General features: G+C 63.0%; 50 protein-coding genes (2 of these 50 running past the window's edge). 18 read left to right on the forward strand and 32 right to left on the reverse strand.

Annotated features, from left to right (window positions below):
• The 5 genes from galU to J7I12_RS04715 all read left to right on the forward strand — a co-directional run.
• Nucleotides 1–283 carry the final stretch of a UTP--glucose-1-phosphate uridylyltransferase GalU gene (gene galU / locus J7I12_RS04695; RefSeq protein ID WP_118229869.1) on the forward strand. It extends 590 nt beyond the left edge of the window, so only the last 283 of its 873 coding nucleotides appear in the window; its start codon lies off the left edge, out of view; the stop codon is at nucleotides 281–283.
• 82 nt (nucleotides 284–365) lie between these two features.
• A complete protein-coding gene (gene priA / locus J7I12_RS04700; protein WP_130957824.1) occupies nucleotides 366–2723 on the forward strand; it encodes a replication restart helicase PriA in 2358 nt (785 codons plus the stop codon).
• Between the two features lie 81 nt (nucleotides 2724–2804).
• The gene (locus tag J7I12_RS04705; RefSeq protein WP_118229772.1) at nucleotides 2805–4088 is read left to right on the forward strand and encodes an OmpP1/FadL family transporter; all 1284 of its coding nucleotides are present in this window, start codon (nucleotides 2805–2807) and stop codon (nucleotides 4086–4088) included.
• A 401-nt stretch (nucleotides 4089–4489) separates the two neighbouring features.
• The gene (locus J7I12_RS04710; RefSeq protein WP_118229773.1) at nucleotides 4490–5167 is read left to right on the forward strand and encodes an outer membrane protein; all 678 of its coding nucleotides are present in this window, start codon (nucleotides 4490–4492) and stop codon (nucleotides 5165–5167) included.
• Nucleotides 5168–5336: 169 nt separating this feature from the next.
• Complete coding sequence (locus J7I12_RS04715; protein ID WP_130957823.1) at nucleotides 5337–6083, forward strand: outer membrane protein; 747 nt, start codon at nucleotides 5337–5339, stop codon at nucleotides 6081–6083.
• Nucleotides 6084–6376: 293 nt separating this feature from the next.
• On the opposite strand, the gene J7I12_RS04720 is transcribed toward J7I12_RS04715, so the two are convergent.
• From J7I12_RS04720 to J7I12_RS04780, 13 genes are all read right to left on the reverse strand, one after another.
• A complete protein-coding gene (locus J7I12_RS04720; protein ID WP_130957822.1) occupies nucleotides 6377–6847 on the reverse strand; it encodes a hypothetical protein in 471 nt (156 codons plus the stop codon).
• A 139-nt stretch (nucleotides 6848–6986) separates the two neighbouring features.
• Entirely contained in the window at nucleotides 6987–8129 is a 1143-nt protein-coding gene (locus J7I12_RS04725) for an ABC transporter permease (protein WP_118229775.1), read from the reverse strand.
• A gap of 1 nt (nucleotide 8130) precedes the next feature.
• Nucleotides 8131–9252, reverse strand: a complete 1122-nt coding sequence (locus J7I12_RS04730) for an ABC transporter permease (protein ID WP_130957821.1) — start codon at nucleotides 9250–9252, stop codon at nucleotides 8131–8133.
• A gap of 46 nt (nucleotides 9253–9298) precedes the next feature.
• Complete coding sequence (locus J7I12_RS04735; protein WP_498794066.1) at nucleotides 9299–11143, reverse strand: ATP-binding cassette domain-containing protein; 1845 nt, start codon at nucleotides 11141–11143, stop codon at nucleotides 9299–9301.
• A gap of 107 nt (nucleotides 11144–11250) precedes the next feature.
• The gene (gene hlyD / locus J7I12_RS04740) at nucleotides 11251–12252 is read right to left on the reverse strand and encodes a secretion protein HlyD (protein ID WP_118229778.1); all 1002 of its coding nucleotides are present in this window, start codon (nucleotides 12250–12252) and stop codon (nucleotides 11251–11253) included.
• A gap of 225 nt (nucleotides 12253–12477) precedes the next feature.
• On the reverse strand, nucleotides 12478–13284 hold the full coding sequence (gene eutC / locus J7I12_RS04745; protein WP_270229219.1) for an ethanolamine ammonia-lyase subunit EutC: 807 nt from the start codon (nucleotides 13282–13284) through the stop codon (nucleotides 12478–12480).
• A 37-nt stretch (nucleotides 13285–13321) separates the two neighbouring features.
• The gene (locus J7I12_RS04750; protein WP_302548891.1) at nucleotides 13322–14689 is read right to left on the reverse strand and encodes an ethanolamine ammonia-lyase subunit EutB; all 1368 of its coding nucleotides are present in this window, start codon (nucleotides 14687–14689) and stop codon (nucleotides 13322–13324) included.
• A gap of 9 nt (nucleotides 14690–14698) precedes the next feature.
• Nucleotides 14699–16039 carry a TRAP transporter large permease gene (locus tag J7I12_RS04755; protein ID WP_118229781.1) on the reverse strand — a complete coding sequence of 447 codons (1341 nt, stop codon included), beginning with the start codon at nucleotides 16037–16039 and terminating at the stop codon, nucleotides 14699–14701.
• Between the two features lie 14 nt (nucleotides 16040–16053).
• Nucleotides 16054–16659 carry a TRAP transporter small permease subunit gene (locus J7I12_RS04760; protein WP_118229782.1) on the reverse strand — a complete coding sequence of 202 codons (606 nt, stop codon included), beginning with the start codon at nucleotides 16657–16659 and terminating at the stop codon, nucleotides 16054–16056.
• Between the two features lie 80 nt (nucleotides 16660–16739).
• The gene (locus tag J7I12_RS04765; protein ID WP_118229783.1) at nucleotides 16740–17795 is read right to left on the reverse strand and encodes a TRAP transporter substrate-binding protein; all 1056 of its coding nucleotides are present in this window, start codon (nucleotides 17793–17795) and stop codon (nucleotides 16740–16742) included.
• Nucleotides 17796–18227: 432 nt separating this feature from the next.
• Complete coding sequence (gene lplA / locus J7I12_RS04770) at nucleotides 18228–19205, reverse strand: lipoate--protein ligase (RefSeq protein ID WP_118229784.1); 978 nt, start codon at nucleotides 19203–19205, stop codon at nucleotides 18228–18230.
• A 234-nt stretch (nucleotides 19206–19439) separates the two neighbouring features.
• Complete coding sequence (locus J7I12_RS04775) at nucleotides 19440–20894, reverse strand: catalase (protein WP_118229786.1); 1455 nt, start codon at nucleotides 20892–20894, stop codon at nucleotides 19440–19442.
• A gap of 242 nt (nucleotides 20895–21136) precedes the next feature.
• Nucleotides 21137–21910: an SPOR domain-containing protein gene (locus tag J7I12_RS04780; protein ID WP_118229787.1), complete on the reverse strand. Its 774-nt coding sequence runs from the start codon at nucleotides 21908–21910 to the stop codon at nucleotides 21137–21139.
• 213 nt (nucleotides 21911–22123) lie between these two features.
• Here J7I12_RS04780 and J7I12_RS04785 point away from each other — a divergent pair, with 213 nt between their 5' ends.
• Nucleotides 22124–23098, forward strand: a complete 975-nt coding sequence (locus J7I12_RS04785; protein ID WP_288908283.1) for a peptidoglycan glycosyltransferase — start codon at nucleotides 22124–22126, stop codon at nucleotides 23096–23098.
• A 198-nt stretch (nucleotides 23099–23296) separates the two neighbouring features.
• On the opposite strand, the gene hypB is transcribed toward J7I12_RS04785, so the two are convergent.
• On the reverse strand, nucleotides 23297–23956 hold the full coding sequence (gene hypB, locus J7I12_RS04790) for a hydrogenase nickel incorporation protein HypB (RefSeq protein WP_118229789.1): 660 nt from the start codon (nucleotides 23954–23956) through the stop codon (nucleotides 23297–23299).
• 114 nt (nucleotides 23957–24070) lie between these two features.
• Complete coding sequence (locus J7I12_RS04795; RefSeq protein ID WP_242621175.1) at nucleotides 24071–24502, reverse strand: hydrogenase maturation nickel metallochaperone HypA/HybF; 432 nt, start codon at nucleotides 24500–24502, stop codon at nucleotides 24071–24073.
• On the opposite strand from J7I12_RS04795, the gene J7I12_RS04800 reads away from it, so the two are divergent.
• Nucleotides 24495–25553: a tetratricopeptide repeat protein gene (locus J7I12_RS04800; RefSeq protein WP_303192974.1), complete on the forward strand. Its 1059-nt coding sequence runs from the start codon at nucleotides 24495–24497 to the stop codon at nucleotides 25551–25553. The genes J7I12_RS04795 and J7I12_RS04800 overlap by 8 nt on opposite strands.
• A gap of 340 nt (nucleotides 25554–25893) precedes the next feature.
• Nucleotides 25894–26382 (forward strand): AMIN domain-containing protein, encoded by a 489-nt coding sequence (locus J7I12_RS04805; protein ID WP_498794072.1) that lies wholly within the window; start codon nucleotides 25894–25896, stop codon nucleotides 26380–26382.
• A 272-nt stretch (nucleotides 26383–26654) separates the two neighbouring features.
• On the opposite strand, the gene J7I12_RS04810 is transcribed toward J7I12_RS04805, so the two are convergent.
• Entirely contained in the window at nucleotides 26655–27011 is a 357-nt protein-coding gene (locus J7I12_RS04810) for a helix-turn-helix domain-containing protein (RefSeq protein ID WP_353936903.1), read from the reverse strand.
• 904 nt (nucleotides 27012–27915) lie between these two features.
• Between J7I12_RS04810 and J7I12_RS04815 the strand changes: the two genes are divergently transcribed.
• Nucleotides 27916–30672 carry an EAL domain-containing protein gene (locus tag J7I12_RS04815; RefSeq protein ID WP_288908286.1) on the forward strand — a complete coding sequence of 919 codons (2757 nt, stop codon included), beginning with the start codon at nucleotides 27916–27918 and terminating at the stop codon, nucleotides 30670–30672.
• A 37-nt stretch (nucleotides 30673–30709) separates the two neighbouring features.
• On the opposite strand, the gene J7I12_RS04820 is transcribed toward J7I12_RS04815, so the two are convergent.
• The 5 genes from J7I12_RS04820 to J7I12_RS04840 all read right to left on the reverse strand — a co-directional run bounded on the left by J7I12_RS04820 (nucleotide 30710) and on the right by J7I12_RS04840 (nucleotide 35284).
• Complete coding sequence (locus tag J7I12_RS04820; RefSeq protein WP_118229794.1) at nucleotides 30710–31033, reverse strand: hypothetical protein; 324 nt, start codon at nucleotides 31031–31033, stop codon at nucleotides 30710–30712.
• A 44-nt stretch (nucleotides 31034–31077) separates the two neighbouring features.
• Complete coding sequence (locus J7I12_RS04825) at nucleotides 31078–31686, reverse strand: DUF8043 domain-containing protein (RefSeq protein ID WP_118229795.1); 609 nt, start codon at nucleotides 31684–31686, stop codon at nucleotides 31078–31080.
• 65 nt (nucleotides 31687–31751) lie between these two features.
• Nucleotides 31752–33380: a glycosyltransferase family 9 protein gene (locus J7I12_RS04830; protein ID WP_498794075.1), complete on the reverse strand. Its 1629-nt coding sequence runs from the start codon at nucleotides 33378–33380 to the stop codon at nucleotides 31752–31754.
• 7 nt (nucleotides 33381–33387) lie between these two features.
• Nucleotides 33388–34494, reverse strand: coding sequence for a VgrG-related protein (locus J7I12_RS04835; protein WP_302149109.1), 1107 nt, complete (start codon nucleotides 34492–34494; stop codon nucleotides 33388–33390).
• 142 nt (nucleotides 34495–34636) lie between these two features.
• Nucleotides 34637–35284, reverse strand: a complete 648-nt coding sequence (locus J7I12_RS04840) for a DedA family protein (RefSeq protein WP_118229798.1) — start codon at nucleotides 35282–35284, stop codon at nucleotides 34637–34639.
• Between J7I12_RS04840 and J7I12_RS04845 the strand changes: the two genes are divergently transcribed.
• From J7I12_RS04845 to J7I12_RS04855, 3 genes are all read left to right on the forward strand, one after another.
• A complete protein-coding gene (locus tag J7I12_RS04845; protein WP_288908291.1) occupies nucleotides 35283–36476 on the forward strand; it encodes an alpha/beta hydrolase family protein in 1194 nt (397 codons plus the stop codon). The two genes, J7I12_RS04840 and J7I12_RS04845, sit on opposite strands and share 2 nt — an antisense overlap.
• A 315-nt stretch (nucleotides 36477–36791) precedes the next feature.
• The gene (locus tag J7I12_RS04850; protein WP_288908293.1) at nucleotides 36792–37472 is read left to right on the forward strand and encodes a hypothetical protein; all 681 of its coding nucleotides are present in this window, start codon (nucleotides 36792–36794) and stop codon (nucleotides 37470–37472) included.
• Between the two features lie 86 nt (nucleotides 37473–37558).
• Nucleotides 37559–37978 (forward strand): hypothetical protein, encoded by a 420-nt coding sequence (locus tag J7I12_RS04855; protein ID WP_130957815.1) that lies wholly within the window; start codon nucleotides 37559–37561, stop codon nucleotides 37976–37978.
• 230 nt (nucleotides 37979–38208) lie between these two features.
• Here the strand turns inward: J7I12_RS04855 and ldhH are convergent, their stop codons facing one another.
• The 11 genes from ldhH to J7I12_RS04910 form a co-directional block, all read right to left on the reverse strand.
• The gene (ldhH, locus tag J7I12_RS04860) at nucleotides 38209–40359 is read right to left on the reverse strand and encodes an L-lactate dehydrogenase (quinone) large subunit LdhH (RefSeq protein ID WP_498794078.1); all 2151 of its coding nucleotides are present in this window, start codon (nucleotides 40357–40359) and stop codon (nucleotides 38209–38211) included.
• 3 nt (nucleotides 40360–40362) lie between these two features.
• Nucleotides 40363–40989, reverse strand: a complete 627-nt coding sequence (locus tag J7I12_RS04865; protein WP_118229846.1) for a LutC/YkgG family protein — start codon at nucleotides 40987–40989, stop codon at nucleotides 40363–40365.
• Nucleotides 40990–41084: 95 nt separating this feature from the next.
• A complete protein-coding gene (locus J7I12_RS04870) occupies nucleotides 41085–42380 on the reverse strand; it encodes a heterodisulfide reductase-related iron-sulfur binding cluster (RefSeq protein WP_118229847.1) in 1296 nt (431 codons plus the stop codon).
• Nucleotides 42381–42389: 9 nt separating this feature from the next.
• Complete coding sequence (locus J7I12_RS04875; RefSeq protein WP_118229848.1) at nucleotides 42390–43775, reverse strand: FAD-binding oxidoreductase; 1386 nt, start codon at nucleotides 43773–43775, stop codon at nucleotides 42390–42392.
• Between the two features lie 578 nt (nucleotides 43776–44353).
• Complete coding sequence (locus J7I12_RS04880) at nucleotides 44354–44902, reverse strand: cytochrome b/b6 domain-containing protein (RefSeq protein WP_118229849.1); 549 nt, start codon at nucleotides 44900–44902, stop codon at nucleotides 44354–44356.
• Nucleotides 44903–45003: 101 nt separating this feature from the next.
• Nucleotides 45004–46218 carry a bifunctional 3,4-dihydroxy-2-butanone-4-phosphate synthase/GTP cyclohydrolase II gene (locus tag J7I12_RS04885; protein WP_118229850.1) on the reverse strand — a complete coding sequence of 405 codons (1215 nt, stop codon included), beginning with the start codon at nucleotides 46216–46218 and terminating at the stop codon, nucleotides 45004–45006.
• 128 nt (nucleotides 46219–46346) lie between these two features.
• On the reverse strand, nucleotides 46347–47123 hold the full coding sequence (locus J7I12_RS04890; RefSeq protein WP_302548612.1) for a YkgJ family cysteine cluster protein: 777 nt from the start codon (nucleotides 47121–47123) through the stop codon (nucleotides 46347–46349).
• A gap of 91 nt (nucleotides 47124–47214) precedes the next feature.
• Nucleotides 47215–47952 (reverse strand): sulfite exporter TauE/SafE family protein, encoded by a 738-nt coding sequence (locus J7I12_RS04895; protein ID WP_118229852.1) that lies wholly within the window; start codon nucleotides 47950–47952, stop codon nucleotides 47215–47217.
• A gap of 6 nt (nucleotides 47953–47958) precedes the next feature.
• A complete protein-coding gene (locus tag J7I12_RS04900) occupies nucleotides 47959–49011 on the reverse strand; it encodes a CobD/CbiB family cobalamin biosynthesis protein (protein ID WP_270229208.1) in 1053 nt (350 codons plus the stop codon).
• Nucleotides 49008–49481, reverse strand: a complete 474-nt coding sequence (locus J7I12_RS04905; protein ID WP_118229854.1) for a tRNA (cytidine(34)-2'-O)-methyltransferase — start codon at nucleotides 49479–49481, stop codon at nucleotides 49008–49010. Before J7I12_RS04905 ends, J7I12_RS04900 begins: the two co-directional genes overlap by 4 nt.
• Before the next feature lie 27 nt (nucleotides 49482–49508).
• The gene (locus J7I12_RS04910) at nucleotides 49509–51239 is read right to left on the reverse strand and encodes a hydantoinase/oxoprolinase family protein (RefSeq protein ID WP_498794082.1); all 1731 of its coding nucleotides are present in this window, start codon (nucleotides 51237–51239) and stop codon (nucleotides 49509–49511) included.
• Nucleotides 51240–51463: 224 nt separating this feature from the next.
• Here J7I12_RS04910 and J7I12_RS04915 point away from each other — a divergent pair, with 224 nt between their 5' ends.
• From J7I12_RS04915 to J7I12_RS04940, 6 genes are all read left to right on the forward strand, one after another.
• Nucleotides 51464–52384: a branched-chain amino acid transaminase gene (locus tag J7I12_RS04915; protein WP_118229856.1), complete on the forward strand. Its 921-nt coding sequence runs from the start codon at nucleotides 51464–51466 to the stop codon at nucleotides 52382–52384.
• A 75-nt stretch (nucleotides 52385–52459) separates the two neighbouring features.
• Nucleotides 52460–54451, forward strand: coding sequence for a DNA polymerase III subunit gamma/tau (dnaX, locus tag J7I12_RS04920; protein ID WP_302548613.1), 1992 nt, complete (start codon nucleotides 52460–52462; stop codon nucleotides 54449–54451).
• A 38-nt stretch (nucleotides 54452–54489) separates the two neighbouring features.
• A complete protein-coding gene (locus J7I12_RS04925) occupies nucleotides 54490–54801 on the forward strand; it encodes a YbaB/EbfC family nucleoid-associated protein (protein ID WP_118229858.1) in 312 nt (103 codons plus the stop codon).
• Nucleotides 54802–54807: 6 nt separating this feature from the next.
• The gene (recR, locus tag J7I12_RS04930) at nucleotides 54808–55419 is read left to right on the forward strand and encodes a recombination mediator RecR (RefSeq protein ID WP_118229859.1); all 612 of its coding nucleotides are present in this window, start codon (nucleotides 54808–54810) and stop codon (nucleotides 55417–55419) included.
• A 15-nt stretch (nucleotides 55420–55434) separates the two neighbouring features.
• On the forward strand, nucleotides 55435–56268 hold the full coding sequence (locus J7I12_RS04935) for a ZIP family metal transporter (protein ID WP_242621171.1): 834 nt from the start codon (nucleotides 55435–55437) through the stop codon (nucleotides 56266–56268).
• Between the two features lie 626 nt (nucleotides 56269–56894).
• A protein-coding gene (locus J7I12_RS04940) for a methyl-accepting chemotaxis protein (RefSeq protein ID WP_487125799.1) crosses the window boundary here: on the forward strand, nucleotides 56895–57151 show its 5' portion. The gene runs 1342 nt beyond the window's last position; only the first 257 of its 1599 coding nucleotides appear in the window; the start codon lies at nucleotides 56895–56897; the stop codon falls past the right edge of the window.

Consider the following 57151-nt stretch of genomic DNA (forward strand, 5'->3'; position numbering starts at 1 on the left):
GCCCTCGCGCCTGGCTATTGTGGGCCGCTACGTGCTTACGCCGGATATTTTTGACTATCTGGAAAAAGTCACGCCCGGCCACGGCGGCGAAATACAGCTTACCGACGCCCTGCAGGCTATGGCCCAGGAAAGAGGTATGATGGCCGTGCGCATGACCGGCATGCGTTTTGACGCCGGCGACTGGGCCGAATTTCTCACGGCCAATATCTACTTTGCCCTGCAGGATGAGGAACTGCGCTACGAACTGCTGGACAAACTGCGCAAGATCGTGCAGTTCCACTGATACCATCGCGCCCCGCGCCTTTTTTGCCCCTCCGCAGGCCGCGCCCGCGGAGGGGTTCGCGTTTTACCGTCAAGAGTGCCGCATGTACGCCACCGTCGCCCTGTTGAGCCCGCCCTACGCCAGTCTGAGCTACAGCCTGCCGACGGAATTTCCCGTGGAATTCTGGAAGCCGGGCCTGCGCGTGGCCGCGCCCCTGGGCCGGGGCGCCCTACGGGCCGCCGTGCTGCTGGAAACCAGCGCGCAGATCGACCTGCCGCCGGGCGTTGTCTGCAAAGACCTGTGCTGGCCTCTGGAGCCCGCCCCGCTGCTCGCGCCGGATTTGCTGGCCCTGGCCCAGGACCTGGCCCGTCGGCAAGGGCTAACGCCCGGCAGTATTCTGGGGCATGTGCTGCCCCTGGGCCTGCGCAAGACGGGCGTGCGCCTGCACTGCCTGCACCAAGGCCGGGCAGCGGTCTGGCCTCTGGCGCGCCTGCGTGCGGCAGACCAGGAAACCAGGGCAGAGCTGGCCCAGGCCCTGCTTTCCAACGCGGCCCGCCTGCTGCCGCCGGGCACGGACGCGGCCAGCGAAGAACTCTGCCTGCTGCGCGTGGACCCGCCCTGGCCCGTGCGCCCCGCCGCCTCCCGCCAGATCGCCGTGCTGGAATACCTGCACGCCCACGGCGCCGTGTGCCGCCGACAACTGCTCCGCAACCTGGGCCAGCAGGCCGCCCCGGCCCTGCGCAGCCTCATTGAGGCCGGGCATGTGGCGCTGGAGCGAGAGGAGGCCGAAGACCCCACGGACGCCCTGGAACAGTCCCTGCTGCCGCCGCCTCCGGCCCCGTTCAGCCTCAATGCGGACCAGACCGCCGCCCTCGACAACCTGCTGTCGGCCCTGCGCGCGGAGGCCCCGGCTTCACGCCTGCTGTTCGGCGTAACAGGCAGCGGCAAGACGGCCGTGTATCTGGAGCTGGCCAAGGCCTGCCTGGCTGCCGGCAAAAGTCTGCTGCTGCTGGCTCCGGAGGTGGCCCTGGCCCACAAGCTGCGGCGGGACGCGGCCTGCGCCCTGCCAGGAGCGCCCCTCTACTTCCACCACGGCTACCAGACCCCAACGCGGCGGGAGGCCACCTTCCGCCAGCTGGCCGAACGCAAGGATCCCTGCCTGGTGGTGGGCACGCGCTCGGCCCTGTTTCTGCCCGTGCCCCGGCTGGGCTGCATTGTGCTGGACGAAGAACACGACGGCTCCTTTAAGCAGGAAGAAAGCCTGGCTTACCAGGCCAAGGAGGTAGCCTGGTTCCGCGCGGCGCAGAACCGCGGTCTGCTGGTGCTGGGCTCGGCCACGCCGGACCTCAAAACTTTTTACGCGGCGGAAACAGGGCGTCTGCCTTTGCTGCGCCTGCCCCGGCGCGTGGGCGGCAGGGATCTGCCCCCTGTGGACCTGGTGGATATCGGCAGCCTTGCCCCCGCAGCCGGCCAAAGCCCCTTGGCCCCGGCCAGCGAAGAGGCCCTGCGCGCCACCCTGGCCCGGGGGGAACAGGCCGTGGTGCTGCTCAACCGCCGGGGCTACGCGCCCCTCATGTACTGTCTGGACTGCAGCCGCGTGCTGCGCTGCCCGCAGTGCGAAATCGGCCTGACCTACCACAAGGGGCTGGAGCGCCTGGTCTGCCATTACTGCGGCTATAGTCTGCCCTTTCCCACGCCCTGCCCCCACTGCGGCGGCACGGACTATCTGCCCTTGGGCGAGGGCACGGAACGCCTGGCGGAACGCCTGGGCGTACTGGCGGGCGGGCCCGTACTGCGTCTGGATCGGGACAGCACCCGCCGTCCCGGCCGCATGGAAGAAATCCTCGCCGCCTTCGCCCGGCAGGAAGCGCCCATCCTGGTGGGCACGCAAATGCTTTCCAAGGGGCACCACTTTCCGCAGGTGACCCTGGTGGTGGTGGCCGACGCCGACCTGGGCCTGAACCTGCCCGACTACCGCGCGGCAGAGCGCACCTTTCAGCTGCTGGTGCAGTCCGCCGGGCGGGCCGGCCGGGGAGAAAAACCCGGCCGCGTGCTCATCCAGACCCGCGACGTAAGCCACTACTGCTGGCAGTTTGTGCGCACGGCGGATTACGAAGGCTTTTATGCGGAAGAGCTGGCCCGCCGACGGCTGCGGCGCTACCCGCCCTTTGTACGTCTGGCTCTGGTGCGCATTTCCTTTGCCAGGGAGGCGCAAGAGGGCCCCCAGGCCCTGAATGCCGTGGCCGCCGCCATGCGCGGCAGGGCCAGGGAACTGGGCGTGCAGATGCTGGGCCCCGCACCCGCGCCCCTGGCCCTGCTGCGCGGACGCAAGCGCTTCTCCTGCCTGCTGAAAGCGCAGGACTGGCAAGCGCTGCGTCAGGTCTTTTTTTTCGCGCGGCAACAAAAAGCAGCCGCGCACCTGCGACTTTTTCTTGACCTTGATCCCGTAAATATGTTGTGAAACTCCTTCGTATTTCGTGCTGTCGGCGGGGCTGCCGCTGTCGGTGCATTTCTTGGCACTTTCTAGGGTACTGGAGGAGTGATGCGGGGTCTGCGCGCGTGTGTTTTGGGCCTGGCGCTGGTGTTGTGCTGCGCGTCCGGGGTGTTGGCAGAGGGCTTTGCCCTTAACGAATGGAGCGCCAGGGGCGTTTCCTTGGCTGGCGGCATGGTGGGGCGGGCCAACGACCCTTCGGCCCTGGCCTACAATGCGGCGGGCATCACCCAGTTGCCCGGCACCCAGGTCATGGGCGGCTTTGCCTTTATTGCGCCGTACGGCAGCATTGAAGCCGACATGCAGGACGGCAGCCGGCACACCACCTTTACCAAGCCGGCCATCTGGACCGCCCCCCACGCCTACCTGACCCAGCAGCTTAACGACCGGGTCTGGCTGGGGCTGGCGGCCTTTTCACGCTTCGGCCTGGGCAACAGCTTTTCCGGCAACTGGGACGGCCGCTACAGTGTGTACGACGTGGGCGTGCAGACCTTTTCCTTTGTGCCTACCCTGGCCGTAAAGCTCAACGACGTGTTTTCCGTTTCCGCCGGGGTGGAAGCCATGTACGCCCACATGTACATGGGCAACAAAATCCCCACAGTTACCCCCACCCTCGAAAAGTATGACAACGACATGCAGCTGGAAGGCACCGGCTGGGGCATGGGCGCGCAGTTCGGCCTGCACATGCGCCTCAGCGACCAGTGGTCTGTGGGCCTGAGCTACAAAAGCCAGGTGACCATGCGCCTGGACGGCGATGTGGAATTTGGCCGCCATGACCAGAACATGCTTGTCAAAATGGGCCAGCACCTGCCCGCCGCCAGGGATTGCTCGGCCAACACGACCTTACAGCTGCCCGACTCCGCCGCCCTGGGCATTGCCTACAAGCCCCTGGACAATCTGAGCTTTGAGGTGGGCGCGGTGTGGACGCGCTGGTCCACCTACAACGCCCTGAATATCTACATGGACAACGGGTACAGCTCCGTCAACAACAAGGAATGGCGGGACGGCTGGAACTTCAACGCCAGCGTGGAATACCGCCCCCTGGACTGGTGGACCCTGCGGGCCGGTTTTGCCTACGAAACGCCGGTGCTCAACGAAGACCACGCAGACTACATCATGCCCGTCAACGGCCGCCAGATGCTCAGCCTGGGCACGGGCTTTGCCTGGAACAACTGGACCCTGGATCTGGCCTACGCCCACTTCTGGATCAACAGTACGGACTACGACCGCACCGATGCAAGCGGCATTCGCAACCAGCTTTCCGGCATCAGCGGGGGGCAATCCAAAAATGTTGCGGCCAATGTCTATATGGTTTCACTGGCGTATGCCTTCTAGAGCATTTAACACTTGAAATGCTCGCTTACGGCGGGCAAAAGCCTGCCTTCTCGCATTTCGTGGCAAGGATTTTCAAGAAAATCCTTGCAGAGCAGTTAGCTCATTTCATTCGCTAACTGCTCTAGGCAGCTTCCTTTTGAGGATATGCCTGCTCAAAGTCTGCGACACGCGCGTTCCGGCGCGTACCCGCGCACACGCATTGCGCGTAACCTGCGTGGCTGGCGTCTGCTTACGCAACCCCTGGGGCGGGCCTTTACCTGCGCCGCCGAACGGACGCCTGGAGCGGCGCTGCGCCGGGCCGCACCACGAACTATAGAAAAGCTATTGACATTTTCTAGTGGTTAGGCCAAAGTTAAAGCTGCCCTTGACATTTATAAGGGTTAGCACACAGGAGGACTGTCATGAAACGCATTATCGCCGCACTGGCGCTTGTATTGACCCTGGCCCTGCCGGGCATGGCCGCTGCTGAAGGTACGGGCATGTATCTGGCTCCCAAATTTCTTATGAGCATCCAGAGCACCGGCAACACGGAGCGCACAGACGCCCTGGCCGGCTCTGGCGTGGACAGCTACAGCCAGTTCACCCTGGGCGGCGCTTTTGCCCTGGGCTATGACTTCTGGCCCCAGCAGATGCTGCCCCTGCGCGCGGAAATTGAATTCGCCCTGCGCGGCAACAATGAAAAGACCTGGAGCGACGGCGGCCAGTACATCAACGAGGTGAAGGGCACCTGGAACAGCTCCACCCTCTTTGCCAACCTGTTCTGGGATTTCCACAACGACACGGCCTTCACCCCCTATGTGGGCGCCGGTCTGGGTATGGCCTTCAACTACGTGGGCTATGATTTCACCGACAACAACGGCAACAAGTTTTCCGCCGACGACCGCTTCACCAACTTCGCCTGGAATGTGGGCGCGGGCGTGGCCTACAATTTCAATGAAAACTTCGCCGTCGATGCTTCCTACCGCTTTGTGGGCCTGGGCTACAACGAAGTGAGCGCCACTTCCAACGGCCGTAAGTACGAAATCGGCAACCGTCCCTACAACAACGAATTTATGGTGGGCCTGCGCTTCGCGTTTTAAACCGCATACGGCACAAGCGCCTCTTGCTTAGCCCCGGTTCTTGCCGGGGCTTTTTTGTGCCCCAGCGCAGGGACTGCGGGAGAACTAACGTTTTTTATTGACATATATATTATTGATTATATACTAAGCGTGTTTTTTCATACCCTGTTCCAGCAAAGGAGGAAGAAAGATGCTCAAGAGGATGCTTCTTGTGGCGGGCCTGATGGTGGCCCTGGCCAGCCCGGCCCTGGCGGAAACCAACGGCGTGTATGTGGGGCTGAAATTCCTGGATTCCATCCAGAGCACGGGCTCTGTATCCAAAAGTTCAGGAATTTCCAGTGTCTTCGATGTGGACAACTATACCCAGAACACCGTGGGCGGCGGCATTTATGTGGGTTATGATTTTTACCCGCAGAACCAGGTGCCCGTGCGTACGGAAATTGAGTACGCCATCCGCACCAACAGCACCACCACCTGGGATCTGAACGACACCGCCAAGGTTGCGGTGAATAGTTTTGCAAAAAGCAAGGGAGCCGATACAGCCGACGCCAGTCTGAAGGGCGAATGGAACCTGCAGACCCTGTTCCTTAATGCCTACTGGGACTTCCACAACGACACGGCCTTCACCCCCTATATCGGCGGCGGCATCGGCCTGGGTTTTTTGCGCACCAAGTACGAGCTTGAGGTTGCGGCGTCAGCTCACGGGCAGACGGCTAGCATCAGCGACAGCTTTAGCGAGACCCACACCGTGTTCGCCTGGAACGCCGGGGCGGGCTGCTCCTACGCCTTCAACGAAAACTTCTCCGCCGACCTGGCCTACCGTTTTGTGGGTCTGAGCTACAGCGAAACAGAAAAAAACCTTTTGGGCAGTAAAGAAAAAATCGGCATGGCGCCCTACGCCAACGAATTCAGCCTGGGCCTGCGGTACACCTTCTAGCCGCACATCCGGAAATCACTCCGGTGCGGTCCGCAGCATCGCTCTGCAGCATGGGGGCCGCACCGGGCCGTCCTGACCAAGAAAAAGTACCCCGGCCGGCGGCGCAACCTTCCTGCCGCAAAGGCCCCGCCCTGCGGCCTTGCCATACCGGCCGGGGTGCGCCTGTTTCTGTAGCCGCAGCCATTTTTGCGCTTTTCTTCCTTGGCTCCAAAATCAGCTTTGGGGTAAGGGAGTCATGCGCATCAGCATTTCTGTAACGACTATCCCTCTTCAAAAAAACGCGCCCCCACAGCTCAGGGCTTTGCCGGCTTGACGGGCAGCAGAGTCTTGTGAGGCCCGCGCATACGATAGACAAAATCCGCACGGGGCAGGTCCCCGCTGACCACCAGCAGGAGCAGAAGCCCGGCGGCAGGGTCTTCCCTGGCCAGGCCCAGCCCTGTGACGCCTTCCTGCGTAAAGGCAAATTCCCATTGACCGCTGGCCCGAAGTACAGGTTTGCCGCCGCCCAGGCGTTGGGCATTGGCGCGGGCGGCCTGCTCGGCTTCGCCGGGTTGAGCGGGCCCTGCAATAATCAGGGCCGAAGCCTTGTGGTCCTTTTGTCCCAACAAAACCTGCACCGCGTCCTGCAGCTTGACCGGCCCGCTGACCACCACCCAGTCGGGGGGCAGATCCAGACTGTAGTAGGGGGTGGTCAGGGGGGCGGCCCAGGCGGCCAGGGGCAACACTACGGTCAGAACCAGACTGCAGAACAGTTTTCGCCACATCTTCTTCTCCAGAGCCCGACGTCCGGCGGGCGCATTGTAGTACAGACAACAAAAGGGTTGCACAGCTGTTGCGCCACAGCCCCAGGGATTATTCAGGACCAGACAAAAGCCGTGGCAGCGCAAAATAATGCGCATGGCTCTATGTTCGCCGTTTGAACATACGCACAGCTACGGCCACAGCCACGGCGCTGATAAGAATGATCTTGCCCAGATGCGTCATGGCGGCCAGCACGGTAATATCCTTCAGAAACACCCCTTGCACAATGGCGGTAAAGTGACGCATGGGGTTGATCTGGCTGGCGTACTGCAGAAATACGGGCATATTGTTGATGGGCGTAACCGCGCCGGAAATAAGAATACAGGGCACGCCCACGGTAAAGGCCCCCAGAAAAGCCTGCTGTTGCGTGGCCGAAAGGGAGGAAACCATCAGCCCCATACCGCCGGAGGCCACGGCAAAGGCCAGCATGCCCAGGTACAGCAGCACCAGGGAGCCGGTAAAAGGCACGCCAAAGCCAAACACGGAAATGATCAGGAAAATGGTGCCGTGGGCCAGCCCCACCAGGCAACCGGGCACCAGTTTGGCCAGGGCGATTTCCGTGGCGGTGGCGGGCGAAACCAGCAGTTGGTCAAAGGTGCCCACCTCCCGCTCCCGCGCCACGGAAAGTCCCGTAACCACCAGCCCCAGCATAAAACTCAGCATGCCGATGAGGTTGGGCAGAAAAAACCACTGGAACTCCAGGTTAGGGTTGAACCAGCAGCGCACGCGCACGTCCAGGTCCGGGGCTGCGGCTTTGCGGGCTTCCTGGCCCAGGGGCGTATCCAGGGCCACGGGGCGCAGCAGCCGCTCCAGGTAGTAGGCGGCGATCTGCGCGGCGTTGGAGCGGCGGCCGTCCAGGATGGCCTGCACCGTGGCCGGTTCGCCCCTTTCAATGCGGCGGGAAAACTCCTGGTCAAAGACCAGGATGAACAGGGCCCGCTGCTGCTCCATGACCGGGCGGATGTGCGCCTCCCCTTCCAGAAAGCTCACACTGCGGAAGGTGGGCGAGCCCTGAATGCGGCGGACGATTTCCCGGCTCCAGCGGCCGTTGTCCTGGTTCAGCACGGCCACGTCCACATTGCGCACTTCCAGGGTGGCGGCCCAGCCAAAGGCCACGATCTGCAGCAGGGGCGGCACAATGATCAGGGTGCGGGAAACCCGGTTGCAAAACAGCACCAGCAGTTCCTTGCGCACAATGGTGAGCATGCGCCGCCAGTTGAGCCGGGGAAGGGAAAAGACGGCCATCTCACACGTCCAGGCGCTTGACCAGATTTTTGTAGACCAGCCCCAACAGCACAACGGCCAGCAGCCCCATAAAGGCCAGACTGGGCAGAAACACGGCCCACACGTCTCCGGTCAGGAAGAGCGTGCGCAGACAGGTGTTGAAGTAGCTGACGGGCAGAAGCCGGGTAAGAACGCGCAGGGCCAGGGGCATGCTGCTGATGTCAAACACAAAGCCGGAGAGCAGCAGCGCTGGCAGGAAGCCGGAAAACAGCCCGGCCTCGGCGGCCACCAGCTGCCCGCGCAAGGTGACGGAAATGAACAGCCCCTGGCCCAGGGCACTGCACATGAAGACGGAAGACAGCAGCAGCAGCGCCGCTACGGAACCGCGAAAGGGCACAGCAAACAGGGTCACCGCCGCCACGGCGCAGAGGGCCATGCTGAACATGCCCATGCAGAAATAGGGAATGAGCTTGCCCAGCAAAAGCTGCATGCGGCTTACGGGCGTGGCGAACATGGCCTCCATGGTGCCGCGCTCCCACTCGCGGGCAAAAACCAGGGAGGTCAGCAGGGTGCCGATGAGGGTCATGATCACCGTAATGGCCCCCGGCACCAGAAACTGCACGCTCTTGGCCGCCGGATTGTACCAGAAGCGCGGCTCCAGGCTGACGGGTGCGGCCGCGCCGCTGCCCAGGGTTGCGGCCTGCCAGGCTGTGATCAGGCCCTGACTGTAGCTCTGGATGTATTGGGCCGTGTTGGGCTCCGTGCCGTCCACCAGCACCTGCAGCACCCCAGTGCCGCCGCGCTCCAGGACGGCGTCGAAATCCTGGCGGATAACCAGCACGCCCTGCACTACAGAATCGCGCATGTACTCCGCAGCCGTGTCCATATCCCCCACCGGGCGGGTGGCAAACCAGGGGGAATGGGCAAAATCCGCCGCCAGGCTGAGGGCGTGGCGGCCGCCGCTCTGGTCCAGCACGGCCAGACGCAGCACGCCCGCGTCCAGGGTGATGCCGTAGCCGAACAAAAGCAGAAAGATGAAAGGCAGCACCCCGGCCACCAGATAGGAGGAAGGATCCCGCACTATCTGCTGAAATTCCTTGCCCACCAGGGCCATAAGCTGCTGTATCCACAAAGATTTTTTCATCCTTTCCACCGTCAGTTCCGCAGCCCGCGCGCGGCCGCGCCGCCCTTTATTGGGGGTGCTCCTTGTCGTAACGCTCAATACTGGCGATAAAGGCCTCCTCCAGGGTCGGGTCCTGCAGGCCGGGGCAGGCGGCCTTAAGCGCGTCCGGCGTGCCCATGCTGATCATGGCCCCCCTGTAGATAAGGGCAATGCGGTCACAGTATTCGGCCTCCTCCATGAAGTGGGTGGTCACCAGCACCGAGGCTCCGGCGGCGGTCATGGCCGTGATATGCTTCCAGAAATCGCGGCGGGTGCGCGCGTCCACGCCGGAAGTGGGTTCGTCCAGAAAGAGCACCGGGGGCTGGTGCAGGGTAGCGCAAAGCAGGGCCAGCCGCTGCTTCTGCCCCAAGGGCAAAGCGCCCGTGCGGCTGTGCAGATAGTCCTCCAGCTCCAGGGCGCGGGCCAGCACGGGCAACAGGGCCTTGCGGCGCTCTCGGTCCAGACCGTAGAGCTCGGCAAAAATTTTGATGTTTTCCGCCACGGGTATGTCCGGATACAGCGAAAACTTCTGGGCCATGTAGCCCAGCCGCGAACGCGCCGCGCTGCCGGCGGTGAGCAGGTCCACGCCGTCCACGGCGCAGTCCCCGGAGGTGGGCCGCGACAGGCCGCAGAGCATGCGGAAGGTGGTAGATTTGCCCGCGCCGTTGGGACCCAGCAGGCCAAAAATTTCGCCCGCGCGTACGTCAAAGGTAATGTCCCGCGCGGCCACAAAGCTGCCGAAGCGCTTGGTCAGACGGCGGGCGGCGATGCGCGGCGCGGCGGCCGCCCCTGCGGTCCCGACGCTGTGGTCTTGCGGCGTCCCCGCGGCACGCGCGCCGCCAGTGGGGGCCGCGGGGCCTTCCGCCGTCGCGGCCGACGGCCGGGCGTAAGGCGAAGGTTGCTGGCTGATGCCGCCCAGAGCGCTCATGTAGGCGTCCTCCAGGCGCGGGGGCGCGGGCTCGCCGCCCTGGGCCAGCACTTCCTCACGCAGGGCCGGAGGCGCGTCAGCGGCCAACACCAGACGCAGACGGGCGCCCTGAATCAGCGCGTCTTCCACGCCCGGACGCATGCTCCATTGCGCCAAGGCCGTGCGGTGCAGCCCCGGCGGCGTCCGGAGCAGAAAAACCCGGCCGACAGTCCTGGCGGTGAGTTCCTCCGGCGGCCCGGCATAGAGCACGCCGCCACGGTCCAGCATGATGACGGTGGGGCAGCGCGCGGCCTCGTCCAGATAGGCCGTGGACCAGACTACGGTCATGCCGTCGCGGCTCAAATCCTGCACCATACGCCAGAGCTCCCGGCGGGACTGGGGGTCCACGCCCACGCCGGGTTCGTCCAGCAAAAGCAGGCGGGGCGCGCCCAGCAAGGCGCAGGCAATGCCCAGCTTCTGCTTCATGCCGCCGGAAAGCCGCCCGGCCAGCCGCTCCGTAAACGGGGCAAGGGCGGTAAAGTCCAGCAGCCGGGCAAAAAGCGCCTCCCGCGCTGCTCCGGTCAGGCCGCGCAGGCTGGCGTGCAGCCGCAAATTGGCCAGAACGGAAATATCCTCATACAGGCCGAAACGCTGGGGCATGTAGCCGATGCTGTTGGGCTGCGCCCGCAACAGGGTCTGCGGCTCCTGCCCGAAGATGCGCACGCTGCCGGCAGTGGGCGGCATGAGCCCGGCCAGAATGCGCATAAGGGTGGTCTTGCCCGCCGCGTCCGGCCCCACCAGGCCCGTAATGCGCCCGGCGGGCGCCACGGCGTTGATGCGGTCAAGGGCCGTCACGGCCTGCCGACCACGACCAAAGCGCATGGTCAGGCCCTCCAGGCGCACGGCAAAAACAGTGGAGGGAGAGACTGCGCCCGCCGCGGCAGTGGGGCCAGTGGCGTCTGCCACGCCCTTCGCATTAGGGGACGCGTCAACGGGGGGTTCCGGGCCAGCGGGATTCTCGGCCTCCGGCCGGGCGGGGGCCTCCCCAAACGGCATCTGCAATTTTGCGGCCGTCATGGCGCGGGGCTGTCCTCCAGCACCAGAGTCACGGGCATGCCCTGGCGCATGACGTTTTCCGGATCCTGCGCCTGCACGCGCAGGCGGTAAACCAGAGCTGTGCGCACCTCGCGCGTTTCCACTGTTTTAGGCGTAAATTCCGCCGTAGGGGCGATAAAGCCCACCCGACCGGAAAAGACCTTGCCCGGCGCGGCGTCCACATAAATCTTCACGGCCATGCCCGGTTTGACGCGGCCCAGGTTGGGTTCGTCCACATAGGCGCGCAGCCAGACGGGGTCCGTGAGCGTAAGGGTGTAGACGGTCTGCCCAGCCTGCACAATAGCCCCGGCCTCGCGCGCGCGGGTGAGCACAATGCCCTTTTGCGGGGCAACCAGCTGCGCGTCGCGCAGCTGAATCTGCGCGTGCTCCAGAGAGGCTGCTGCCGCGTCCACCGCCGCTTTCTGGGCCAGCACGTCTTCTTCACGATATCCGGAAAGCAACATGTCCAGCTGGTCCTGGGCCGAACGCAGGCGGGCGCGGGCCTGCTTGTCCCCGGCGCGGGCGTTATCCAGCTCTTTCTGTGAAATGGCGTTGGACGCGCGCATGGCTGTTACGCGCTTGAGGTTGATGGCGGCGTTTTCGGCCACAGCCGTGGCCGCGCTGACATCAGCTTTGGCCTGGGCGATTTCCTCCACCCGGTAGCCGCGCTCCAGACGCGCCAGGGCGGCCTGCTGCTGGGCCAGCACTGCGGCGGCCTGATCGCGCTGCTGCGTGAGCAGGTCCACATCCAGACGCGCCAAAGGCTGGCCCGGCGTCACGGCGTCGCCCTCGTCCACCAGCACAGCCGCAATGCGCCCGCCCACGCGAAAGGCCAGATCCACCTGCCGGATATCCACATTGCCGTAAAGGGTCAGCGGGCCTTGGTCGCGCTGGTCCCACCAGCGCCAAAGCAAAAAGGCCGCCACCAGAAGGACGGCCCCCACGGCCGCAAGGCCGAACGTTTTACGGGAAACAGCCATACGCCTCCCCCACCCCATCGGCGGGGCGGTTTGCGCCGCATTGCGTCACAACGGCACGGATGTAACCGACTGCGCCGCCGGGATGTTCAAAACCCCTGGACAGCCAGGCCGCCCGGACGCTCCGGACGCAAAAACCCGGCCATACCTGAAGCATAGCCGGGTGCAGAGGGCTTGTCCAGCAGGCGGGGTCAAGCAGCCCCCCCCGCGACGGAAGCGCCGCAAGGCTCAGCCGTCCGTACCGGGGCCGCCGGCGGCAAGCGCGCCGTACTGCGGCGCAAAGGGCAGATAGTCCGCAGGCATATCATCCTTGAGATGCACGCCCGTGAAGCCGCGCGCAAAAGCCCCCTGCACCAGGTAGCAGAGCTTGCGCACGCCCTCTTCCATGCTCAAGCCGCCGGGGCGCACGTTGGAGATGCAGTTGCGGGCTTCATCCGTACAGCCGGGAAAGGGCGCGTAGGTCAGATACACACCCAGAGAATTGGGCGAACTGAGGCCGGGACGCTCGCCGATAAGAATGACCACCAGGCGGGCCCGCAACAGAGAGGCCACCTCGTCGGCCACGGCTACCCGTCCATAGCGCACCAGGACTACGGGGGCGGCGCGCAGACCGGCGGCCCGCACGCGCTCCAAAAAAGCCACGGCAAAAGGGGCCGCGTTTTCGTGCACAGCACGGGCCGAAAGCCCGTCGCTGATAACCACGCTTACGTCCGCCCCGGCCACGCCCGGCGTTGCCGCAAACCGCTCCAGCTCCGCGTAAGCGGCCTCGCTCAGGCGACGGCCTTTGTCCGGCCGGGTCAGAAACTCATCCTTGTGGCGGGCGGCACTGGCCAGCTCCAGACAGCGCAGACCGGCGGCTTCCAGATCCGCGCGCACGGCGGCCGCGTCAAAGGACGTGAGCACCGCGTCCCGCGCCTGGGCATGGGCCAGGCGGAAGCGCAGCCACTGGTCGTGGGGCAGGCTCACGCCACAGCGGCCCAGAGCGATGCGGGCGTCAGTGTAGCCACGCAGTTCACCCCAGGGATCAGCCCTCACGGGAGGGTTGGGACACGAAGACCGGGGCCGTGACATCTCAAATGCCCTCTTCTGCCGCGCTCACCTGCTTTTCCAAAGCCAGCAGGGCCCCGTCGGGAGGCAGCAGTTCTCCCTGCGGGCCGTGAATGCCCATACCTTCCAGCCAGGCCTCGAACTCCGGCGCCGGGCGCTTATGCAAGAGCTTACGCAGGTAAGCGGCGTCGTGGAAGGAAGTAGACTGATAGTTGAGCATAATGTCGTCCGCGCCCGGTATGCCCATGATGAAATTGCAGCCCGCCGCGCCCAACAGGGTCAACAGGGTGTCCATGTCGTCCTGGTCGGCCTCTGCGTGGTTGGTATAGCAGATGTCCACGCCCATGGGCAGGCCCAGCAGTTTGCCGCAGCAGTGGTCCTCCAGACCCGCGCGGATAATCTGCTTGCCATTATAGAGGTATTCCGGCCCGATAAAGCCCACCACCGTGTTCACCAGCAGGGGGCGGTAGCGACGGGCCACGGCGTAGGCGCGGCATTCTATGGTTTGCTGGTCCACGCCATAGTGGGCGTTGGCGGAAAGAGCGCTGCCCTGCCCGGTTTCAAAATACATAACGTTGTCGCCCACTGTGCCGCGCCCCAGATCCAGCGTGGCCTGCCAGGCCTCGTCCAGTAGGGCCAAATTGATGCCAAAGCTGGCGTTGGCTTTTTCCGTACCCGCAATGGACTGAAAGCAGAGGTCCACGGGCACGCCGCGGTTGATGAGCTCCAGCGTGTTGGTCACATGGGTGAGTATGCAGCTTTGGGTGGGGATTTCATAACGTCGGATGAGCCCGTCCAGCAGATAGTTGAGGCGGGCTATGTTTTCCAGGCTGTCCGAGGCGGGGTTGATGCCGATGACCGCATCGCCCGAACCGTAGTACAGGCCGTCAATGGTAGAGGCCAGGATGCCGCGGGCGTCGTCCGTGGGGTGGTTGGGCTGCAGCCTGACCGAAAAATGGCCGGGCAGGCCGATGGTATCCCGAAAGCGGCTGACCACCCGGCATTTGGAGGCCGCCAGAATCAAATCCTGCACGCGCATGAGCTTGCTGGCCGCCGCCGCCATTTCGGGCGTGAGGCCGGGGGCCAGGGCCGCCAGGCTTGCCGCGTCCGCCGCGGCGGTAAGCAGCCAGTCGCGCAGATCCCCTACCGTGAAGGAACTGACCGGTGCAAAGGCTGCGGCGTCGTGGCCGTCCAGAATCAGACGGGTGATTTCGTCCTCCTCGTAGGGCACCACCGGCTCTTCCAGAAAGCGCTTGAGGGGCGTTTCGGCCAGGGCCATCTGAGCGCGCACGCGCTCTTCGTCGTTGTCGGCAGCTACCCCGGCCAGGATGTCGCCCGAACGCAGGGGCGACGCCTTGGCCAGCAGCTCGCGTAAAGAAGTGCGGCTGTCCATTCCGGTCGCCTACTTGAAAGCCCTGGTCAGATACATGGCGATGTCGGGAAAGATCATGACCAGGATAAGGCTCAGCAGCAAAAGGGAAACCACGGGCAGAATGGAGGCGTAGATGTCGTTCATGGTTACGCCCTTGGGGGCCATGGCCTTCATAAGAAAGAGATTGTAGCCCAGAGGAGGCGTCATGTAGGCAATCTGGCAGGTGATGGTGTAGAGCACGCCGTACCAGATGGGGTCAAAGCCCAGGGCCTTGACCAGGGGAATATACAGCGGGGCCACAATGATAAGCATGGCGGTATCGTCCAGAAACATGCCCAGAATCAGAAAGGATATCTGCATGACGATGAGCACGCCCCAGGGGCTCAGGTGCCAGCCGTCAAGAAACAGCGTCTTGATGGCGTGCACAGCGCCCAGACCGTCAAACACGGAGCTGAAGCAGAGTGCGCCCATGATGATCCACATGAACATGCAGCTCACGCTCAGGGTCTGCACCAGCGCCACGTTCATCACCTTGCGGGTCAGCCGCTTTTTGAAATAGGCAGCCAGCGTGGCCACCAGCGCGCCTACGGCGGAGCTTTCCACCAGGCTGGCCATGCCCGTGAGGAAGGAACCCGTCACGGCCACGATGATGACCAGAGGCAGCAGCCCTGCCCGCAGCAGACGACGCCTTTCTTCCGGACTGATGGACGCCAGCTCCTCCTTGGAAAGGGCCGGAGCCAGGGCCGGATTGAGCTTGCAGCGGATGACGATGTAGAGCGTGAGCATGGCGGCCAGCAGCAGGGCCGGGCCAATGCCGGCTATCCACAGCGTGCTCACGGGCTGGCGGGCGATCATGCCGTAGAGCACCAGCACCACGCTGGGCGGCATCATAAGACCAATGCTGCTGCCCGCCTGGATAATGCCCGTGACCATGCGCTTGTCATAGCCGCGTTTGAGCATCTCCGGCATGGCGATGCTGGCCCCGATGGCAAGCCCGGCCACACTCAGGCCGTTCATGGCCGAAACCGCCACCATCAGACCCACGGTGCCCAGGGCCAGACCGCCGGGCAGGGGGCCCATCCAGACGTGGAACATGCGGTAAAGGTCATTGGCTATGCCTGATTCAGACAGCACATAGCCCATGTAGATGAATAGGGGCAGGGAAATCATGGGAAACCACTTCATGAGCGTGATGCTGGCGTTGAAGGCCATCTGCGAGCCGCCCGTGCCCCACAAAAAAGCCGCCGCCACGGCCCCCACAAAGCCGATGGCCGCAAAAACGCGCTGCCCGGTGAGCATGAGCAGCCCCATGGATGCAAACAGCAGCAGGGCCGTGGTCTCATGCGAAAGGGTAAAGGTAAAATCCAGCATTGTTGTTGCGTCCTTTACGGCTTATCCTGAGCCGATTGCTGTTGCTTTTCCGTGGTACCCTGCAGCTCTTCCAGGTTGCCTTCCACAATAAGCCGCTCAGGAATATTTTCTTCGATAATCAGCCCACGGGAGCGCGCCAGCGCCTTAAAAAATTCTGAGAAGGCCTGCAGTAAAGTCAAAGCTATGCCTGTGCCCATGATGATCTTGATAGGCGCCAGGGGCGGCGCCCAGGCCGTGTTGTTGTGCTGGCTGAATTCTATGGAATACCAGGTGCTTGAAAGGCATCCATAGAGCAAAAACCCCAAATATACGATGAGAAAGACAGACGTGCATACGTCAGCTTTGGCCTGGTTGCGCCAGTTCCAGCGCGCATAAAATACGTCCAGACGCACATGGGCGTTGACCAGGAGGGCGAAACCGCCGCCAAGAATATAGTAGGCCACCATGCAGAACTGCGCCATTTCCACCCCCCAGATGACCGGAGAATCAAGAAAATAGCGGGAAAAGGCCGAATAAAGTAAAATTCCCATCATGACGAAGATGATATACAGCACGCAACGGCCCACGAGGCGGTTTACGGCATCAACGTAGCGGACGTATAGTTTGATGAAGCCTGGCATGGAATTCTCTTTTTCTGGTGAAACAGTTGCGTGTCAGTGCGCCGCGGGGCCGGCCGGACCGAGCCTCGCGGCGCATCCTGTCAGTAACGGTACGGACGTCCCGCCTTGGTCATGTCTGCATTGTATTTTTTGAGAATCTCCACCACCTTAGCGCAACGGGGACTTTTTTTGGCCGTTTCGTCCCAGAACTTGTGGGCGGCCTCTTCCACCTTGGCCCATTCGGCGTCGGGAATGGAGGTCAGCTCCATCTTGCCGCCGTTGACGCGGTAGTGCGCCTCGCCCCACCAGTACCAGTGCTGCCGATAGTAGTGTGAGCTGTCGCAGGTGAGATTGAAGAGCGTCTTGAGGTGCTCCGGCAGTTCCGCCCACTTTTTGCTGTTGGCAAAGTAGGAGCCGATCCACGCGCCGCAGATGTTGTTGGTGAGGTAGTATTTGCACTGCTCGGCCCAGCCGGAGGTGTAGTCTTCCGTAATGCCCGACCAGCACACGCCGTCCAGCTCGCCCGTCTGCAGGGCTACCTGAATGTCTTCCCAAGGCAGGCTCACGGGCACCACGCCAAACTGGCTCATGAACTTGCCGCCCGTGGGGAAGGAAAACACCCGCTTCCCCTTGAGGTCGCCCAGACTGCGGATGGGCTTGGTGGTGGCGAAGTTGCAGGGGTCCCAGGAGCCTGCGCCCAGCCATTCCACGCCCCGGATCTCGGCGTAGGCTTCTTTCCAGATCTTGTTCAGGCCCCAGTGCTCAAACAACGCGGGCACGTCCAGCGAATAGCGGGTGGCAAAGGGAAAATACGCGCCAAAGATAGCCACGTCCGCCGGAGAGGACATGGAATCTTCGTCGCACTGGGCGGCGTCGATGGTGCCGTTCTGCACGGCGCGGAACAATTCGCTAGTGGGCACCAGCTGGTCGGAAGTGTAGAGCTCAATGACCATTTCCCCGTTGGCGGCCTTGTTAAAGGCGTCAATCTGGGGTTTGATGACGTGCTCGGCCAACGCGGCCCCGGCATAGGTCTGCATGCGCCACTTGATGGGCGCCTTGGCGGCCCGGCTTTCTACGGCCTGCAGCACGCCCGTGGAGGCGGCCACGGCCGCCGTGGCCCCCATACCCGCCTTACGCAAAAATTCCCTTCGTTGCATGTCACCCTCCTTGGGGCAAGCTGAGGTACAAAAAAAGGCCGCATGACCTGCGGCCCAAGCAACCCCTAAGGGCTGCAACAGCACTGCGCCATTCTCTTTCCTTCCCCTTAAGCAAGCACAGTGCCAACACGGGAATGGCCCCGACTTTTTCTGTATCATATTAAAATAATTTATTTTTATTTTTTGCTACTCCTGTTTTCCGGCCATCTCGTCCCCCACTGCAACACAAATTTAGCTCACACACAGGCTGCGGCACGCTTTTTTGTGACAATCAAGGCCCAACTACGGCGCTAATTTTTTATAATATCGATTAATTATTTACTATTTTTAAATATATCATATAAAACAAAATTGTTTCATAGGATGTACAAAAAAACCCCGCAGTGCGGGGCTTCAAAAAAAAGCTGCCTTTGCGGCAGGATGCCGCAGCAATCAAAACAGACAATCCAAAAATGTTTCCAGGTCCACCCCCTGCAGGTAAGCGTTGAGGTCCACGGAGCTCAGACGCTGGGCCAGCTCGGCCCGGTCGTGCTGGCAACCCACAATCAGGGCCTCCAGCTCGCCCACGTCCCGCACGCCGAAATAGTCGCCAAACAGGCGCAGGCCCGTAATGCGGCCGCCCTGCACGTCCATGCGCACGTCCAGCACGCCGCCGGGCGTGCGGGTGGCCTGACTGAAGCCGTAGTCGGGCGAATAGCCGAAATTCCAGTCCCAGGAGCGGTATTTTTCCGCCGCCAGCGCCGTGATGGCCGCTGTTTCTTCCCCGGTCAGGCTGGTGTCCGCCGCCGGACTGTCGCCGGTCATATAGCGCAGCAGGTAAGCGGTAAAATCTTCAATGCCCATGGGTTGCGGCAAAAAATCGGCAATATTGCCCACCCGGCTGCGCACGCTTTTCACGGCCTTGTCGCTGTATTTGGCCGCGCCAGGTTTGAGCGCGCCTGAGATATCCTCAATATTAGAGGCGAACAGCAGCGTGCCGTGGTGCAGCACCCTGTCCTTGTGCACGTGCTGGGCGTTGCCGGAAATTTTCTTGTCCTGAACGACCATATCGTTGCGGCCATTGAACTGGCAGGGCACGCCCAGGGCGTTGAGCGCCGCCACCATGGGCGCGGCGAAACGCTGGAAATCCAACTGACTGACCAGGTTGTTCAAACTGATGAACGTAAAATTAAGGTTGCCCAGGTCGTGAAATACTGCCCCGCCGCCCGTAAGACGGCGTACCACAGGGATGTGCCGCTCCAGCACGAAGGTCTGGTTGATTTCAGCCAGGGTGTTCTGGTTGCGCCCCACAATGACGGACGTATCATTGCGCCAAAGCATAAAGATATCCGTACTGGTATGGTGCAGCAGCCAGTCTTCGGCGGCCAGGTTGAAAGCGGGGTCTACGGAAGGATTGTACAGAATGCGCATGCGACTCCTCAGCTCACGCAGGTTACCTTTGCAGCGGGGCAGACCAGGGCCATGAGAGGCCCGCCCAACGCTTGACGGCGCGCCGCGGAACGCCTTTTGGCGGTCTGACGGCGGACAATTACGGCGCGGCAGCCCGCGCCCGCCGACATGGCATACACCAGAAGGCCCGGCTTTGTCAGCCGGGCCTGCATGGTCAGTCGCGATAAGGCCCCTGTCGGGCACAGAGGGCAGAGATCAGATCTCGGCTTCGGGAATGCCCAGAGCCTTGGCCACGCCTGCGCCGTAGGCCGGGTCCGCCTTGGCACAGTGGTGGATGTGGCGCAGCTGAATATCCTTGGGCACGCCCGCCATGGCGCGGGCCGTATTGCCAAACAGGGCCTCCTGCTGCTCCGGAGTCATGAGCCTGAAGAGCTTGCCGGGCTGTTCAAAATAATCTGCGTCGTCGCAGGGGAAGGGCCAGTGGTCGGCATCGCCCTCAATGTTCAGGGGCGGCTCAGCCGCCTGCGGGTTTTCCTGCCACACGCCGTGGCTGTTGGGTTCGTAGTTGGTCAGGCCGCCATAGTTGCCGTCCACCCGCATTTGTCCGTCGCGGTGATAACTGTGGAAAGGGCAACGCGCCCGGTTCACCGGAATAAGATGATGGTTCACGCCCAGGCGGTAGCGCTGTGCATCGCCGTAGGAGAAAAGGCGACCCTGCAGCATTTTGTCCGGCGAAAAGCCGATGCCCGGCACCACATTGGCGGGGTTAAAGGCGGCCTGCTCCACTTCGGCGAAGTAGTTTTCCGGATTGCGGTTGAGCTCCAGCACGCCCACTTCCAGCATGGGGCAGTCTTTGTGGTACCAGACCTTGGTGAGGTCAAAGGGATGGTAGGGCAATTTGGCGGCGTCCGCCTCAGGCATGACCTGCACAAACATGGTCCAGCGGGGGAAATCCCCCTTCTCTATATGCTCAAAAAGGTCGCGCTGGTGGCTGTCGCGATCGCGGCCCACCAGCTCCTGTGCCTCGGCATCCGTAAGATTTTTGATGCCTTGCTGCGTTTTGAAGTGGAATTTGACCCAGAAGCGTTCGTTCTGAGCGTTGATGCAACTGAAGGTATGGCTGCCGAAACCGTGCATGTGGCGGTAGGAAGCGGGAATGCCCCTGTCGCTCATGACCACGGTCACCTGGTGCAGCGCCTCCGGCAGCAAGGTCCAGAAGTCCCAGTTGTCCGTATTACTGTGCATGTTGGTGTGCGGATTGCGCTTGACCACATGGTTGAGGTCGGGAAATTTCAGCGGGTCACGCAAAAAGAACACGGGGGTATTGTTGCCCACCAGGTCCCAGTTGCCTTCCTCCGTATAAAATTTAAGGGCAAAGCCGCGGATGTCGCGTTCGGCATCGGCCGCGCCGCGCTCGCCGGCCACTGTGGAAAAGCGGGCAAAGAGCTCGGTTTTTTTGCCCACCTGGGCGAACATGGCGGCACGGGTGTAGCGGGAGATGTCGTGCGTGACAGTAAACGTGCCGTAGGCGCCGGAACCCTTGGCGTGCATGCGTCGTTCCGGGATGACCTCACGGTCGAAATGGGCCAGTTTTTCCAGAAACCAGACGTCCTGCAACAGCATGGGGCCGCGCGGGCCGGCTGTGAGCACCCGGTTGTTGTCCGCTACGGGGGCGCCGGCGTTGGTGGTGAGTTTGGGATCTTGCGGCATGGCTCGTCTCCTTGGGTTAAAGGTTATTCCAAGGGAAGGCGGCTCGTGCGCCCTCATCTGAGCACACTATGGCATGGGCAAATTTTTTTGTAAATAGTAATTATTATCATATTATAAAAAACAAAAAGTATTTTATAACTATACTATATTATTAATGTTTTTATTAATTTCTTTGAAAAATTGCGGTTCCGCTGTTGATAGGGATACGCACAGCTGAAAACGCAAGGGCAAGGTGAAAAGCTCTAGTTCTGTACGGGGACAGGTTTACGACTGCGTTGAATGGGCTTGCCGAGGCCCATGCTTTCTGCGGTGTGCACCACTTCGGCGGCCCTGGCCTGGTCGCCGCGCAACAGAACCAGCACCACATAGAGTTTGCCGGATCGTTCCATGCGGGTACGCAGCCCCCGGCCTTCCAGGCGCTGGCGCAGGCCGTCCACACTGTCCGCATCCTTGAAAGCGCCCACCTGAAAGACATAGTCGGACATGGCGCCGGGAGTGGGCTGGGCAGACGCCGCAAAGGCCGCAGGCGCCGGAGAGGTCGCCTGCACGGCAGCCGCGCCCTGCCCCGTGCCGCCGGGGGCGGCTGTCTGTGCGGCCGTCTGGCCGGGAGCAGACTCTCGCCCCGCGCTTTTGGGACCAGCGGGCACAACGGCCTGAGCGGCGGCAGCCGCCACCGGGGCCGTTTTGGCCGGGGGCAGGCTCTCGCCCCGCAGCACACGGGCAAAGCGCAGATCTTCCGGAGCCAGAATGCCCTGCCCCGCCCCCTGTTCTGCATCGGCCTGCTTTGCATCCTTGTCACCGGCGGCAGCGTCCTCCGGGGCCGCTTGCCGCGCCGCCTGCGCCTGGAGGGCCTGGCTGCGCCAGGAGGCCCTGCCGCTCATGACCCCGCCCAGATAGGCCAGCACCACCGCCGCCGCCAGCAAAAAACAGGCGGCCACCACAGCTGCAGGGCGCAGACAGAAACAGGCTTTGGATTCGGCGTCAGAGTTTCGGGACTGAAGAACGACCTGAGGCATGATTTCTCCTGAAAAATGGCGTGGCGATCTCCTGCGGACGGACCGCAGGCCTGGAGCGCTGGGGGACTGAAGTATTGACGGCTCCCGCACCTTTACCGACCATAACAGCCACGGCCACGGGCGTAAAGAGCGTGGTGCGCTTGCGGACGTAGCCGCCGCTCTGGTATACTGCAGACTGTTCAGGGGTTGCTGCAACCGTCAAGGAGTCCGCCTATGCCCTTCAGCTGCTTCCGTCTTTTGTTTCTGCTGCTTCCGATTCTGCTGTCGGCCGGCGCGCCCTGTGCGGCCCACGCCAATCCAGCGGCCGGTCGCCCGCCGCAGTTGCTGCGCATTGTCAACAACAGCGGGGCAGACGTGCTGAACCTGTGCGTCACGCACCAGAGGCAGGTGCAGTACGTACGTCTGGATATGCCCCCCAAGGGCAGCGACCTGGTGGAAAATCCCGGCGGGACGGCGGACCTGCGCGTGGATACGGGCTTGGCTCTCTGGCATTTTGCGGCCATACCCCTGGACAAAGCGCGCGCGCTGACCTTCAGCGGCGGGGATCCGCTGGTTCTGCAGATCGCCCTGCGTCCGGAAGGCCAGCGCCGGCTTACAGGGCAGGCAACCCCGTTATTGCCCGGCCCGGATCACAGTCCCGTATGCCACCTGGACCAGTTCCGCCCCGGCATGACCATGCGGGACGTCTGCGCCCTGCTGGACCCCCACCCCCCACGCGACGACAACGGTGCCGTGCTAACCAGCCTGGGCTTTGCCGGCATGCTCTGGGCGGCGCGCCTTTCGCCGGGCACGGACGAAGGCGGCGTGGGCACGGACCGCCTGGATCACCTGGAACTGCGCCGTCCCCTGGACGCGCCCACGCTGGACAAGCTGTTTGACGCCCTCTATGCCCAGGGCTACGCGCCCTGGCAGGCGGAACTGCCCGGCCTGGACATGAATTTTACGGAAATGACCGGCCTGAGCGCACAACGCCAAAAGGCCCTGCTGCGCCGCACGGTGGACGACTTCATGACCGCCGACGTGGGCGAGGCCACCATCATGCTGGCCCCTGCAGCCCTGCTGCCCGCCCTGGATGACGCAGACACGCCCCACGGCGACGTGCAGCTTTTTACCCTGACCCTGCGCCTCGTTTCCCACAGTCTTATTGTGGACGTGGCCGCCTATCAGGGCGGCGAAGGCGGCCGCTGAGCATGCCCACGGCCGACTGCGCCGGTCCTTTGCAAAAACAATAAAAGCCCCCGACAAACCCAAGGAGGTTGCCGGGGGCTTTTATTGTTACAAAAAACGCGTCCTCGCAGTCCCTGCGCCGGGCCCGACGTCAATGCCGCAGCCTGCCGGGCCAAAGCACCTTGTCAAAGCGCCTGGGCAAAACGCCCTGTCAGGCCGTCAGGCCGCCTTCTTGGCCGCACGCATGCGCCGGAGCCAGTTGTACCAGCCCTCAAGGCCCTGGCTATTACGGCAGGAAACCTCAAAAATATCAATATGTTCATTGAGCTTTGCGGCAAAACGCCGGGCACGGGCCAAGTCAAAATCCACATAGGGCAGCAGGTCTATTTTGTTGAGCACCATGGCCTTGGCCAAGTTGAACAGCAAGGGATATTTCTCCGGCTTGTCGTCCCCTTCAGTCACGCTTAAAAGGGCCACCTTGGCGTCTTCGCCGCAGTCAAATTCCACCGGACAGACCAGGTTGCCCACATTTTCAATAAACAGGATGTCCACACCGTCAAGGTTCAGGCTTTCCAGGGCGGTAAGCACCATATTGCTGTCCAGGTGACAGCCGCCGTCGGTATTGATCTGCACGGCCTGCGCACCCGTGGCGGCCACGCGGCGGGCGTCGTTGTCCGTTTGCAGATCCCCTTCCACCACGGCCATGCGAAACTCGCCCGCAAGGTCGCGCAGCGTCCGCTCCAGCAGCGTGGTTTTGCCGGCGCCGGGCGAACTGATCAGATTAAGGGTCAGAATCCCCTTGTCCGAGAGCAGCCGCCGCACATGGGCAGCCATTTTTTCATTGGCTTCAAGCACATTGCGCACTACAGGAATCTGCATGCCGTTCTCCTTGTCGGGGGGTGGCAGGGCCTGCCGCCCCCATGCGGGTAATCACAAAATTCTGCCAAACCGGACGCTCCGGCGCGCTGCATAGGCAAAGCGCTCCAATGCAGATCAGAGCGCCTCAATGCGGTCCAGGTACAGCTCTTTGCCCTGCTCCACCACATGTCCGAATTGTTCGCCGCAGTCCGGACACGGCTCCCACAGGGCGTCCTGCCCTTCCCCGCCAAAAACTTTGCCGCACTGGCTGCAGCGCAGGCGCAACGGCAGCACGGTGATTTCCAGCCGCGCGCCCTCATGGGGCGTATCCTTGACCAGAATTTCAAAACAAAACTGCAGCGATTCGGGCACCACGCCCGACAAAGCGCCGCAGGCGACGCTGACCACTTGCAGACGGCTGCAGCCCCGGTGGGAAATTTCCTCAACCGCCATCTGCAGCAGGCTTTGAGCAATGGACATTTCATGCATGGGGGCATGGTAGTCCAAAGCCCCCGGCAGGTAAAGGGCATCAGGACAATCTTGCCATTCGGCGCAAATAATGTACATTCAGGCCATGCGTCAGCCTAAATTCTCCGGCGTGCACTCCCTGTCCACGGGCTGGAAGGACGACCGCCGCAAGATCCTCTTCTTTGTCTGGGAACTGCCGGACGGCGCCTACGCCGTGCAGGAACTGGACTCCGCGCTGCAGCCTCTGGCGGCAGCCGAGCGCATCAGCACCCGAGCCTTTCGCAAAAATTTTTGCCTGGAACCCGAAGTGTTGGCCATGCCTATGGCCAATCCTGACCCGGCCCTCTGGCAGCCCAGCGGCAAGGTCGCACAGCAGCCGCTGGCCGCAGTGCAGGCCCCAGCCACGACACAGACGCAAGCCTCCAGCCCGGCGACACCGCCACTACAGGCCGCCCGCGAAGCTGCACGGCAGGCGCAGTCTGCCCGTGGAGCAGCTGCCCGGCGTCTGGTGGCCCCGCAGCCGGCCGCGACCCAGCCATCGGACACCCCGTATGCGGCGACGCCGCAGGCTCACGCGGCCGCCCGTCTGACTGTGCGCACGGCAGGCCCCACAGCGGCCGGCCCTGACGTCCGCGTGGCGCGCCAGGCTGCCCCCCCAACCCTTTTCGAGCCCGGCGCGACTGCCCCTGCAGGACAGGCTTTTGATCTGCAAAGGGCGCATCTGGCCCGGCTGACGGAAGATAATCTGCGGGAAACCTTCCGCCAGACCCTGCTCAGACTCAAACGTCCCAAAGAACGCCAGGCGGCGCTGGCCGCTCTGGAACAATTGGCTCAGACCAAAGAAAACATCACCCCCGGGCACAAACATATGTTCCGGGATTTTGGCGTGCGCCTGCGGCAAAACGCTCTGCCTGACCTGGCCCTGCTGTTCAGCCGCAAGGCCGTAGAGCTGGCCCCGGACGACGACCACGCCCACTTCAATCTGGCCCGCATCCTCTGCCTCCTGGGCCGTTACGACGAGGCGGCCAGCCATGTCCGCACCGCCATCCACATGGATGCCCAGGAGCCCGTTTACATCAGGATGCTCGCCCATATCCGCAAGGAAAAGCTGCAGCACAAAGGGAGCGCCGCCCCCTCGACGCCGCACTGAACCCGCGTCGGCAGCCGCACTTCCAGCAGGAGCCTTCAGGCATGAACAAAGCCATTCTCAGTCTGTTACTGGCCGTTTGCATTCTCGGCATGGCCCTCATTATGCTCAACGACCGTCTGCGCGGGCCGGGCGTGACGCCGCCGCCCGCAGACTTGGCCGCTCCGGCCACAGTCGACGCGCTTCCGGCCGTCGTGCCGCCGGCGTCACCGCAGGCTGCAGCCCCAGAGGCCGTGCGGCCGGCGGTGCAGCCACTGGACGCAGACGAACCCCCGCGCCCCTGTCGGCTCCGCAGGCTCTGCCGGGCGCAGCCCCCCAGGCGACGACAACCCAGCCCCCGGCAATGCAGACGACGGCTCAAGCGGAGCGCCAGGCCCCGGCCGCGCCCCGGCCCGAACCCATGGAGCAACCCCGCCCCCACACTGCGGCGCAAACGGCCCCGAAGCCCGCTCCAACCGCCAAGGCTGAAGCTCCGAAGCCCGCTCCGGCCACCAAAGCTGAAGCCGCCAAGCCCGCGCCGGCGCAACAGGCCATCACCCGTTTTGTGATTTTTTCCAGAGAAACGGGCGCCACAGTGCGCTTGGTCGGCAATAGGCCTCTGGTCTACAAGCCTATGCAGCTCACCGGCCCGCACAGGGTAGTGGTGGATTTGGACGGCACATGGCAGATCAAGGCCCCGGGCGTGCCCAAAAATCCCTTGGTGACCAACGTGCGTATCGGCAAAATGGGCGACAGAACCCGCGTGGTCATTGACCTGACGGCCAAGCCCCAAAAAACGCGCTACACACTTTCCAAGGACAAGCGTACCCTGGATATCCGTGTGGACCAGTAAACGCTATCCGCCCGCCCTGCAGCGCCGCGCGGGTTGCTCCTGCGCGGCCATTTTTATTGGGAAAAAAGGTTGCGCCCTGAGGCAAAAACCGATGCGACACCGCTTCTCAAAGGTAATTTGCTTCTAGAGCAGTTAGCGAATGAAATGAGCTAACTGCTCTGCAAGGATTTTCTTGAAAATCCTTGCCATAAAATGCGAGAAGGCAGGCTTTTGCCTGCCGTAAGCGAGCATTTCAAGTGTTAAATGCTCTAAGGGCGGCCAGCACCACAACACTATTGCCCCGTGCGCAGGCTTGTCTGCGCACACAGGGATCTGGAGCGTTTCTTTTTTTCAATTTCCCGGCTTACCCGCTGAAAAAAATCTTCGGGCGGCACCTCCAGCGCATCACAGATGGCATAGACGGCATTGACCGTAGGTCGCTTCAATCGCTGCTCAATCTCGCGCAAGTAGCGCCGTTCAAGACTGGCCCTCTCTGCCAGCGACGATTTGGTCATGCCCCGCTCCGTGCGCAGAGCCTCGATGACTTCCGCAAGAGCTTCAGCCAGATAAGGGTACACTTGCATAGAATGACAATACACAAAATCCCACAGGATAACATGAGCTATAGTACCCAAACGCAATAGCGACATCTAACTGCTAATATTTTTGCAACAAAAACAAAAACCTTCCTGGCTGATTTTTTTTCAGTAAAAAATTTATCAATAATTTACTATAGTTATATATAAAATTATTTTTCTTCAGGCAAAAACTCACTAAGACTTTATAATGACTTTTTCCAGATAGAAATAAGATAAAGAAACAGTTATTTCAGTTTTATTTTTGTGCAGAAAATGTTGTTAAACAAAATACAGCATATATTTATTTTTTAAATAAACATAAAAATAGATATATCATTGCTATATAATTTAGATAGTATGTTATCTCAAAAAAATAGTATCATATTTTTACTACTGCAATAAATAGCAAAAAAAACATAATACTAATTTTATTTTATATTTTTATAGTAAAAAATCTTATTACTTTTGACTTAAAAATTAAAACATAAATAATTTTTAACCATAGAATATATTACTAACAAACTAATTTGAAAAATTTTCACCACAGCATCGTCTGGGCACAATACATGCAAGAAAAAATACATCTTGCATGAATATGATGAAACCGCTACACTTTTTGACAACGATGGCATGCCGTGAACAAAGGCCCCAAAAAGCTCTGGGAGCGCGGCCTCAAAAGGTCCGCTTTATACGCAACCAGCGTCCGCGTGGCGTTTGGTTGGGGCAACAGCGGCAGGCCGTGCACGGGCGTGGTCCGGTTGCTACAGCTTCCGCAGCCTTGCGCTCCTTTTTTTGGTAAATGCGGGCCCGCGCACTCTCCACACCTCAGACACGATACGTGACAAATATGCTCAAGGCACGGCTCGTCCTTCTGACCTCTTTTTTTGTGCTGCTGCTCCTTCTGTCGCCGCAGCCGCAGGCAAAGAGCGGCCCTCAGGAAACCGTGCGCGTGGCGTACAGAGCGTTTGGTCAGTATATGCACCGACTGCCTGACGGCAGTTATCGGGGCCTGCTGGTGGAATATATGGAGGCGGTGGCCCGCAAGGCCCATTTGCAGTTGGAGCCCGTGGATGGCGGGAACTGGGCGCACTGCCTGCGTCTGCTGGAACAGGGCGAGGCGGATATCCTGCCCGGGGTTTTCTACACACCTCAACGCGCGCAAAAAATGCTCTTTCCCGCGCTGCCCATGGGCAATGCCTTTGTGACTCTCAGTGTGCGCGCGGACGACCCCCGCTATGACCATGCCCGCCCAGCTGCCTTTAACGGCATGCGCGTGGGAGTGGTGCTCCAGTCCAAGGCCACAGAACACTTCAAAAATTTTTACCAGGCCCAGAACCTTTCAACCACTGTGGTGCCTTTTCTTTCTACGGCCGCCATGCTCACGGCCCTGCGGCAGGGCACTGTGGACGGCGCAGCCGTGGCGTATCTGGGCGAGAACATGCCTTTTAAGCCGGTCGTCCGGCTGGCGGCGGAACCCTTCTATCTGGCCCTGTCGCCCCGCAAGGCCTACCTGCTCGCCGACATCAACGCCGCGCAGCGCGAAATGGCCCGGGACGCCGCCGATCACAGTCTGGAACTTTTACAAAAAAAAACTGTCGCCCTGCCGCGCCATAACGACTTCACCGCCGAGGAAGAAGATTTCATCAAGCACGGGCGGCCCATTACCGTGGCCTACGGCCCGGACGCCCCGCCGCTGCAGTATCAGGACGCCCAGACAGGCGCCTTTACCGGCATCGTCCGCAACATATTTACACAACTGGAACAAAACTGCGGCCTGCGCTTCCACTATGTGCCCATGCCGCTCCCCCGGGCAGTGGAGCTGGCTGAAAAAAATGAAATTGACGTTCTGGCCTGCCTGACCGGGGATTTTTTGCAGGACAAATCCCTTAACCTGCGCACCAGTCGTCCCTACCTGCGCTCCGTCAGCGTGCGCCTGAGCCGAGGAGATATCCGCGCCACGGACGAGGCGCGGGTGGCCCTGCAGGAAGGGCTTCTGCTCTCTGCCCAGGCGGCGGCAGCCCTTCCCGGCCGCAACATTGTGCAGCACCAGAGCCTGCGCGCCTGCCTGGACGACCTGACAGGGAACAGGGTGGACGCCGTCTACACCAATCTGCACATGGCCAGAGCCCTTCTGGCCGAACCACCCTACGCCGGACTGCGCGTGGAAGTGCAGCCCCACCTGCTCAGCAACCTGCGCATGGGCGTGGCTCCCCAGGCAGACAGCAGGATATTCAGCATCCTGGACAAATGCCTGCAGGCTTTGCCCCCCACGGATATTGACGGACCCGTGCTGGCAAATCTGCCCGCCACGGGCAAGGTCAGCTTGCCGGAATTTATCCGCCAGCACCCAGTGGGAACCATGGGGGGCACCGTTGCCGTCTTTGGCCTTGTGGTGGCGCTGCTGGCCTGCGCGCTGGCCATCAAATCCGGCAGCAAAAGGCGTATTGAAAACCTGCTCTACCGCGACGTCCTCACCGGCATGCCCAACCTGGAAAAATTCCGTGAAGACAGTACCCAGTTGCTCAAAACTGGCCAGGATCGTTACGCCCTGCTTATGGGCGACATCTGCCAGTTCAAAGCCATCAACGACCAGCTGGGCTTTTCTCGCGGGGATGAGGTGTTGCGCGCCTACAGCGCAATTTTGCAGGGACGGGTTTCCTCTGCCGAGCGTTGCGCCCGCGTTTCTTCGGATATTTTTGTATTGCTGCTGCGCTACACCGGCTGGGAACAGCTCAGCGCACGCATGGGCCAGATAGAAAGCGCCCTGGATTCCTGGCGGCGCTCACAGGAGCTGCCCTATAAAATCTGCACCGTCTACGGCGCCTATGAGGTGCTTGCCGACGAGGACAAGGACGTGCAGCGCATGCTGGACCTGGCCAACTACGCCCGCCATGAAGCCAAACGCACCCCCAACACGCGGCTTATGCGCTATGACGAACAAATGCGCCAGGAGGCCTTGCTGCATCAGGAGCTGAACAGCAGGCTGGAAACGGCGCTGAGCAACGGCGAACTGACGCCCTGGTTCCAGGCCAAGGTGGATATGCGCACGGGCAGCATTATCGGCGCAGAAGCCCTGGTGCGCTGGAACCATCCTACCCGCGGTCTGCTCATGCCGGGCAGCTTTATTCCCCTTTTTGAACGCAACGGGCTGGTTACCAGCATTGATCTGCACGTTTTTGAAGAAGTCTGCAAAGCGCTGCGCAGTTGGCAGTTGCGCAACTTGCCCACGCACATCATCTCCTGCAATTTTTCCCAGCTGCACTTTGACAGAAAGGATTTTCCCCAGCAACTGGCTGAAATTGCCGCCCGCTACGACGTGCCCCACGCCCTGCTGGAAGTGGAAATAACCGAAAGCGCCATTATGAAAAATCCTGAAGCCGCCTGGATGCAGATCATTCAGCTCAAACAAATGGGCTTCAAAACGGCCATTGACGATTTCGGCACAGGCTATTCCTCCCTGGGGCTGGTGCAGATGCTCAACACGGACGTCATCAAGGTGGATCGCAGCTTTGTCCAACGCGACTTGCCTGGTCAAAGGGCGCAGGTGGTGCTTGGCAACATCATCCGCATGGCCCTGGAACTGGATATGGCCGTCATCTGCGAAGGGGTGGAAACGGCGGAACAGGCCGCCATTCTTATGCGCCTCGGCTGCTTCAAGGCTCAGGGTTTTTTTTACGCCAAGCCCGAACCGGAGCGCGACTTTGAAGCGCGCTTGGCCCTGCAGCCATTTTAGGACAGGGCATTGCAACGTTGCAATGCCCTGACGTGCGCTATTGCAAGGCCTGACCCACTGCCTGGCGGTAGCCCGTAAGCCGCCGCCGCTCCCGGCGGGAGCGGCCCAAGCCGGCCTTGATCTCCTCGTGGGCCTTGCGGGCCATGCTGGTCAGGCTTTCCTGCAGGCGAACCAGCTCCTGCAGGCTTTCCCGGCACTGCTCCACAGAGCTCTCCTCCATGACCGTCCAGGCCATGCAGGTAACGGAATTGCGCCGCTCGGCCAGCGCTACGGCCTTATCATAGGCGCCGCCCTGCATGGCGGCCATTTCCTGCCGCGCCAGTTCCAGCGCTTCGTGCAGCAGGCCTGCGCTCTGTCCCATACCTTCCTCCGCTTTTCCTTAGGGCATTGCAGCGCTGCAATGCCCTACTGCGCCAAGGCCACAGCGGCCATGTCCGCATGCAGTTGCCTGCTCTCGCCCCCCCAGGTTTCGCACAAGGGCAAGAATTCAAACTCCAGCAGATCTGCCAGCAGCACCCAATCCTCGTTTTCCATCACGCCGCTCATTTCCGAAAGCAGGGCGGCAAGGCGCTCCACTCTGGCGGCCTGCTCCCCTGCCGCCTCATGGGCGTAACGCTGGCGCAGCGCAGCAAACATATTCAAAAAGTCGCGGGTCACGTCCAGCAGATCCTGAAAAAGCTCCAGAGCGTCCACATCCGCAGCCTCGCGGAACAGACGGCTCACCTCTCGCGCGCCTTTGGCCATCATGGCGGCCACCTTGTCCATCTCACCGGCCATATCCGTGGCCATGGCGTCCATGGGCACAGAACGCACCTCCAAAGAAGAAATACCGTCGCAGGCAATATCTTCGGCCTGGTGCGGATAAATTTCGGAAAAAGCCTCGTTGTTGACCAGCACATCGGTCACTACACGGTTTTCCAGCCTTACGTCCTGCATGAGGTCCAGCAGCGCTTCCTCCAGATTGCCGAACGCGGCAAGATTTTTTTCAGTCTTGGCGCCGTCGATAATAATCATGATTTCCTCCTGCTCCCCACGGGGAAGATTTTTCCGTAAAAACCCTGCGCGACAACTAGCAATAGTTATGCCAAGCCCTGCAACTTCTGTCGCCACTGCTCCAGATACACAGCCAGTTTTCCTGAAAATTGCAAAAATTCTGCAATATCATCACCCCTTGCCTGGCGCAGCTCACGCCAGAATCCCCCCAAAGCGGCCAGGGGTGGGCAGCCGTTGAGCAGGTTCTGCAGCCGTTCACAATTGCGCATCAGCAGGGCCCCGGCCCTGGGGCTTTTGCCGGTCAGCGCACCTTGGGCCGCAATGGCCTGCAACAGAGTTACGGCCTGCTCCAGAGCTGCCCCCACTTCATGGGCAAAGGGCGGGCTGCAGGCCGTTACCGGGCAAGGCGGCAGAGGAGAAGGCACTGGGCGGTCCATATCGTCAAGAATATGACGCCAGAAATGCCGTTGCTGACGCATCCAGAGGCTGCGATCCTCCCCTTCCCGCCCCGCCAGGTCGCGCAAATCCATAAAGCCGCCCACATCCCGCCGACTCAACCAAATACGGACCCCGCCGCCGTTGCGCGCCAGCGGCGCGTCCTCCCAGCGGCCCGTACGGCACCAGGAGAGCGCCAGGGCCCCTGCCACAGCGGGGCTGATGCGTTCATGGCACTCCAGGTTGTGGGGGCAGGGCCGGTTGTAGGGGCAGGGATGGCAGTCCAAAGCGGGCTCCAGGCAGCAACAGGCGGGCAGATAGGGCCCCGTGTCCCAGGGCTGGGCCGTGGCCAGAAAAAGGGCCAGGCTGGGCACGCCAAGGCCTGCGGCCAGGTGCATGGTGCCCGTGTCGTTGGTAATGAGCAGGCGCAGTTGCGTGAGCACGGCCGCCAGTTGGGGCAGGTCTGTGCGGCCTGTAGCATTACAAAAAGGCGCGTTGGCCAGATCGGCGTACTCCTGGGCCAGAGAGGTTTCGGCAGGAGCGCCCAGCAACACGGGGCAGAGCCGCAGTTCGCGCCACAGCTGGTCCCCCACGGCGGCAAAATGCCGCACAGGCCACTGCCGACGCGCCTCGCTGGCCCCCAGCTGCAGGCCCACAAAGCCTCGCGACTCTGCGGGCGCGGCGGCCAGCAGGGCCAACGCAGCCAGCCGGGTCTGCTCCGAGGGCGTCCGCAGGGCGGCGTCCCCCGCCGCGCCCACGGACGCTGTGCCCTTGGGCGCGCCCAGCATGCGAAACATGTCTACCAGATTGAACGGTGCATTAAGCCTGCCTGCTGTGGTCCCATTGAGAAAGGAGGCCCAGACCCCGTTGTTGCGGCCAAAGCCTTCCGCATCAAGGTCGAAGCCCCGCACAGAGCAGTCTGATCCGGCCAGCAGGCGGGTCAGCAGGCGGGCCGGCAGCGTGGTGGTAAGGTTGATGATTTCCTGCGGCTGGGCCACTTCGCGGACGCGGCGCGTCCAGGCCAGCAGATCGCCGGCGGCTCCCCGCCAATCACGGTCCAGCGCGGCCAGCCACTGCGCCCCCGGCAGGGGCCAGGCCCGCTCCACATGGCGCAACAGGCTCAGCGCGTCGGCAAAATTGTCCAGACAGACCAGCTGCACCCTTCGTCCGCGCCGGTGCAGATCTGTAATGAGCGCCTGACTCTGGAGCAGATCGCCCAGCCTGGTCAGGTTGACGACCAGACTGACGCCCGCTGCCGCGTCTTCCTTGGCCGCAGCCATACGCGCCTCAGGCCAGGGCGGCCGCGCCGCCGTCCAGCAGATTCAATGCCAGCATTTTTTCCTGCTTGAAGCGGTTGGCCACCGCCGCCTGCACGTTGCTGTCCGAAGAGCCGAACTGCCCCGCCCGGATTCTGTAGACATTGCTGATAAGTCTGCGCTCGTATCCAGGGTCTGTGGGGTTGCCGCTCATGGCGTCCGCGCGGTCGAAAATGCGCGCCGCCCCCGCCGGGCCGTGCTGTACGGCCGTGCTCCAGATGACTTCACGCATGGCGGTGGAGAGCGTATCTGCGCTCAGGCTGGTGCGCCGCGCAATGGCCTCCACCGCGGGCTCGTAGTGGCTTTGGCGCACAAAGGCCTCCTGCAGGTCTTCAAAGCGCTCCGGTTGTTCCCTGGCTATGGCCCGCCAGGCGTCGGGCATGGCGCCCTTGCGGCTGCCCGTATTGCCGGGACCGGCCGCACGCAGCCGCTGGGCAAGATCCGGGGCCGCACTGTCCAGAAAATCCAGAAAATCCCCCAGGCTGCCCGCCCGCGAAGAAACCTGGTACTTGCCGTAAGAGGTGCCCCCGTTGCGGTCGTAGCCCACAGCAGCAACGCCGTCCCCGCCCGATTCAAACCGGGCCGAAAGCTGCCCAAGCTCCGCTTCTTCCGCCTTGGCGGCGGCCTTGCGCCGCGACGCGCCCCCGCCGGAACGCACAAAATCCCCCAGCCCCGCGCCGCCAAGGCGCAACATGTCCGACGACTGCCCCTGGGTCAGGGCGCGCAGGTGCCGGGCCGTACCCATGCTGCGGGCCAGATCCAGGGTAGAACCGTCGCCGCCCATGCTCTGCATGAGCCCTTCCAGGGCCTTGGTTTGCCGCATATCCGCCTGGGCTTTGTTGAAGGTCTGGGCGCGCAGCAAATCGCTGGGGCTGCGCCCCGCCAGAACCAGGCCGTTCTGGGGGACAACCGTGGGGGCGGCCTGCGCCTGCGCGGCGGCCGGAGCCTGACTGCGCATAAGGGCAGCGAAATTCGCCGGACGGTCCGTTGTCGCGGCGCGTGACCGTGCAGCCTGGGCCGCGGCCCCGGTCGACCCGCCTCCTGTGGGCGGCTGAATAAGGAAAGATGAAAGCGCCATGCGTGCCTCCTGTATGGCGGTCAGTCCACCGCACCCAAGAGGTAGCAAAGACAGTGCCAGAATCCTGTCAGAAAAATAATTCAGGCAGTTGCGAGGCCCGCTCCGCGTTTTCATCCTCCCCCGCCAAAGGCCCGACAGGGGCTCAGCCCTGCCGTTTGCCGCCGCACCGCGCCCGGAGAACCTCGATGAGCAGCGGTAGCAGAGAAAGCACAATAATAACGTAGACAATGATATTAAAATGCTGGCGCACCCAAGGAAGATTGCCCAAAAAATACCCAGCGGAAACAAGTCCACCCACCCAGAGTACGCAGCCCGTGATGTTGTAGACAAAAAAAGTGCGCGGGTGCATCAGGGCAATACCCGCTACAAAGGGGGCAAATGTGCGCACAACGGGGATGAAGCGGGCAAGTACAATAGCTTTTCCGCCGTGGCGCTCGTAAAACAGATGCGCCTTAAGCAGGTGATCCTTCTTGATCAGCCGGTTCTCCCGCGAAAAAATGGCCGGGCCCACATGCCGACCGATAAGGTAGTTGACCGCATCGCCGCCCACGCCCGCCGCCAGCAGCACACCCATGACTTCAGTATACCCCATAAGCCCGGCCCCGGCCGCCACTCCGGAGGCAAAGAGCAGAGAATCCCCCGGCAGAAAGGGCGTAACCACCAGCCCCGTTTCACAAAAGACGATAATGAACAGAATTGCGTACACCCACACGCCGTAGCGCGCCACCAATTCAAACAAGTGTACGTCAATATGCAGAACAAAATTTACAAAATACTGCAAAAATTCCATGCCGCAGGCCTCCGGTGAAGTGCGGGGCGCGCCCCAGGTCGCTCTTGTACCCCAGGGCCGCTTGTGGCACAACTCTGAGATGCGCACCCTGGCCGTTCTGATTTTCTGTCTTGTGGCCGCCCTGCCCCACGGGGTTCGGGCCGCCGAATCCTACCAGGTAGGCTTCTGCACCCTGGGTTCCTGGTCGGCGGACAAAAACCTGCGCCTGGACGTCAATGTCTGGTACCCCTCCGTCCGTCCGCCCCGCGACCTGAGCTACCCGCCGTGGGAGTTTTCCGCCGCCAGGGGCGGCAAGGCTGTGGAGGGGCGCTTTCCCCTGCTGCTGCTTTCACACGACACGGCGGGCACGCGCTTTTCCTACCACGACACGGCTTCGTGGCTGGCTTCCCGCGGCTTTGTGGTGGCCGCCCCTACCCACGCCCGCGACAATCTGGACCATATGGAAGATCTGCTCACCTGGTCCCAGCTGCAGACCAGAGCGCAGGAGCTTTCCGGCGTCATCGACCTGCTGCTGGCCGACCCGGAAACTGCCTCCAGTGTGGACGCCGACCGTATCGGCGTGCTGGGCTTCGGCGCCGGCGGCGCGGCGGCCCTGCTGCTGGGCGGCGCGTTGCCGGACTGCACGGCATGGAACAGTTACTGCGGCATGGCCGGGCGCAACGACCTCTACTGCAACCCCTGGGCGCGCACCCGCATGGACAAACTCTGCCAAAGTCTGCCCCTGACCAAAAGCCTGGCCGACCCCCGCGTGCGGGCCGTGGCGGCCGTGGCCCCCGGCTTCGGCATGCTTTTTTCGCGCGCCGCGTTTCGCTGGTTTTATCCTCCCCTGCTGCTGGTGGCCGCCCAGAACGACCAAAACAACCCCCCGGCCCTGCACGCCCGGCACATTTACAAGAATATGGAAAAGAAACCCCGCTGGCTGTACCTGCCAGGCGCGGACGCCGCCGCCTTTGCCGCCCCCTGCCCGGAAGCCCTGGCCGCCGAGCTGCCCGAGCTGTGCCGCCCCATGTCTGACTCCCTGCGCGGTGAACAACACCAGGCCCTGGATACCGCTCTGGCGGACTTTTTTCTGCACTACCTGGGCGGCGACAACCCGCCGCAGATTCCTCCGCCACCGGATCTCACGCCGCCCCAGCCCCAGCCGCAACCGGCCCCGCCGCCCACGATCAAAGCCCGCAAAAAGCGCGGCTGAGCAGGCTTTGACCCGCCCCTTGACACAACCAAAGCCAGCACATACAGCTTGGGCACAGTAACACGCGCGTCAAGGACCGCGCCCCGCCATCAGGGACGCCGCCGCGTGCGCGACGCGCACCGGTTTTGCCCCATCCCGCAGGGCGGGACGACCACAACCAGGATCCCCATGCGCCAGCTTTTTGCCACTTGCCTTCTTTTTGCCTGCTGGGTTTTCTGTCAGCCAGCGGCTCTGGCTGCCGCACCCCAGGAAACAGCCCCCCCGGGAACTGCACCCCAGGAAGCCACATCCCAAGAAGCCGCATCGCGGGGAGCCGTGCCCGCCTCCCCAGCAACCCTGCCGGCCGCGGCTGTTTCCCCAGCCCCCCGCGAGGCCATCCCCCCCAAGGCTGCTGCCCCCCATAACTCAGGACAAAACCGCACTGCTTACGACGACCAGACTGATCCCCCGGCAAGAACCGCGCCCCGGAACAGGACCAATCCCGACCGCGACGCTCTTTCCCCGGCCGCCCCTGCCACAGCCGCCTCCACCGAAGACGGCTGGACCATTATGCCCGCCGGCGCGCGCCCCACGTACATGGGCATCCACGGCGGCACCATGCCCGTAAGCCTGCTGGTCTACGGCGACGGCAGTTCGCTGGTGACCTTTGTGGGCCGCACGGGCAACGATTTTCTGGAGATACTGCGCCGCACAGACCTGCCCGTGCCCAGTCTGCTCAATGCCACGGCCCGGCCCGTAGGTGCGCCCTTGCCTACGGCCAACGGCACCGGGCTTATGGCCGGCAACGCCGCCGACAGCATTCCCGTGCTCAGCCTGCCCGGCGGCATCCTCTCCGGCACGGCGCTCAACTCCGGCCTGCTGCAGCCCTTTGGCCTTTCCGACAAGCCCCTGTCCATTGAAGGACAGGTCACCAGACCGCCCCATCTGACCCCCGTGCGCCAGTACCGACTGCTGTTTCGCCCGCAATATCTGCAGCCCCGACGCACACCTCGCTGATTCGGCCTTTGCCCCCATTCTATATTTGTATTTTAATATATAATAGTATATAGATTCCTCAAAGTTCATCTTAGAGGAGTCTGAATATGTCTTTTGCATGCTACTCGCGCGCTCTGGAAGCGCTGCGCGCGGCCTGCGCGGCAGACACCAACCTGCCCGCGCCCCAGGCCCGACTGCTTTGTGACGGACTGGAAGTCCTGAGCGCCGACAGCCTGGGCTTTACCGCGGTTCTGGACGCGCAGAACCCTTTTTATCTGGAATTTATACGCTATCTGGAACAGGGCTGCCTTCTGGAAGAAGATGGCCTGGCGCTGCTGGAATGTCTGGTCATTTTTTTTCGCCTGCGCCAGACTCAGGAGCCGGAGCGGCCCCCAACCGCAGCGGAACTGCGTCTGCAGGACTACTTTGAACACAGCGGCCTGTGGGATCCGGCCGACGGCACCATGGTCAGCCAGTGGTACTGGCGGCGCATCCCGGAGATGACCTTGGACGCCGAAACCCATTGAGGAGAGATGCGGCGCAGACCGTGCACGTGCGGTCTGCGCCAGCTATTGCCACCGTTACCTGGCGCCCCCCCCCGCTGCTGGCGCCAGCAGCGGGGGTTTGCCTTCCTTCTGTCGACCCCCATATCTTCTGCCGTCGCCGCGCATGGTCGCCAATGCAGAAGGCCGCCCCTGAAAGGGCGGCCTTCTGCATTGGTCAGGAACGCGACGGCAGAAGCCGCCGCAGGTCCCGATTATTTTTTCAGGTTTTCGGCCAAAAGCTCAGCGATGTGGTCCACCTTGATCTTGAGGCCTTTCTTTTCCGCGCCGCCGCGCAGCTGCATGACGCAGCCGGGGCAGTCCACCACCAGGCGGTCCGCGCCGGTTTCCTTCATATGGGTCAGCTTGTTTTCCAGCAGCTGGGCCGATATTTCGGGGAACTTCACGGAATAGCTGCCGCCAAAACCGCAACAGACTTCTTCTTCCTCGCAGGGCACATACTCAGCTGCATCGGCGATGAGCTCCCGCGGGGCTTTTTTCACGCCCAGGCCGCGGCAAAGGTGGCAGGAGGCGTGGTAGGTCACCTTCTGGCCGGAGTTGTTGAAGTCTTCCGGCTTCAGGCCCAGTACGTCGTGCACAAAGGAACTGAAGTCGATAACCTTGGCCGCGAACTCCTGCGCCTCCACCGTAGAGTAGTCCTTCTCCAGAATTTCCGGATAGTGGTGCTTGAGGTGCCCGGCGCAGCTGGCGCAGAGGGTGATGATGTAGTCGTAGTTGCCACCCCGGAAGGCGGCGATATTCTGTTTGGCCACGTCCATGGAGGTTCTGCGCTGGCCCATCATTTCCAGGGGCAGGCCGCAGCAGGACTGCTCCATGGGGAATTCCACGGCCACATTCTTGGCGGCCAGGATCTTGACGGCGGCTTCCAGTTCCTCAGGATAAATAAAGTCCTGAGCGCAGCCGCTGAACAGGGCCACCCGCATGACCGGCTTTTCCACCTTGGGCGCGATGTCGGGCCAGCGGCCGCGGAAGGATTTGCCGGCAATGGCCGGCAGAGCCTTGAAGCCCTGCTTGCCCAGAAAAGCCATGGGCAGGTGACGCATGAAAGGTTCGCCGCGCGTAAAAGGCTTTTGCGCAAAGCTCGCGAATTTGAGCAGACGGTGGAAGAGCTTGCGGTTCTTCATGACGGCGGAAAGCAGGTTGGCTTCCACCGGCGCGCCCTGCTCGGCATTGAGCCGGCTGCGCACCTCGCGGATGAGGCGGGGCAGGTCAATGCCGCCGGCGCAGACATTGGCGCAGGATTCGCAACCCATGCAATTCTGACTCAGGATGCGGGCCCGGTCTTTGCCGTGGAAGAAATAGGTAAGGATCAGGCCGATGGCGCCAATATAAATGTAGCCCATCTTGTGGCCGCCCACCAGACGATAGACCGGGCAGACGTTGGCGCAGGCGCCGCAACGCACGCACCGGAAGATCTGCTTGAACAGGGGATCTTTGGCAATCTGCGTGCGGCCGTTATCCAAAAAGACCACGTGCATGATCTTTTTGTTGTCCGCATTGGCCCCACAGGGGCCCGCGCCGCACATCCAGGTCACATAAGAGGTAAGCCGCTGGGCCGTGGCATTGCGGGGCAGCACCAGCAAGGCCGTCAGGGCGTCGTCCAGGCTGGCCACCAGCTTGTCCAAACCGGCAATGGCCACATGCACCTTGGGCAGGGTGGTGACCATACGGGCGTTGCCTTCGTTGGTCACTGTGGAAACCGCGCCGTTTTCGGCCACGGCGAAGTTACAGCCGCTGATGCCCATGTCTGCGGCGATGAACTTACGGCGCAGCTGCACGCGGGCCACCTTCACCAGGCGCTGGATGTCCGAATCCTGCTTCTCGCCCGTGGCCTTGGTAAAGTCGTCGGCCACCTGATAGCGCGAAAGGTGGATGGCGGGCATGACCATGTGCGAAGGGCCTTCGTGCCGCAGCTGAATGATCCACTCGCCAAGGTCGGTTTCGTCCACGGTGATGCCCTGTGCCTCCAGGGCGGGGTTCAGCTCAATTTCTTCAGCCGTCATGGATTTGGACTTGGTCACCCGCTTAACGTTGTTTTCCTTGGCGATGCGGATGATAATCTCATTGGCTTCGGCGGCAGTGGCGGCACGGTGTACATGCACGCCGCGCTTTTCAGCCTCGGCCTTGAACTGGGTGTAGAGTTCTTCCAGGTGCTGACAGGCGTAGTCTTTGGCCTCGGCAATCTTGTGGATGAGCGCGCGCTCGTCCACATCCTTGAAGACGGCTTCGCGGTTGGCGCGGTAGGCCACGGCAAAGGTGTCCAGGGTGCGGCGCAGAAAGTCGTCCTTCAGGGCGTTGTCCAGTTCCTTATGGTATCCCGAAGAGCTTTTGAGGGCGTCGTGCATGGGTTAGTCCTCCAGAAGAATAATGTGCAGTTCCAGCGGGCCATGCACGCCCACGGCGGCCACACGCTCAATGTCGGCGGTGCGGCTGGGACCGGTGATCAGGGTGGTGTAGGTGGCGGGAGCTTCATTCATGCGTTCGCGCAGACGTTGCGCAATGGACGGCAGGTCCGGATAAATGGCGGATTTGCGCAGCAGAATCACAGAAATTTCCGCAATCATGCCCGCAAGGCGCGCGTCCTCGTTGTCCGTATTGACCAGGCAGGTACCGCTGCCGGCAATGCCCAGCACCGCGGTGGAAAGCCCCACGTCAATGCCCGCCAGGTAGTTGCGCAGGCCCTGGCGCAGACAGATAAAGCCTTTTTCTTCACAGGCTTTGGACAGCTGGGCAAAATCTTCGTCGTTCAGTTCCGGCGCAGCCACCACGCGTTTGACGCGGGTGGGCACCTTGTTGGGGCCCAGGGGGCCCTGCTCGGTGCCGGGTTCGTCGGCCAGCAGCTCGGCAGGAGCCTTGTCGGCACAGACGTCCACCACATACTGCAGAGCCGCGGCCATGGTGGGCATTTCCTGCACCACGGCGTTCACCGCCGTGGCCTTGGCGGAAAAGGCGGCTACCAATTCCTCTCGGGTCATAGCATTCTCCTTGTGCGCGGCGCCAGGCCGCGCGGCTCGCGCGGGCGGCCCGGCCTTTTTGCGAGGCCGCCCACGTCACGACGCCGTACGCCGTGTTATTTCAGACTTTCGGCGTAGATTTCCACCGTGTGCTTCACGCGCACGTTGTCATGGTTGTGCGAGAGCACATCCTCCAGCTGCATCATGCAGGCCGGGCAGCCCGCAGCCACCACCTGGGCGCCGGAGGCCACAACGTTGTCGCGCTTGCGCTGGCCAATCTGCCGCGAATAATCATAGTGAAAAAGGTTGAAGGAGCCGCCGCAACCGCAGCAACGGTCTGCCTCGTCCATTTCCTTAAGCGCATAGGCCGGGTTGGCGGCAATGACGGCCCGGGGCTGGCTGGTCACGCCCAGGGATTTCTTGAGGTGGCAGGAATCGTGATAGGTGACTGTAACGGCATTGCCCTGGGCGTGTTCCGCCGGGTGCACCTTGAGCACGTCCACCAGAAAGGCGTTGATGTCCATGGCCTTGGCGGCCAGTTCTTCCGCCTTGCGCTGGGCCACAGAACCCAGCCGGCCGGCATAGCGGGGCCACAGTTCCTTGATGGTGGAGGTACAGGAGGCGCAGGGGCTCAGCAGATAGTCGAAGTCGCCTTTTTCCAGGGCGGCCACGTTGACCTTCATCTGCTCCACCATACCCTTGGCGTCGCCCGAAGAAAGCGCCGGAATACCGCAGCAGGTCATGCCCTTGGGCATGAACACGGCCACGTTGTGGTGGCGCAGCACCTTGAGGCAGGCTTCGGACATATCCGTATACATTTTGTCGCCCATACAGCCGGGGAAGAAGGCCACTTTGAGGCCACCGCTGCGGCGGGGTTCGTCCAACGCGCCATAGCGGGCGTGCAGGGGCGTTTTAGCCAGGGGGCGCATGTGCCGGTCGCCCAGCATGAAGTTGAGCATGGGCGCGCAGACCGTGCCCTGAGCGTCGCCCGTGCGACGGAACATAAGGCCCTGCATGGGCGCGCCCACGCGCATGGCAAAGTTAAACAAACCCGGCTTGGTCAGCAACGAGCGGAAAATCATCTTTTTAGCCGGGTGCAGGCCAAGGTATTCATTGACGATCTCGCGCGCGTCCATAAATACGTCCATAATCTGGACGCCGGGCGGGCAGGCCGCCTGACAAGACCCACAGAGCAGGCAACGCCCCAGCTTGTCGCTCACGGAGGCAGGGTCCTTGAGCATCTCGTGGGCCAGATTGTCAATGAGGGCCAGCTTGCCGCGGGCCACGTCGGCCTCCATGCCGGAAGCGCCGAACATGGGACAAACGGCCTGACACATGCCGCACTTCATGCAGGCGGTAATTTTGTCGTCCAGCGACATGAGGCGCTGGGCCAGTTCGTGCAGAGTACTCATGGAAGGCTCCTAAATACCCACAAGTTTGGTGGGATTGAGCAGCCCCTTGGGATCCAGGGCCCGCCGCATCCGCTGGGAGAAGAGGATGGTGCCGCGCGAGGTTTCCTTTTCCATCCACTTGGCCTTGGCCGTGCCTATGCCGTGCTCGCCCGAAAGCGTGCCGTTGAGCTTGATGGCCGTATCAAACATCTCGTCAATGGCTTCTTCCACCCGGTGGTACTCCTCGGCGTCGCGCTTGTCGCAGAGGAAGGTGGGGTGCAGGTTGCCGTCGCCGGCATGGCCAAAAGTGCCCACCTCCACCTTATATTTGGCGGCGATGTCATTAACAGCCTGCATCATGGCCGGAATCTGGGAGCGCGGCACGGTGGCGTCTTCCAGCACGGTGGTGGGCCGGGCGCGCGCCAGCACGGGCAGAGCCATGCGGCGGGCTTCCCAGAGCTTGAACTTTTCTGCGGCGTCCTTGGGCACATGCACGGCGGTAGCGCCGTTGGCCTTAAGCACTTTTTCCACAGCGGCGGCGTCGTCTTCCACCTGGGCGGGGTGGCCGTCCACTTCGATGAGCAAAATGGCCCCGGCCTCACGCGGCAGGCCGGCCTTAGTGAAGTCGTCCACGCGCACGATGGTGTTGTTGTCCAGAAATTCCAGGGTGCAGGGCAGCACATGGGCGGCGATGATGCCGGCCACGGCCTGGGCCGCGCTCTGCACATCGGGGAAAACGGCCATACAGGCGCGGGAAGCCTTGGGCGGCGGCACCAGCTTGAGCACGGCCTGAGAAATGACCCCCAAGGTGCCCTCGGACTGGATCATCAGCCCGGTCAGATTGTAGCCCGTGACGCACTTGACCGTACGCGAACCGGACTTGACCAGCGCCCCCGTGGAATCAAAAAATTCCACGCCCATAAAATAGTCTTTGGTCACGCCATATTTGAGCCCGCGCAGGCCGCCGGCGTTTTCCGCAATATTGCCGCCGATGGTGGACACCGCCTGAGAGCCGGGGTCCGGAGGATAAAACAGATTTTTTTTGGCCACCGCAGCGGCGAACTGGGCGGTAATGACGCCCGGCTCCACCACGGCGTAGAGGTCGTCGGAATTGATTTCAAGAATGCGGTTGAGGCCCGTGGTCAGGATCACCACCGTGTCGGACTTGTCCGGAATGGTGCCGCCGGAAAGGTTGGTGCCGGAACCCCGCACGGTCATGGGGATGCCGTTGTCATAGAGCTTTTTCACGCACTGGCCCAGCTGCTCTGCCGTGGTGGGCCGCACCACCAGCGCGGGCATCACTGCGGGCAGCACCGCGGAATCATACGAATAGCTCGCGCGGTCGGCTTCAGAGCTGAACACATTTTCCTTGCCCAGCAGATCCTCAAAATCCTTGATCAACGCCTGGCTTGCCATAGGGCCTCCTTGTGCACGTCTGTATGGTCTTAGCAGGCCACGCGCCCCTTGCGCAGGCCCTGTCTTCTGTCCCGGACGCCACTCGCCTGTTTGAACGGGCGGTCAGCTTCTTTACGAGAATGACGTTCTATAGCGTTGTTTGTCATCTTTGCAAAGGGGATGCCCCCAAAAACTTTGGTATCACAATATAATTTCAGCCTCTTTCAGGCCGGAATCGCAGCAAGAAGAATCTGTAAAAATCTTGCCTTGACTGCGAGATTGCGCTTTTAGGCACAACCCTGTCTGAAAAAAGGGCTTTGTTCTATAGATAGGAATGCGGCAAGACCGCGTCAAGCGCAAGCAGCGCAGGCGTCTGTTGCTCTGCAGCTGTGGCAGTGGGAAGTTTCGGACGGCTGCCGCAGCCGCGTCCTTCATGCCGGACGCAATGTTCCGGTGTCGCTGCTGCAACAAAGCAGAAAACAAGTGTTTTTCTGACTGCGCAGCAGTGCCGTCCCAAACGGCAGAGCGCGGTCAGATCGCTTCACACCCAGGGTACGCCCCTGAGCTCTGCGAGAAAAAAATTTTCAGCCTGCGGTCCGTCACTTCCGGACCGTGCTTTTTTTCCAGAAAAAGAAGTGGGCCAAAGCCATGCCGCCGTGGCCCAGCACATAGCCCAGCAGCAGCCAGACAAAGATGCCGTGCACGGCGGCGGCCCCAGGGGCGGGGTTGCCGTTGGTCCAGGCCACATACATCCAGAGGCCGGAGAGCAGGCTCATGCTCAGCGCGCCCAGGCCCAGGCCCTGCACCACGGTAGCCAAGCCCTTGGCCCTGGGGGCGATGATGCGCTTGCCCCCGCGCAGTTGGGCCAGATCTTTTTTGAGCTGATCCATATCCCCCCACAGGTAGGGGAAATAGTGGCGCAGGCCGCGGGTTTTCAGGCTCCAGACCACCAGGGCAAAGCCGACCCAGCAAAGAATCAGGCCCAGGACCACATGGCCGTATCCGAAGCCAAAAAGTTTGGTACAGAACTGCAGAATGACGAGTACGGCGGCCACGGCATGCAGCAGACGCAGCGTCGGGGGCTGAAAAAATCCAAGGAAACGCCAGAGCAAAAGCGCCTGGGCCGTCAGTTTTTGTCGCAGGGGCATAGTCCTCTCCTTGATTTTATAGTGTGTCCGTCGCAGGGCTTCGGTCTGGGCCGCGGACCAAAAGCGCCGCCCAGAGGGCGGCGCTGCAATGGCGTGGCGTGTCAACGCAAGCACGAACAAGAAAGCATATGAGCCATTTTTTCTTTTTTGGTGCGCAGATAGGCTTCATTTTCGGGGCAGGCTTCCATCTCTATGGGCACCCGCTCCACAATTTCGATGCCGTAGCCGGAAAGGCCCACGATTTTTTTGGGGTTGTTGGTAAGCAGGCGGATTTTGTGGATGCCCAGATCCACCAGCATTTGCGCGCCGGTGCCGTAGTCCCGCAAATCCGGGGGAAAGCCCAGCTTACGGTTGGCCTCCACGGTGTCATAACCCTGGTCCTGCAAAGCATAAGCCTTAATTTTGTTGGCCAGGCCAATGCCGCGCCCTTCCTGGCGCATATAGAGCAAGGCCCCCCTGCCCTCGCGCTCGATCTGACGCATGGCCGCGCCCAGCTGGCCGCCGCAGTCGCAACGCAGCGAGCCCAGGGCGTCACCGGTAAGGCACTCGCTGTGCACGCGGGCCAGCACCGGTTCTGCACCGCCCAGCTCGCCCTTGACCAGGGCCAGATGGGTGCCGGCTTCGTTTTCGCTCTCGTAGGCAATGACCGTAAAATCTCCAAAGCGCGTGGGCAAATGGGCTTCGGCCACCCGCCGCACCGAAACCTGACCGCGGTCCAGCCGGTAGCGAATCAGATCCTTGACCGCAGCTATTTTGAGCCCGTGCTCCTGGGCAAAGCCTTCCAGGTCGGGCATGCGCGCCATGGTGCCGTCGTCCTTCATGATTTCGCAGATGACGGCCGCAGGCTTGAGCCCGGCCAGCTTGCAGAGATCCACACCGCCCTCGGTCTGCCCGGCGCGGGAAAGCACGCCCCCGGCCTTGGCCCGCAGGGGGAAGACATGGCCCGGCGTCACCAGGTCGTCGGGGCGCACGTTGTCGGCCACGGCGGCCAGGATGGTGGTGGCCCTGTCCGCAGCGGAAATGCCCGTGGTCACCCCCGCACGCGCCTCAATGGAAACGGTAAAATTAGTGCCGAACCGCGAGCCGTTGCGCTGGGTCATAAGCGGCAGATCCAGCCGGTCGATGCATTCTGGCGCCATAGGCAGGCAGATGAGTCCGCGTCCGTATCTGGCCATAAAATTGATGGCTTCAGGCGTGGCGAACTGGGCGGCCATAGTCAGGTCGCCTTCGTTTTCCCGACCTTCATCGTCCACAAGAATGACCATTTTCCCCTGCCGGATGTCGGCAACGGCCTCTTCAATGCTGCACAAGGGCATGACGTTTCCTTCAGCTGCCCGTCCACGGGCTGGGTAGAGGTTACAGCGAAATCGCAAAAAAACATTTCCTTCACAAGTAGGGTCGCAAAGGTTTTGTGTCAACCGGGAGGCTCGCGAAAAGCCGCAGTCTACGCCTCTTCCGCGGGCCGCAGGCCTACCTCGGCCAGCAAGTCCGTCAGGGGCCGTCCCAGCAGAAAGGGCAGCAAGGCTCCGGGCAGGTCGGCGCGCTCCTGGCACAGTTCGCGGAAGGCCGCGTCAATGCGCGCGGCTTCGCTAATCTGCGCCAGGGCATCGCGCTGTTCGTCTGCGTGCCGCAAAGGCGGCGGCGTTGCCGCCACGCGCACCCCTCGCCCGCCCCTGGGCAGATAGCCCAGCCGCGCGGCCAGTTCCAACACGGGGCGCACGGGGCTCTGCTCTTCATGCACCGCCGCCATGTCGGCCAGTATGGCCCGCGTGGACGCACGCAAATCGGGAAAGCCCGGCAGAACCGGCACCGCAGCCAGCGCTTGCAGGGCCACGGCCCGGCTGAGCGGAGCTTCGGCGGCCAGCAGACGTTCCAGCGGCCCCGTGTCCGTACAATAGAGGGCCGCGCACTGGGCCGGACGCTGACCGTAGACGGTACAGCCGGCGCCGTCCGCATAGTAGCGACAGCGCCAGGGATGCGCGCTGCCCCCCAGACCAGCCACCTTGATGCGTTCGTTTTCCAGGGGGGCCAGCAGCTGCCGAACGTCGTCCCGCGCCCATTCGCCGGCCCGCAGGCTGACCAGGGCCTCCAGAGCCAACACGCCGCCCGTCAGCAGGGCAACGTCCCTTTCCATAAGGGTAGGCCCGCCCTGCAGGCAACAGGTGCCGCAACGGCGGCACACCGGCCCCCCTTGCGGGGCCTTGGGTTCCAGTAGGGTCATAGGCTCTCCTGCACACGGTGTTGAAGGGACATTGCGCCGCGGCGGTCTGCACCGGACCGCGCCTGCTCGTGGAGCATACCAGCACGTTGCTTCAGGCCGCAACCTGGCGCAGCAGCAAAAAAAGCCCCAGGCCACAGCAGAGCACGCCGATAATCTGCCGCAGCATGCCGGTGGGCGTACGCCGGGCCAAGGCCAGACCGCCGACAAAACCCAGCAATTCCAGACTACAAAGCAACGGCAGCAAAGAAAAATCCACATGCCCGGCACGCATGTTCCCCAAGGTGCCGAACAGGGCCGTAACAACCTGATAAGGCATGGAAATGCCCACGGCCGTCATGGGCGAAACCCCCACCACAATCATCCAGGGGATGGAAAGCACAGGGCCGCCGGCCCCGGTCATGCCCGCCAGAAGCCCGGTGACCGCGCCAATGGCGCACAAGCCGCGTCCGCTTTGCCAAAAGACGCTGCCGCCGCCGGGACGGGGCGGGCGCAGGGCGCACAGCCCGGCAAACAAAATAGTGCAGGCCAGCAGCGCCACCAGCGGCCCGGCCGGCACAAAAGAGCCCAGCAGGGCCCCTGGCAAAGCAGCCAGACCACCCAGCATATAGGGCAGGGCCGTACGCCGGGGAACCTGCCCCAAACGGCCGTACAGCCAGGTACCCGCCAGGGCCACGGGAAAAAAGGAGGCCAGAGCCGTGCCCATTGCCTCGTGCGGTTCCAGACCGCTCAAAAGAATCAGAGCCGGCGGCACCAAAATGCCCCCAACCCCAGCCAGGCCCACCAACACCCCCACAATCAGACAGGTGGCATACAAAGCCGCCAGCAGCATACTCCCTCACTCTATGATCAGCCGACATACCCAGAAAAACGACCAAAGCGCCGGCCCGCCGCACAGGGCGCAGGCCCGCAACAAGGCCAGCAACGCGCTCAGCCGCGCCTTATCCCAAGGAACCGCCTCGTCAAGGGGCGGCCCCAGCCAGGGCTTGTCCACCAGAGCCCCGAAATAGACCGAAGGTCCGGCCATGCGCCCCCGGCAAAGCCAGGCGCAGGCCGTCATGGACCAGCCCGAATTGGGGCTGGGCATGCCCGCCGCCTGCCGCGCCGTCAGTCGCCATCCCGGCCAGCGCCCGTCCCAGGGCCGTTGCCGCAGACCGCAACGCGCCCCGGCCCGTGCCAGCGTATCCGTAAGCAGCACGATCAGGGCCGACAGCCGCGCGGGCGCAAAGGCCAGCATGTCGTCCCCGCGCGCACCGGCAAAGCCCAGCCAGCGCCACTTTTCAGTCAGATACCCCCACATGGAATCCGTGGTGCTCACGGCCTTGTAGCACCACAGCCCCACAGGCCCCCCCACCAGCAGCCAGAAAAAGGGCGCAGTAAAAGCGTCGGTAAGGTTTTCCGCAAGGGTGTCGGCCAGGGTCTTGCGCATGAGGGGCCGGTCCATGCGCGCCGTTTCCCGGCTTACCAGCCGGGAGAGGGCCGCGCGGGCTTCCGGCTCCGGGGCCGTTTCCACCCGCTGCAGCACCTCCCGCCCCGTGCGCAGAAGGCTGCCAAGAGCCAGCCCCGACCAGGCCAGATACAGGGCCAGCAGATTGCCCAGCAGCGGCAGCGAGGTCAAGCCCCATACCGCCAGGCCCGTGAGCCCCGTCAGCACGGTCAGGGCCAGCCCGCCGGCCAGCCTCCCCCGCCAGGGCGCGGCCGCCATTCCCCCGGTATCCATAAAACGCCGGGCCGGACCTTCCAGCGCGTGCAGCAGGCTGCCCTGCAGGCACACGGGGTGCCGCCAGGGCAGGTCCGGATCCCCCAGCCAGAGGTCCAGCAGCAGGGCCAAAGGAGCCAGCCACCAGCAATCCCATACAGAAAAAGGCGGCACGGGAAAGGACGGAATCACCCCCAGCCCTCCAGCAGGCCCGTGCGGGCCAGGGCCGCGTAGAGCACGATGCCCGCCGAGGTGGCAAGGTTGAGGCTGCGCACCCCGCCTTCGCGCATGGGAATGCGCACCCGGTGCGCGGAGAGGACCAGCACCTCCGGGGGCAGGCCGCGCGTTTCCGGCCCAAAGACCAGGCAGTCGTCCGGCGCAAAGGCAAAATGCTGCAAAGGCGTACAGGTGGCCGCGTCCCTGGCCGACGTAAAGACCAGACGGCCGCCCTGGCGGCCTTCCGCCGCAAAAGCCTGCCAGGAGGGCCAGACCCGCAGGCGCACGTGCGGCCAGTAGTCCAGACCGGCGCGCTTGAGGTAGCGGTCCTCCAGCTTGAAGCCCAGGGGCTCGATAAGATGCAGGGGCGTGCCCGTGGCGGCGCAGAGGCGGGCCACGTTGCCCGTATTGGGCGGAATTTCCGGCTCGTAGAGAACGATCTGCATAGGCGTGGCGTAGATAAAATTCGGGCGCTACGACGCCAGGCGGCCGGCAATGCCCGGCGTCACCTGGCAGGTCACGCGCATGTCCTTGCTGCCAAAACCGCCGTCGTCCAGGGTGGCGAACAGCTCCGCTTCCGTCACTTCCACATTGGCGTCGGGCACGCCCGCATCTGCAAGGCGCTCCTGCAGCAAGCGGCAGGCCCGCTCCCGCGCTGCCTCCAGGCTGAACCCCTTGCCGATGCGCTCACTGTGGTCCAAAGCGGGCGCGCGCAAAAAGCCCCGCCCCGTATCGGCATAGAGCTCCAGGCTGTCCGTGGGCAGGGTCAGGGCCGCGCCAATAGCGTTGGCTACATCCGCATGGGGCGGAATGGTCACGGGCAGGTCCAGCCGGGACTGCAGCCGTGCGCCCATGCAGGCCGCCGGGCCGCCCACCAGCAGCACGGCGCCGGGCCGGGCCTCGCGCACGCGCTTCAAGGCCGCCAGGGTATAGATGGGACGGGCGTTGACCTGCTCCGTCAGCTCCCGCGCGGCCGCAGCCACCTGGTCCAGCGCGTTTTCCACGGCCAGGCGGGCCAGATCCGACGGATTGCCCCCACTCTCCCCGGCCAGGGCGGCCAGCGCCGCTGCCGAGGCCGCCGCCGCGGCCCCGGCAGTGGGGCCGTCCGCAGCCGTATTGCAGACATTGAGGGCATCCAGCAGGGTGGCCCGGTCGCCGCCAAAGGCCGCCGCCGGCCCCTCCCGTTGCGGGCCCACGCGCACGGTGCGGCCCCCCCCGTCCACATTGAGGCGCGAATCGCCCCCCACGCCGATGGAAACGGTGGCCAAAGCGCGCACCAGGGTGCGCCGCCCCTGCAGGAGCATGCCGTCCCGGTCCACCACGGGAGAGCCATCCACGAACAGGGCCAGGTCCGTGGTGGTGCCGCCCATGTCCAGCAAAAGGGAGCAGCCCGCGTCCACGCCGGGACAAAGGGCCAGCACGCCCATAACGCTGGCCGCCGGGCCGGAAAGGATGGACTGCACGGGCTCCCGCCGCGAAAGGGCGACAGGCACCGCGCCGCCGTCGGCCTTGAGCAGGCGCACGGCGGCCGTGATGCCGGCCTCGGCCAGGGCGCCTTCCACGGCGTCCAGAAAATCCGTGTGCAGGCGCTGCACCGCGGCGTTGTAATAGGCCGTGGCCAGTCGCCGAGGAAAATTGAGCCGCCCGGAAAGCCGGTGCCCCAAAGTCACGGGCATGCCGCCCGTACGGGCCACGGTTGCGGCCATAGCCAGCTCGTGAGCTGGGCTGCGCGGCGAAAACTTGCCCACGCAGGCCGCCGCAGGCACGCCCTGCTCCCGCCAGCGGGCAGCCACACGGGCCAGATCTTCAGTCAAAAGCGGGCTGACTTCCACCCCCCGGTGGTCCAGGCCGCCGGGCACAACACAGACGTGCTTCCCCAGGGCGAACCGCCGGGGGTTGAGCCCCGGACCGGCGGCCAGGGCCAAGCCCACGCTGTCCGCCCGGTCCTGTACTAGTGCGTTGACGGCCAGCGTGGCCCCCAGGGTGACGCGCTGCACTCCGGCAAACAGGGCGGCCGCGTCCGGGCCGCAGACGCGGGCCAGTTCCGCCAGCACGGCGCGCACCGAGGCGGGCAAATCGTCGTGCCGCGTGCGCGTTTTGGCCACGGCCAACAGCCGGGGCGCGTTTTCGCCCCCCACAGCCAGCAGGGCCGCGTCCGTGTGAGTGCCGCCGGCGTCAATGCCCAATATGCAGGATGTGTTCATAATACTATCCCATTTTCGCAAAAGTTCGGCGTTGAGCATACGCCATCGGGCCACGCAGGGCCAGAGCTTTTGTGCCATGGGGGCCGCCGCGCGAGGCCGCGCTCGTCCCCGGCTCTTGCCATACCGGGCGCTTTTCAGTAGATTCTTGCTCTTGCGTCGTCAGACGGGCGATCGGAACCCGCCGTGACCGCATCCCTACCACAGAGGCTATGCGGAGGACAGCCATGCAGACAACAGAGTACATTTGGTTTGATGGTAAAATGGTTCCGTCGGATCAGGCCCGGGTGCACGTGCTCACCCACGCCCTGCACTATGGCAGCGCCATTTTTGAGGGCATTCGCGCCTATGCGTGCGCCGACGGCAGCTCTGCCGTATTCCGCCTTGAGGACCACTGCAAGCGTCTGCTCAATTCCGCCAAGATTCTCCGCATGGAAGTGCCCTACAACGCGGAACAGCTGGCCAAAGCCTGTGTGGAAACCCTCCAGGCCAACAAACTGAAGGAAGGCTATATCCGGCCGCTCTCCTTTGTGGGCTACGGCGAAATGGGCGTCTACCCCGGCAACAACCCCGTGCAGACCATCGTGGCCGCGTGGCCCTGGGGCGCGTATCTGGGGCCGGAAGCGCTGGAAAAAGGCATCCGCATCAAAACCAGCAGCTTCGCCCGCAGCCATGTGAACACCTCCATGTCCAAGGCCAAGGCCTCAGGCAACTACATCAATTCCATCCTGGCCAAGGTTGAAGCCAAGGAAGACGGCTACGACGAAGCCATCATGCTGGACACCAACGGTTTTGTTTCCGAAGCCACGGGCGAGAACGTCTTTATCGTGCGCGACGGCATCATCAAAACCACGCCCTGGACCTCCATCCTGGGCGGCATCACGCGCGATTCCATTATGGCTTTGGCTCGTGATCTGGGCTATACGGTGGAAGAACAGCAGTTCACCCGCGACGAATTCTACATTGCGGACGAGGCCTTCTTCTCCGGCACCGCGGCGGAAATAACCCCCATCCGCGAGCTGGACCACCGGCAGATCGGCGTAGGCCATGCCGGCCCCGTGACCAAACATCTGCAGCAGGAATTTTTCAAGATTGTCAAAGGGCAGAACCCCAAATACGCGAGCTGGCTGCACCGCTTCACCGTCTAACGCAGCCCGGGGCCCGGCCCCGCAAGCCGTGCCCGGTTTCCATGCCGGGCACGGCCGCCAACCCCCACGAGCGCCATGAAGCACCTTTCCCTCGCCGCACGCTACCGTCCCCAGACCTTTGCCCAGGTGGCGGGACAGGACACGGTCAAGGCCGTGCTTTCCCGCGCCGCCGCCGAGGGCCGCCCCGCGCCCGCCTACCTTTTGAGCGGCACACGCGGCGTAGGCAAAACCACCATTGCCCGCATCTTCGCCAAGGCGCTCAACTGCGAGCACGGCCCCGCTCCGGAGCCTTGCAACCAGTGCGAGCAGTGCCGCAAAATCACCCAGGGCGCGCATGTGGATGTGGCCGAAATCGACGGCGCGTCCAACAACAGCGTGGAAGATGTACGCGCCCTGCGCGAGAACATCGGCTACGCCCCCATGGAAGGCCGCTACAAGATCTTTATTGTGGACGAAGCCCACATGCTCTCGCGCAACGCCTTCAACGCTCTGCTCAAAACGCTGGAAGAGCCGCCGGAAAACGTGGTCTTCATCTTTGCCACCACCGAGGCCCACAAATTTCCCATCACCATTGTGAGCCGCTGCCAGCACTTCGTCTTCCGCCATCTCAGCGAAGACGCCCTGGCCGCTCACCTTTCGGCCGTGCTGCACAAAGAGAATGTGCCTTTCGAGGAAGGCGCGGTGCGTTGCATTGCCCGCCGGGCGGCGGGCAGCGTGCGCGACGGCATGTCGCTGCTGGACCAGACCCTGGCCCTGGGCGAGGAGAGCCTCACCGTGGATACGGCCCGGCGGGTGCTGGGCCTGGCCGGACAGGAATTTTTTGCCGAACTTTTTGCGGCCCTGCGCGGGCAGGACTGCGCCGCCGTGGCGGAGCTCTGCGCCCGCCTGCTGCAGCAAGGGGCTGACATCGGCTTTTTTGTGCGCGAGCTGGCCGGGCATCTGCGCAACCTGTTTTTACTGCGTCAGGGCGGCGCCGCCATTGCGCCCAGCCTGCGCCTGCCGCCGGACGAGGCCGCCCTGTGGCAGGAACTGGCCCCAAAGTTTGCGCCCGCGCACCTGCACGCCGCATGGCAAATGACCCTTGACGCCCAGCGCGGCATCGTGCAAAGCCCGGAACCGGCGGCGGCCCTGGAACTGCTGCTGCTCAACCTGACCTTGCTGCCGCAGCTGCTGCCCCTGGAGCGGGCCATGCCCTGCGGCCCTGCCGGCGCGGGTGGGGCGGGCCAGAACAGCGGCAAGCCCGGCGCGGACCGAAATACTGCGGGCCCCCAGGCTCCGGACCAGGCCATGGCCAGCCAGGCGGGGGACCAGGACGGTACGGCCCCCCCTGCAGCGGAGGCCATTGCTCCGACACGCGGCAATACGCCCCGCGGCATACCCCAGACCGGCGGACACGCGGCAGGCCCGTACGGCAGTACAGACCGCAACGGCCTGCGGCCGACGCCCTCCGTGGAGGCCACGCCCGGCTTTGTGCCCGGCCCGGCGGGAGAAGAAAACCCCCGCCCCCGCTCCCGGCAAAGCCCGGCCGGCCCTGCCGAGGATGGCGAGGCCGCCGACGGCGCTGACCCGGACGCAGGCGCGGCCCACAGGTCGACGGACGCGGCCGCTGACGGCCCCCAGGCCGCACCGGAACGCCCTGCCCTTCCGACGCCGCCGGACGCGGCGCAACAGGCAGGGGCAACGTCCGCGGCCGACAGCGCCGTAACCCCGCGGGACTGGACAGCTTTTTGTGATTTCTGCGCCGAGAGCCGGACGGATGCGGAGGGCGCGCCGCCCCTGCACCTGCTGCGCGGGCTGGACGTGCACTGGCGGGAAGGCCTGCTGGAACTGCGCCCGCGCACGGCCAGTCAGGCGGAGCAGCTGGAGCGCCGCCGCCGGGGTCTTGAAGAAGCCCTGGCCGCCTACGGCCTGCCCCACGATGAGGCCCGCGTGGTAGCCCCCGCGCCCCGCCGGCCCGAAGCGGAACTTATTGCGGCATTCAGTGCCAAACCGGAACTGCGCCATTGCCTGGAAGTGCTCAACGCCCGGGTGGGGGCCTGCAAACCCCTGGACACCAACGGGCGCTGAACCCGGCAATGGCCCCATGCGCGAAAAAGGAGAACCCCATGCGCAACATGAACGACATTCTGCGCCAGGCGCAGGTCATGCAGCAAAAAATTGCCAAACTGCAGCAGGAGATGGGCGACCACGATTTTGAGGCCGCCAGCGGCGGCGGCATGGTCAAGGCCGTGGTTTCCGGCAAGCAGGAGCTGCGTCGGCTGACCATCGACCCCAAGGCCCTGGAAGGCGGCGACGTGGAAATGCTGCAGGATCTTATCGTGGCTGCGGTCAACGAGGCCGGACGCATTGCCCGCGAGAGCATGGAGCGAGAAATGAGCTCCATTTCCGGCGGCATTAAGCTGCCCGGCATGTTCTAGGCAGCCATGCACACCCGCATTCCCGAGCCGCTCAAGGCCCTGGTGGACCAACTGGCGCGTCTGCCGGGGCTGGGGCCCAAGTCCGCCATGCGCGTGGCCATGACCCTGCTCAAATGGCCGGAAGCGGAAACGCGCCGCCTGGGCCGGAGCATCCACGACCTGCGCGACAACCTGCACCTCTGTTCTCGCTGCGGGGGCCTGGCCGCCACAGACCCCTGCCCGGTCTGCGCCGACACGGAGCGCGCCCGCGACACCCTCTGCCTGGTGGCCGAGTGGGACAGCATGCTCACCTTGGACGAAGGCGGCTTTTACCATGGCCAATATATGATTCTGGGAGGGCTGCTGGCCCCTCTGGAGCACATGGGCGCTGAAAGTCTGGACCTGGACCGCCTGACGCGCCGCCTGGCCGAAGGCGAGGTGCACGAGCTTATTCTGGCGCTGGGGGCCACCCTGGAGGCGGAGAACACGGCCACCTTCATTGGCCGCATGGTGCGGGAGCGCTTTCCCCGCGTGGCGGTTTCCCGGCTGGCCCAGGGCATTCCCCTGGGTGCGGAAGTGAAGTACATGGACAGAGAGACTCTACGCCAGTCGCTGCAATACCGCCAAAACCTGCCCTGAGCGGCGAGGCCTGTTGTGGAAGCGTTCCTTTCCCCTGCCTTGCTGCAGCATCCTGTGGTCCAGGCGCTGCTGGCCGGGCTGCTTTCCTGGCTTTCCGTCAGTCTGGGGGCCGCGCTCATTTTTACCCGCCGGGAATTTTCCCGTCGGGCCATGGACTGTCTGCTGGGGGCGGCAGGCGGCATGATGCTGGGAGCGGCCTTTTTCGGCCTGCTCACTCCGGCCCTGGAACTCACGGCCCATCTGGGACGACTGGCCTTCGCCCCTGTGGTGGCGGGGCTCACCCTGGGCGCGTTCTTTCTCTGGCTGCTGGACCGCGTCCTGCCGCACATCCACATTCTGCAGGACACGCCTGAGGGCATTTCCACCAGCTGGCGGCGCAGCGTGCTGCTGGTGGCGGCCATGGCCTTGCACCACATTCCCGAAGGTCTGGCCATCGGCGTGGGCTACGGGGCCGCGGCCGCCGAATCGGTGCTGCAGACCGGCGCGGAAAGCCTGGGGCTGAGCACGGCTCTGGTTCTGACCCTGTCCATTATGCTCCAGAACGTGCCCGAGGGCATGGTGGTGGCCACGGCCCTGCGGGCCGAAGGTTACAGCGCGCGCAAGTCCTGTCTGTACGGGGTGCTTTCGGGCGTTACCGCCCCACTGGGTGCAGTGCCCGGAGCTCTGGCCGCCGGTTTTACGGCCGGTCTGCTGCCCGTGGCCCTGAGCTTCGCCGCCGGAGCCATGGTCTATGTGGTGGCTGAAGAAGTCATCCCCGAAGCCAGCGCATCGGGCAACGGCAATGCGGCCACGGTATCCTGCATTGCCGGGCTGGGGCTGGTCCTGACACTCTCCTCCCTGGTGGGCTGACATTTCGTTTTCTTATGCGCAATCCAGAACCGATTATTTTGCCAATGCCCCCATCCGCGGCTGCGTTTGCGCGTGCGGCGGGCGTCTGCACGCACTGTTGACAGCGCTTTTCAAGGATGAAGCGCCCTAGAGCATTTAACACTTGAAATGCTTGCTTACGGCAGGCAAAAGCCTGCCTTCTCGCATTTCGTGGCAAGGATTTCAAGAAAATCCTTGCAGAGCAGTTAGCTCATTTCATTCGCTAACTGCTCTAAAGTTTATTTATCACATGCCGTATAATCAGCATATGAGGTTACGGTATTTCTGACCCTTTTGCGGAGCGGTGCGGCAGCCCCACTTGCAAAAAGCCATAACCTGCGGCAAAAACGCGGACCGCAGTACCGTCAACGCCACCCGGTCATGGCGCGGCGGCAACGCTGCAGGGAGCTATAGCTTCCCAAAAGCCGCCGTGACGCTGAACTAGGCGGTGCTGCTCCGGCGTCACGGCGGAATGTACTGTTTTCTGGTAAATTATGACGTCAGGACGATGCTTCCCTTGGGGGACGCTTTGTCCGCATCCGGCCTCGCGGGCGCAAGGCCATTTTCCGCAGACCCTGCTGCGGCCCCTTATCTAAAGGATCATGCTTATGACCCTCTGCGCAAAAATTATCGCTGTTTATCTTGTCGGGCTGCTGCTCGTCTGCCTGGGGACTTTTGCCGGCGTCCAGTGGGCGCTGGGAACGGCCCTCAACGACGAGGTTTTCTGGCAGGCCCTGGGTACGGGTTTTGCCATGGTGGCCGTGCTGGGCTTTGTGGGCGCGCTGATCATCCACAACCGCATCGCGCCCATCCGCCAGTGCGTGCTTTTTGCCAAGGCCGTCAGTGAAGGGCAGGAAGACGTCAC

Source organism: Desulfovibrio diazotrophicus, assembly GCF_902498985.2.
Lineage (GTDB): Bacteria > Desulfobacterota > Desulfovibrionia > Desulfovibrionales > Desulfovibrionaceae > Desulfovibrio > Desulfovibrio legallii.

Excerpts from the sequence above, each read along its gene's own strand:
- J7I12_RS04885 (WP_118229850.1), bottom strand. The coding sequence starts at position 46,218 with ATGCCCTTGTGCAGCATTGAAGAGGCCGTTGCCGACATCCGGCAGGGG.
- J7I12_RS04810 (WP_353936903.1), bottom strand. The coding sequence starts at position 27,011 with ATGTCGCTATTGCGTTTGGGTACTATAGCTCATGTTATCCTGTGGGAT.
- priA (WP_130957824.1), top strand. The coding sequence starts at position 366 with ATGTACGCCACCGTCGCCCTGTTGAGCCCGCCCTACGCCAGTCTGAGC.
- J7I12_RS04720 (WP_130957822.1), bottom strand. The coding sequence starts at position 6,847 with ATGTGGCGAAAACTGTTCTGCAGTCTGGTTCTGACCGTAGTGTTGCCC.
- J7I12_RS04925 (WP_118229858.1), top strand. The coding sequence starts at position 54,490 with ATGCGCAACATGAACGACATTCTGCGCCAGGCGCAGGTCATGCAGCAA.
- J7I12_RS04865 (WP_118229846.1), bottom strand. The coding sequence starts at position 40,989 with ATGACCCGAGAGGAATTGGTAGCCGCCTTTTCCGCCAAGGCCACGGCG.
- J7I12_RS04705 (WP_118229772.1), top strand. The coding sequence starts at position 2,805 with ATGCGGGGTCTGCGCGCGTGTGTTTTGGGCCTGGCGCTGGTGTTGTGC.
- J7I12_RS04775 (WP_118229786.1), bottom strand. The coding sequence starts at position 20,894 with ATGCCGCAAGATCCCAAACTCACCACCAACGCCGGCGCCCCCGTAGCG.
- J7I12_RS04785 (WP_288908283.1), top strand. The coding sequence starts at position 22,124 with ATGCCCTTCAGCTGCTTCCGTCTTTTGTTTCTGCTGCTTCCGATTCTG.
- ldhH (WP_498794078.1), bottom strand. The coding sequence starts at position 40,359 with ATGCACGACGCCCTCAAAAGCTCTTCGGGATACCATAAGGAACTGGAC.
- J7I12_RS04750 (WP_302548891.1), bottom strand. The coding sequence starts at position 14,689 with ATGGACAGCCGCACTTCTTTACGCGAGCTGCTGGCCAAGGCGTCGCCC.
- J7I12_RS04895 (WP_118229852.1), bottom strand. The coding sequence starts at position 47,952 with ATGCTGCTGGCGGCTTTGTATGCCACCTGTCTGATTGTGGGGGTGTTG.
- J7I12_RS04780 (WP_118229787.1), bottom strand. The coding sequence starts at position 21,910 with ATGCCTCAGGTCGTTCTTCAGTCCCGAAACTCTGACGCCGAATCCAAA.
- J7I12_RS04870 (WP_118229847.1), bottom strand. The coding sequence starts at position 42,380 with ATGAGTACTCTGCACGAACTGGCCCAGCGCCTCATGTCGCTGGACGAC.
- J7I12_RS04875 (WP_118229848.1), bottom strand. The coding sequence starts at position 43,775 with ATGGCAAGCCAGGCGTTGATCAAGGATTTTGAGGATCTGCTGGGCAAG.
- J7I12_RS04855 (WP_130957815.1), top strand. The coding sequence starts at position 37,559 with ATGTCTTTTGCATGCTACTCGCGCGCTCTGGAAGCGCTGCGCGCGGCC.
- J7I12_RS04755 (WP_118229781.1), bottom strand. The coding sequence starts at position 16,039 with ATGCTGGATTTTACCTTTACCCTTTCGCATGAGACCACGGCCCTGCTG.
- J7I12_RS04760 (WP_118229782.1), bottom strand. The coding sequence starts at position 16,659 with ATGCCAGGCTTCATCAAACTATACGTCCGCTACGTTGATGCCGTAAAC.
- J7I12_RS04845 (WP_288908291.1), top strand. The coding sequence starts at position 35,283 with ATGCCGCAGGCCTCCGGTGAAGTGCGGGGCGCGCCCCAGGTCGCTCTT.
- J7I12_RS04915 (WP_118229856.1), top strand. The coding sequence starts at position 51,464 with ATGCAGACAACAGAGTACATTTGGTTTGATGGTAAAATGGTTCCGTCG.
- J7I12_RS04890 (WP_302548612.1), bottom strand. The coding sequence starts at position 47,123 with ATGACCCTACTGGAACCCAAGGCCCCGCAAGGGGGGCCGGTGTGCCGC.
- hlyD (WP_118229778.1), bottom strand. The coding sequence starts at position 12,252 with ATGGCTGTTTCCCGTAAAACGTTCGGCCTTGCGGCCGTGGGGGCCGTC.
- J7I12_RS04730 (WP_130957821.1), bottom strand. The coding sequence starts at position 9,252 with ATGAAAAAATCTTTGTGGATACAGCAGCTTATGGCCCTGGTGGGCAAG.
- J7I12_RS04815 (WP_288908286.1), top strand. The coding sequence starts at position 27,916 with ATGCACCGACTGCCTGACGGCAGTTATCGGGGCCTGCTGGTGGAATAT.
- dnaX (WP_302548613.1), top strand. The coding sequence starts at position 52,460 with ATGAAGCACCTTTCCCTCGCCGCACGCTACCGTCCCCAGACCTTTGCC.
- J7I12_RS04805 (WP_498794072.1), top strand. The coding sequence starts at position 25,894 with ATGCAGACGACGGCTCAAGCGGAGCGCCAGGCCCCGGCCGCGCCCCGG.
- J7I12_RS04825 (WP_118229795.1), bottom strand. The coding sequence starts at position 31,686 with ATGATTATTATCGACGGCGCCAAGACTGAAAAAAATCTTGCCGCGTTC.
- J7I12_RS04795 (WP_242621175.1), bottom strand. The coding sequence starts at position 24,502 with ATGTACATTATTTGCGCCGAATGGCAAGATTGTCCTGATGCCCTTTAC.
- J7I12_RS04835 (WP_302149109.1), bottom strand. The coding sequence starts at position 34,494 with ATGGCGCTTTCATCTTTCCTTATTCAGCCGCCCACAGGAGGCGGGTCG.
- J7I12_RS04820 (WP_118229794.1), bottom strand. The coding sequence starts at position 31,033 with ATGGGACAGAGCGCAGGCCTGCTGCACGAAGCGCTGGAACTGGCGCGG.
- hypB (WP_118229789.1), bottom strand. The coding sequence starts at position 23,956 with ATGCAGATTCCTGTAGTGCGCAATGTGCTTGAAGCCAATGAAAAAATG.
- J7I12_RS04800 (WP_303192974.1), top strand. The coding sequence starts at position 24,495 with ATGTACATTCAGGCCATGCGTCAGCCTAAATTCTCCGGCGTGCACTCC.
- J7I12_RS04830 (WP_498794075.1), bottom strand. The coding sequence starts at position 33,380 with ATGGCTGCGGCCAAGGAAGACGCGGCAGCGGGCGTCAGTCTGGTCGTC.
- J7I12_RS04710 (WP_118229773.1), top strand. The coding sequence starts at position 4,490 with ATGAAACGCATTATCGCCGCACTGGCGCTTGTATTGACCCTGGCCCTG.
- J7I12_RS04765 (WP_118229783.1), bottom strand. The coding sequence starts at position 17,795 with ATGCAACGAAGGGAATTTTTGCGTAAGGCGGGTATGGGGGCCACGGCG.
- J7I12_RS04905 (WP_118229854.1), bottom strand. The coding sequence starts at position 49,481 with ATGCAGATCGTTCTCTACGAGCCGGAAATTCCGCCCAATACGGGCAAC.
- recR (WP_118229859.1), top strand. The coding sequence starts at position 54,808 with ATGCACACCCGCATTCCCGAGCCGCTCAAGGCCCTGGTGGACCAACTG.
- J7I12_RS04840 (WP_118229798.1), bottom strand. The coding sequence starts at position 35,284 with ATGGAATTTTTGCAGTATTTTGTAAATTTTGTTCTGCATATTGACGTA.
- J7I12_RS04715 (WP_130957823.1), top strand. The coding sequence starts at position 5,337 with ATGCTCAAGAGGATGCTTCTTGTGGCGGGCCTGATGGTGGCCCTGGCC.
- J7I12_RS04880 (WP_118229849.1), bottom strand. The coding sequence starts at position 44,902 with ATGCCCCTGCGACAAAAACTGACGGCCCAGGCGCTTTTGCTCTGGCGT.
- J7I12_RS04725 (WP_118229775.1), bottom strand. The coding sequence starts at position 8,129 with ATGGCCGTCTTTTCCCTTCCCCGGCTCAACTGGCGGCGCATGCTCACC.
- lplA (WP_118229784.1), bottom strand. The coding sequence starts at position 19,205 with ATGCGCATTCTGTACAATCCTTCCGTAGACCCCGCTTTCAACCTGGCC.
- J7I12_RS04910 (WP_498794082.1), bottom strand. The coding sequence starts at position 51,239 with ATGAACACATCCTGCATATTGGGCATTGACGCCGGCGGCACTCACACG.